This window comes from Thermococcus sp. M36, from assembly GCF_012027355.1.
Taxonomy (GTDB): Archaea; Methanobacteriota_B; Thermococci; order Thermococcales; family Thermococcaceae; genus Thermococcus.
This window is the reverse complement of record NZ_SNUH01000001.1, coordinates 277,187-328,843: the sequence shown is the minus strand read 5'-3', so window position 1 is coordinate 328,843 and position 51,657 is coordinate 277,187. Positions and strand designations below refer to the sequence as shown.

General features: G+C 55.1%; 68 protein-coding genes and 3 tRNA genes (2 of these 71 only partly in view). 26 read left to right on the top strand and 45 right to left on the bottom strand.

Annotated elements, in window-relative coordinates; all coding sequences use genetic code 11:
• The 7 genes from E3E36_RS01885 to E3E36_RS01855 form a co-directional block, all read right to left on the bottom strand.
• A protein-coding gene (locus E3E36_RS01885; RefSeq protein WP_167893723.1) for a transcription initiation factor IIB crosses the window boundary here: on the bottom strand, positions 1-468 show its 5' portion. 432 nt of this gene lie to the left of the window's left edge; only the first 468 of its 900 coding nucleotides appear in the window; the start codon lies at positions 466-468; its stop codon lies beyond the left edge, outside the window.
• 38 nt (positions 469-506) lie between these two features.
• Positions 507-785 carry a hypothetical protein gene (locus E3E36_RS01880; protein WP_167893722.1) on the bottom strand — a complete coding sequence of 93 codons (279 nt, stop codon included), beginning with the start codon at positions 783-785 and terminating at the stop codon, positions 507-509.
• Between the two features lie 17 nt (positions 786-802).
• Entirely contained in the window at positions 803-1,141 is a 339-nt protein-coding gene (locus tag E3E36_RS01875; RefSeq protein ID WP_167894699.1) for a DNA-binding protein, read from the bottom strand.
• 59 nt (positions 1,142-1,200) lie between these two features.
• Positions 1,201-1,596 carry a hypothetical protein gene (locus E3E36_RS01870; protein WP_167893721.1) on the bottom strand — a complete coding sequence of 132 codons (396 nt, stop codon included), beginning with the start codon at positions 1,594-1,596 and terminating at the stop codon, positions 1,201-1,203.
• On the bottom strand, positions 1,593-2,177 hold the full coding sequence (locus E3E36_RS01865) for a hypothetical protein (protein ID WP_167893720.1): 585 nt from the start codon (positions 2,175-2,177) through the stop codon (positions 1,593-1,595). The genes E3E36_RS01870 and E3E36_RS01865 overlap by 4 nt, the downstream gene beginning before the upstream one ends.
• Before the next feature lie 127 nt (positions 2,178-2,304).
• A complete protein-coding gene (locus tag E3E36_RS01860; protein ID WP_167893719.1) occupies positions 2,305-2,757 on the bottom strand; it encodes a 30S ribosomal protein S19e in 453 nt (150 codons plus the stop codon).
• A 3-nt stretch (positions 2,758-2,760) separates the two neighbouring features.
• Entirely contained in the window at positions 2,761-3,177 is a 417-nt protein-coding gene (locus E3E36_RS01855) for a YhbY family RNA-binding protein (protein ID WP_167893718.1), read from the bottom strand.
• 95 nt (positions 3,178-3,272) lie between these two features.
• Here E3E36_RS01855 and E3E36_RS01850 point away from each other — a divergent pair, with 95 nt between their 5' ends.
• Positions 3,273-3,875, top strand: coding sequence for an asparagine synthase-related protein (locus tag E3E36_RS01850; RefSeq protein ID WP_167893717.1), 603 nt, complete (start codon positions 3,273-3,275; stop codon positions 3,873-3,875).
• A gap of 38 nt (positions 3,876-3,913) precedes the next feature.
• On the opposite strand, the gene rpl18a is transcribed toward E3E36_RS01850, so the two are convergent.
• The 9 genes from rpl18a to E3E36_RS01805 form a co-directional block, all read right to left on the bottom strand.
• A complete protein-coding gene (gene rpl18a, locus E3E36_RS01845) occupies positions 3,914-4,144 on the bottom strand; it encodes a 50S ribosomal protein L18Ae (protein WP_167893716.1) in 231 nt (76 codons plus the stop codon).
• Between the two features lie 14 nt (positions 4,145-4,158).
• A complete protein-coding gene (locus E3E36_RS01840; protein ID WP_167893715.1) occupies positions 4,159-4,845 on the bottom strand; it encodes a translation initiation factor IF-6 in 687 nt (228 codons plus the stop codon).
• A 27-nt stretch (positions 4,846-4,872) separates the two neighbouring features.
• Positions 4,873-5,145 (bottom strand): 50S ribosomal protein L31e, encoded by a 273-nt coding sequence (locus tag E3E36_RS01835; RefSeq protein WP_167893714.1) that lies wholly within the window; start codon positions 5,143-5,145, stop codon positions 4,873-4,875.
• A 10-nt stretch (positions 5,146-5,155) separates the two neighbouring features.
• The gene (locus E3E36_RS01830; protein ID WP_012572069.1) at positions 5,156-5,311 is read right to left on the bottom strand and encodes a 50S ribosomal protein L39e; all 156 of its coding nucleotides are present in this window, start codon (positions 5,309-5,311) and stop codon (positions 5,156-5,158) included.
• 54 nt (positions 5,312-5,365) lie between these two features.
• Positions 5,366-7,213, bottom strand: coding sequence for a hypothetical protein (locus E3E36_RS01825; RefSeq protein WP_167893713.1), 1,848 nt, complete (start codon positions 7,211-7,213; stop codon positions 5,366-5,368).
• Positions 7,214-7,223: 10 nt separating this feature from the next.
• Entirely contained in the window at positions 7,224-8,303 is a 1,080-nt protein-coding gene (locus E3E36_RS01820) for a hypothetical protein (RefSeq protein ID WP_167893712.1), read from the bottom strand.
• A gap of 93 nt (positions 8,304-8,396) precedes the next feature.
• Complete coding sequence (locus E3E36_RS01815; protein WP_167894698.1) at positions 8,397-10,085, bottom strand: methylmalonyl-CoA mutase; 1,689 nt, start codon at positions 10,083-10,085, stop codon at positions 8,397-8,399.
• 90 nt (positions 10,086-10,175) lie between these two features.
• Positions 10,176-10,991 (bottom strand): ABC transporter permease, encoded by an 816-nt coding sequence (locus tag E3E36_RS01810; protein ID WP_167893711.1) that lies wholly within the window; start codon positions 10,989-10,991, stop codon positions 10,176-10,178.
• Positions 10,988-11,926, bottom strand: a complete 939-nt coding sequence (locus E3E36_RS01805; RefSeq protein WP_167893710.1) for an ABC transporter ATP-binding protein — start codon at positions 11,924-11,926, stop codon at positions 10,988-10,990. Before E3E36_RS01805 ends, E3E36_RS01810 begins: the two co-directional genes overlap by 4 nt.
• Positions 11,927-12,010: 84 nt before the next feature.
• On the opposite strand from E3E36_RS01805, the gene E3E36_RS01800 reads away from it, so the two are divergent.
• The 4 genes from E3E36_RS01800 (at position 12,011) to E3E36_RS01785 (ending at position 16,517) form a co-directional block, all read left to right on the top strand.
• Positions 12,011-12,868, top strand: a complete 858-nt coding sequence (locus E3E36_RS01800; protein WP_167893709.1) for an MBL fold metallo-hydrolase — start codon at positions 12,011-12,013, stop codon at positions 12,866-12,868.
• A 115-nt stretch (positions 12,869-12,983) separates the two neighbouring features.
• On the top strand, positions 12,984-13,469 hold the full coding sequence (locus tag E3E36_RS01795) for an Hsp20/alpha crystallin family protein (RefSeq protein WP_167893708.1): 486 nt from the start codon (positions 12,984-12,986) through the stop codon (positions 13,467-13,469).
• A gap of 107 nt (positions 13,470-13,576) precedes the next feature.
• Positions 13,577-15,964, top strand: coding sequence for a CDC48 family AAA ATPase (locus E3E36_RS01790; protein ID WP_167893707.1), 2,388 nt, complete (start codon positions 13,577-13,579; stop codon positions 15,962-15,964).
• Between the two features lie 55 nt (positions 15,965-16,019).
• Positions 16,020-16,517 (top strand): transposase, encoded by a 498-nt coding sequence (locus E3E36_RS01785; protein ID WP_167893706.1) that lies wholly within the window; start codon positions 16,020-16,022, stop codon positions 16,515-16,517.
• Positions 16,518-16,522: 5 nt separating this feature from the next.
• On the opposite strand, the gene E3E36_RS01780 is transcribed toward E3E36_RS01785, so the two are convergent.
• The gene (locus tag E3E36_RS01780) at positions 16,523-16,672 is read right to left on the bottom strand and encodes a hypothetical protein (protein ID WP_167893705.1); all 150 of its coding nucleotides are present in this window, start codon (positions 16,670-16,672) and stop codon (positions 16,523-16,525) included.
• A 192-nt stretch (positions 16,673-16,864) separates the two neighbouring features.
• Positions 16,865-17,014: a hypothetical protein gene (locus tag E3E36_RS01775; RefSeq protein WP_167893704.1), complete on the bottom strand. Its 150-nt coding sequence runs from the start codon at positions 17,012-17,014 to the stop codon at positions 16,865-16,867.
• A 64-nt stretch (positions 17,015-17,078) separates the two neighbouring features.
• Here E3E36_RS01775 and E3E36_RS01770 point away from each other — a divergent pair, with 64 nt between their 5' ends.
• Positions 17,079-17,531 (top strand): M67 family metallopeptidase, encoded by a 453-nt coding sequence (locus E3E36_RS01770; RefSeq protein WP_167893703.1) that lies wholly within the window; start codon positions 17,079-17,081, stop codon positions 17,529-17,531.
• Between the two features lie 42 nt (positions 17,532-17,573).
• Here the strand turns inward: E3E36_RS01770 and mobB are convergent, their stop codons facing one another.
• A complete protein-coding gene (gene mobB, locus E3E36_RS01765) occupies positions 17,574-18,308 on the bottom strand; it encodes a molybdopterin-guanine dinucleotide biosynthesis protein B (RefSeq protein WP_167893702.1) in 735 nt (244 codons plus the stop codon).
• Between the two features lie 9 nt (positions 18,309-18,317).
• Positions 18,318-18,533 carry an LSm family protein gene (locus E3E36_RS01760; protein WP_167893701.1) on the bottom strand — a complete coding sequence of 72 codons (216 nt, stop codon included), beginning with the start codon at positions 18,531-18,533 and terminating at the stop codon, positions 18,318-18,320.
• Positions 18,534-18,595: 62 nt separating this feature from the next.
• Here E3E36_RS01760 and E3E36_RS01755 point away from each other — a divergent pair, with 62 nt between their 5' ends.
• Positions 18,596-19,423 (top strand): hypothetical protein, encoded by an 828-nt coding sequence (locus tag E3E36_RS01755; RefSeq protein ID WP_167893700.1) that lies wholly within the window; start codon positions 18,596-18,598, stop codon positions 19,421-19,423.
• Between the two features lie 17 nt (positions 19,424-19,440).
• Here E3E36_RS01755 and E3E36_RS01750 read toward each other — a convergent pair whose 3' ends face one another.
• The 3 genes from E3E36_RS01750 to E3E36_RS01740 are packed head-to-tail and all read right to left on the bottom strand — an operon-like array spanning position 19,441 to position 20,985.
• Positions 19,441-19,776, bottom strand: coding sequence for a hypothetical protein (locus E3E36_RS01750; RefSeq protein WP_167893699.1), 336 nt, complete (start codon positions 19,774-19,776; stop codon positions 19,441-19,443).
• A 46-nt stretch (positions 19,777-19,822) separates the two neighbouring features.
• Positions 19,823-20,524, bottom strand: a complete 702-nt coding sequence (locus E3E36_RS01745; protein ID WP_167893698.1) for a 6-hydroxymethylpterin diphosphokinase MptE-like protein — start codon at positions 20,522-20,524, stop codon at positions 19,823-19,825.
• Entirely contained in the window at positions 20,521-20,985 is a 465-nt protein-coding gene (locus E3E36_RS01740; RefSeq protein ID WP_167894697.1) for a Mut7-C RNAse domain-containing protein, read from the bottom strand. The genes E3E36_RS01745 and E3E36_RS01740 overlap by 4 nt, the downstream gene beginning before the upstream one ends.
• A 112-nt stretch (positions 20,986-21,097) precedes the next feature.
• On the opposite strand from E3E36_RS01740, the gene E3E36_RS01735 reads away from it, so the two are divergent.
• A complete protein-coding gene (locus tag E3E36_RS01735) occupies positions 21,098-21,847 on the top strand; it encodes an MBL fold metallo-hydrolase (protein WP_167894696.1) in 750 nt (249 codons plus the stop codon).
• Between the two features lie 42 nt (positions 21,848-21,889).
• Positions 21,890-22,453, top strand: coding sequence for a nitroreductase family protein (locus E3E36_RS01730; protein WP_167893697.1), 564 nt, complete (start codon positions 21,890-21,892; stop codon positions 22,451-22,453).
• Here the strand turns inward: E3E36_RS01730 and E3E36_RS01725 are convergent.
• A complete protein-coding gene (locus E3E36_RS01725) occupies positions 22,440-22,892 on the bottom strand; it encodes a dual specificity protein phosphatase family protein (RefSeq protein WP_167893696.1) in 453 nt (150 codons plus the stop codon). The two genes, E3E36_RS01730 and E3E36_RS01725, sit on opposite strands and share 14 nt — an antisense overlap.
• A gap of 135 nt (positions 22,893-23,027) precedes the next feature.
• On the opposite strand from E3E36_RS01725, the gene E3E36_RS01720 reads away from it, so the two are divergent.
• Positions 23,028-23,771 (top strand): DUF2202 domain-containing protein, encoded by a 744-nt coding sequence (locus E3E36_RS01720; protein WP_394353036.1) that lies wholly within the window; start codon positions 23,028-23,030, stop codon positions 23,769-23,771.
• 3 nt (positions 23,772-23,774) lie between these two features.
• On the opposite strand, the gene E3E36_RS01715 is transcribed toward E3E36_RS01720, so the two are convergent.
• From E3E36_RS01715 to E3E36_RS01700, 4 genes are read right to left on the bottom strand one after another with little or no spacing between them, the layout of a single operon-like run.
• Positions 23,775-24,443 (bottom strand): carbon-nitrogen hydrolase family protein, encoded by a 669-nt coding sequence (locus E3E36_RS01715; protein ID WP_167893695.1) that lies wholly within the window; start codon positions 24,441-24,443, stop codon positions 23,775-23,777.
• Entirely contained in the window at positions 24,412-25,065 is a 654-nt protein-coding gene (locus E3E36_RS01710; protein WP_167893694.1) for a class I SAM-dependent methyltransferase, read from the bottom strand. Before E3E36_RS01710 ends, E3E36_RS01715 begins: the two co-directional genes overlap by 32 nt.
• A gap of 25 nt (positions 25,066-25,090) precedes the next feature.
• Entirely contained in the window at positions 25,091-26,320 is a 1,230-nt protein-coding gene (locus E3E36_RS01705) for a metallopeptidase TldD-related protein (RefSeq protein ID WP_167893693.1), read from the bottom strand.
• Positions 26,317-27,654 (bottom strand): TldD/PmbA family protein, encoded by a 1,338-nt coding sequence (locus E3E36_RS01700; protein ID WP_167893692.1) that lies wholly within the window; start codon positions 27,652-27,654, stop codon positions 26,317-26,319. The genes E3E36_RS01705 and E3E36_RS01700 overlap by 4 nt, the downstream gene beginning before the upstream one ends.
• A gap of 58 nt (positions 27,655-27,712) precedes the next feature.
• Here E3E36_RS01700 and E3E36_RS01695 point away from each other — a divergent pair, with 58 nt between their 5' ends.
• Both E3E36_RS01695 and E3E36_RS01690 read left to right on the top strand, forming a co-directional pair.
• On the top strand, positions 27,713-28,450 hold the full coding sequence (locus E3E36_RS01695) for a class I SAM-dependent methyltransferase (RefSeq protein ID WP_167893691.1): 738 nt from the start codon (positions 27,713-27,715) through the stop codon (positions 28,448-28,450).
• Between the two features lie 4 nt (positions 28,451-28,454).
• A complete protein-coding gene (locus E3E36_RS01690; protein ID WP_167893690.1) occupies positions 28,455-29,384 on the top strand; it encodes a hypothetical protein in 930 nt (309 codons plus the stop codon).
• A 169-nt stretch (positions 29,385-29,553) separates the two neighbouring features.
• Here the strand turns inward: E3E36_RS01690 and E3E36_RS01685 are convergent.
• Positions 29,554-29,641, bottom strand: a tRNA-Leu gene (locus E3E36_RS01685).
• A gap of 110 nt (positions 29,642-29,751) precedes the next feature.
• Between E3E36_RS01685 and E3E36_RS01680 the strand changes: the two genes are divergently transcribed.
• A tRNA-Lys gene (locus E3E36_RS01680) sits at positions 29,752-29,829 on the top strand.
• 72 nt (positions 29,830-29,901) lie between these two features.
• Complete coding sequence (locus E3E36_RS01675; protein ID WP_167893689.1) at positions 29,902-31,113, top strand: DEAD/DEAH box helicase; 1,212 nt, start codon at positions 29,902-29,904, stop codon at positions 31,111-31,113.
• On the opposite strand, the gene E3E36_RS01670 is transcribed toward E3E36_RS01675, so the two are convergent.
• The 5 genes from E3E36_RS01670 to E3E36_RS01650 all read right to left on the bottom strand — a co-directional run bounded on the left by E3E36_RS01670 (position 31,110) and on the right by E3E36_RS01650 (position 34,774).
• Entirely contained in the window at positions 31,110-32,333 is a 1,224-nt protein-coding gene (locus E3E36_RS01670; RefSeq protein WP_240911748.1) for a transglutaminase-like domain-containing protein, read from the bottom strand. The two genes, E3E36_RS01675 and E3E36_RS01670, sit on opposite strands and share 4 nt — an antisense overlap.
• Positions 32,334-32,418: 85 nt before the next feature.
• Positions 32,419-32,526: transfer RNA gene (locus tag E3E36_RS01665), tRNA-Met, on the bottom strand.
• Between the two features lie 59 nt (positions 32,527-32,585).
• Complete coding sequence (locus tag E3E36_RS01660; protein WP_167893688.1) at positions 32,586-33,200, bottom strand: rhomboid family intramembrane serine protease; 615 nt, start codon at positions 33,198-33,200, stop codon at positions 32,586-32,588.
• Entirely contained in the window at positions 33,190-33,960 is a 771-nt protein-coding gene (locus E3E36_RS01655) for a bifunctional fructose-bisphosphatase/inositol-phosphate phosphatase (protein WP_167893687.1), read from the bottom strand. The genes E3E36_RS01660 and E3E36_RS01655 overlap by 11 nt, the downstream gene beginning before the upstream one ends.
• Before the next feature lies 1 nt (position 33,961).
• Complete coding sequence (locus E3E36_RS01650; RefSeq protein WP_167893686.1) at positions 33,962-34,774, bottom strand: DUF63 family protein; 813 nt, start codon at positions 34,772-34,774, stop codon at positions 33,962-33,964.
• A 73-nt stretch (positions 34,775-34,847) separates the two neighbouring features.
• Here E3E36_RS01650 and E3E36_RS01645 point away from each other — a divergent pair, with 73 nt between their 5' ends.
• On the top strand, positions 34,848-35,888 hold the full coding sequence (locus tag E3E36_RS01645; RefSeq protein ID WP_167894693.1) for an NAD(P)-dependent glycerol-1-phosphate dehydrogenase: 1,041 nt from the start codon (positions 34,848-34,850) through the stop codon (positions 35,886-35,888).
• Positions 35,889-35,922: 34 nt separating this feature from the next.
• Positions 35,923-36,357 (top strand): UPF0179 family protein, encoded by a 435-nt coding sequence (locus E3E36_RS01640; protein WP_167893685.1) that lies wholly within the window; start codon positions 35,923-35,925, stop codon positions 36,355-36,357.
• On the opposite strand, the gene E3E36_RS01635 is transcribed toward E3E36_RS01640, so the two are convergent.
• Genes E3E36_RS01635 through E3E36_RS01625 form a run of 3 tightly spaced genes read right to left on the bottom strand, consistent with a single transcriptional unit; the run spans position 36,354 to position 38,819 of the window.
• Positions 36,354-37,358: a biotin-dependent carboxyltransferase family protein gene (locus E3E36_RS01635; RefSeq protein ID WP_167893684.1), complete on the bottom strand. Its 1,005-nt coding sequence runs from the start codon at positions 37,356-37,358 to the stop codon at positions 36,354-36,356. The two genes, E3E36_RS01640 and E3E36_RS01635, sit on opposite strands and share 4 nt — an antisense overlap.
• Complete coding sequence (gene pxpB / locus E3E36_RS01630; RefSeq protein WP_167894692.1) at positions 37,351-38,046, bottom strand: 5-oxoprolinase subunit PxpB; 696 nt, start codon at positions 38,044-38,046, stop codon at positions 37,351-37,353. Before pxpB ends, E3E36_RS01635 begins: the two co-directional genes overlap by 8 nt.
• A gap of 5 nt (positions 38,047-38,051) precedes the next feature.
• On the bottom strand, positions 38,052-38,819 hold the full coding sequence (locus tag E3E36_RS01625) for a LamB/YcsF family protein (protein ID WP_167894691.1): 768 nt from the start codon (positions 38,817-38,819) through the stop codon (positions 38,052-38,054).
• A gap of 59 nt (positions 38,820-38,878) precedes the next feature.
• On the opposite strand from E3E36_RS01625, the gene E3E36_RS01620 reads away from it, so the two are divergent.
• The gene (locus E3E36_RS01620; RefSeq protein WP_167893683.1) at positions 38,879-39,370 is read left to right on the top strand and encodes a type II toxin-antitoxin system VapC family toxin; all 492 of its coding nucleotides are present in this window, start codon (positions 38,879-38,881) and stop codon (positions 39,368-39,370) included.
• On the opposite strand, the gene E3E36_RS01615 is transcribed toward E3E36_RS01620, so the two are convergent.
• The 5 genes from E3E36_RS01615 to E3E36_RS01595 form a co-directional block, all read right to left on the bottom strand.
• A complete protein-coding gene (locus E3E36_RS01615) occupies positions 39,367-40,905 on the bottom strand; it encodes a protein cytosolic protein (RefSeq protein WP_167894690.1) in 1,539 nt (512 codons plus the stop codon). The two genes, E3E36_RS01620 and E3E36_RS01615, sit on opposite strands and share 4 nt — an antisense overlap.
• A gap of 239 nt (positions 40,906-41,144) precedes the next feature.
• On the bottom strand, positions 41,145-41,543 hold the full coding sequence (locus tag E3E36_RS01610) for a hypothetical protein (protein WP_167894689.1): 399 nt from the start codon (positions 41,541-41,543) through the stop codon (positions 41,145-41,147).
• Between the two features lie 5 nt (positions 41,544-41,548).
• Entirely contained in the window at positions 41,549-41,881 is a 333-nt protein-coding gene (locus tag E3E36_RS01605; RefSeq protein ID WP_167893682.1) for a hypothetical protein, read from the bottom strand.
• Positions 41,878-42,708 carry a DNA-3-methyladenine glycosylase gene (locus E3E36_RS01600; RefSeq protein ID WP_167893681.1) on the bottom strand — a complete coding sequence of 277 codons (831 nt, stop codon included), beginning with the start codon at positions 42,706-42,708 and terminating at the stop codon, positions 41,878-41,880. The genes E3E36_RS01605 and E3E36_RS01600 overlap by 4 nt, the downstream gene beginning before the upstream one ends.
• Complete coding sequence (locus E3E36_RS01595) at positions 42,690-42,989, bottom strand: hypothetical protein (RefSeq protein WP_167893680.1); 300 nt, start codon at positions 42,987-42,989, stop codon at positions 42,690-42,692. The genes E3E36_RS01600 and E3E36_RS01595 overlap by 19 nt, the downstream gene beginning before the upstream one ends.
• Positions 42,990-43,081: 92 nt before the next feature.
• Here E3E36_RS01595 and E3E36_RS01590 point away from each other — a divergent pair, with 92 nt between their 5' ends.
• The 6 genes from E3E36_RS01590 to E3E36_RS01565 all read left to right on the top strand — a co-directional run bounded on the left by E3E36_RS01590 (position 43,082) and on the right by E3E36_RS01565 (position 48,414).
• Positions 43,082-44,425, top strand: a complete 1,344-nt coding sequence (locus tag E3E36_RS01590; protein ID WP_167893679.1) for a nodulation protein NfeD — start codon at positions 43,082-43,084, stop codon at positions 44,423-44,425.
• 2 nt (positions 44,426-44,427) lie between these two features.
• Positions 44,428-45,267 (top strand): slipin family protein, encoded by an 840-nt coding sequence (locus E3E36_RS01585; RefSeq protein ID WP_167893678.1) that lies wholly within the window; start codon positions 44,428-44,430, stop codon positions 45,265-45,267.
• A gap of 143 nt (positions 45,268-45,410) precedes the next feature.
• The gene (gene minD, locus E3E36_RS01580) at positions 45,411-46,190 is read left to right on the top strand and encodes a cell division ATPase MinD (protein WP_167893677.1); all 780 of its coding nucleotides are present in this window, start codon (positions 45,411-45,413) and stop codon (positions 46,188-46,190) included.
• Positions 46,190-46,438 carry a hypothetical protein gene (locus tag E3E36_RS01575; protein ID WP_167893676.1) on the top strand — a complete coding sequence of 83 codons (249 nt, stop codon included), beginning with the start codon at positions 46,190-46,192 and terminating at the stop codon, positions 46,436-46,438. Before minD ends, E3E36_RS01575 begins: the two co-directional genes overlap by 1 nt.
• A 90-nt stretch (positions 46,439-46,528) precedes the next feature.
• Complete coding sequence (locus tag E3E36_RS01570) at positions 46,529-46,771, top strand: hypothetical protein (protein WP_167893675.1); 243 nt, start codon at positions 46,529-46,531, stop codon at positions 46,769-46,771.
• 131 nt (positions 46,772-46,902) lie between these two features.
• Positions 46,903-48,414 carry an AMP phosphorylase gene (locus tag E3E36_RS01565; RefSeq protein ID WP_167893674.1) on the top strand — a complete coding sequence of 504 codons (1,512 nt, stop codon included), beginning with the start codon at positions 46,903-46,905 and terminating at the stop codon, positions 48,412-48,414.
• Positions 48,415-48,419: 5 nt separating this feature from the next.
• On the opposite strand, the gene E3E36_RS01560 is transcribed toward E3E36_RS01565, so the two are convergent.
• Positions 48,420-48,812, bottom strand: coding sequence for a DUF2095 family protein (locus E3E36_RS01560; protein WP_167893673.1), 393 nt, complete (start codon positions 48,810-48,812; stop codon positions 48,420-48,422).
• 61 nt (positions 48,813-48,873) lie between these two features.
• Between E3E36_RS01560 and E3E36_RS01555 the strand changes: the two genes are divergently transcribed.
• Both E3E36_RS01555 and E3E36_RS01550 read left to right on the top strand, forming a co-directional pair.
• On the top strand, positions 48,874-49,317 hold the full coding sequence (locus E3E36_RS01555; protein ID WP_167893672.1) for a DUF123 domain-containing protein: 444 nt from the start codon (positions 48,874-48,876) through the stop codon (positions 49,315-49,317).
• Positions 49,314-50,075, top strand: coding sequence for a geranylgeranylglyceryl/heptaprenylglyceryl phosphate synthase (locus E3E36_RS01550; RefSeq protein WP_167893671.1), 762 nt, complete (start codon positions 49,314-49,316; stop codon positions 50,073-50,075). The genes E3E36_RS01555 and E3E36_RS01550 overlap by 4 nt, the downstream gene beginning before the upstream one ends.
• On the opposite strand, the gene E3E36_RS01545 is transcribed toward E3E36_RS01550, so the two are convergent.
• The gene (locus tag E3E36_RS01545) at positions 50,072-50,311 is read right to left on the bottom strand and encodes a hypothetical protein (RefSeq protein ID WP_167894688.1); all 240 of its coding nucleotides are present in this window, start codon (positions 50,309-50,311) and stop codon (positions 50,072-50,074) included. The two genes, E3E36_RS01550 and E3E36_RS01545, sit on opposite strands and share 4 nt — an antisense overlap.
• A 150-nt stretch (positions 50,312-50,461) precedes the next feature.
• Here E3E36_RS01545 and E3E36_RS01540 point away from each other — a divergent pair, with 150 nt between their 5' ends.
• Entirely contained in the window at positions 50,462-51,304 is an 843-nt protein-coding gene (locus tag E3E36_RS01540; protein WP_167894687.1) for a M55 family metallopeptidase, read from the top strand.
• A 116-nt stretch (positions 51,305-51,420) separates the two neighbouring features.
• Here E3E36_RS01540 and asnS read toward each other — a convergent pair whose 3' ends face one another.
• Positions 51,421-51,657 carry the 3' portion of an asparagine--tRNA ligase gene (asnS, locus tag E3E36_RS01535; RefSeq protein WP_167893670.1) on the bottom strand. It continues 1,059 nt past the right edge of the window, so the window shows 237 of its 1,296 coding nt (coding positions 1,060-1,296); its start codon lies off the right edge, out of view; its stop codon occupies positions 51,421-51,423.

Sequence of the window (51,657 nt, the reverse complement as noted above, 5' to 3'; positions counted from 1 at the left end):
TGCTATGACGCTCTCTATGGAGCGCCCCCTTATGAGGCCCTTCCTGACAGCCTCACGGTAGAGACGAGCGGCCTCCTCCTCGACGTGCCTCGGGAGCTTGAGCTGTGAGGCTATTCTATCCAGCTCGCTCAAAGCGAAGGCAAGGTTACGCTCGGCCGCATCGCTTACCCTCAAGCGGGACTGCCACTTTCTAAGTCTGTACATCTTCTCGCGCATAAGTCCGGAGAGGTTCCTGTCTATGCCGATGTCGGTCGAAAGACCCTTGTCGTGCAGAAGAATGCTCTCCGGGGCACCAACGCGCGCCCTCTTCTCCCTCTGGCTCGCATCGAATGCCCTCCATTCGGGCCCCATATCGATGACGTTCTCTTCAATGACATAACCGCAAACCTTACAGACGACCTCTCCCCGACCCGGGTCGTATATAAACTCCGTTGAACCACACACCGGGCAGACCCTACGCTTGCTCACTCCAACACCCCCAACCGGCCGGCTATTTTATAAAGCCCTTATAAACCTTCGCCTTTTTTCACCACATAACGGAGTAGCCAGGCAAGATCCTCGCGCTTGAACGTTATCCTCTCCAGAACCCGGACGTCCCAGTCTTCCTCAACTATGTTGGCGTAAATCCAGAGGAACACGGGGTCGTCCTCAGTACCGACGTGGAGGTTTTTGTAAAGGACATCAACCGTCCCGTCCCTGTTTTTCTTAACCGAAACGGCCTTCCAGGTTTCGAGACTGACCTCTCCCTTCTCGTCCAGTATTTTGACTATCTCTCTGGCATCCATGAAGGCACCTTCCGGGATCACCACTTAATCCTGAAGTCTCTCCTCGTTCTCTCGTCTATCTGCGCCAGGATCCTCTTCAGCTTGGCATCATCTATTTGTTCGCGTATCTGACCGGCCTGGTAGAGCTGGACGAGGACGAGCTGAACCTGTCTCGCGAGCTCTGGCTTAACGAGCTTGACCCTTCCGAGCCTCTCCCTGGCCTCCGGCGTGAGGATTCTTCTCATTATCGCATCGAGCTGGGCCTCAAGCTCCATCTCCTGCCTCATGGCCTCTTCCTGGGCCTTCTGCTGTTCAAGGTACCTCCTCTGGAGCTCCATGAGTTTGCGCTTCCTGATCTCCTCAATGTCCTCGGCCATGGCCCTCACCTCCGGGTTAAGATTGGGGAGGGGGTTAAAAGGCTTTGCGTTCCCCCGCTTCACCTTTTCCCCACGGCCCAGATGAGAATTCCCGCCCCGAGGATTGCCACGGTGAGCCACACCACCTTTGTGAAATTTCTGGAGGGTTCAGAGCTGTCGGAACATTGAGGATGACTGAAACTGACCCACCCGGGCCAAGAAGCTGACGGCCTCGTATAAGCGGGTTCTATGAAGGTATACACCGTGAGACTTTCGCCGCGATAGAAGAGCAATGGAACTTCGGAGGGGTTCTCAATCGGGGTCAAGCTGTTGTCTAAGTGATGACCGGGAACGTAGTAGATGAGCACTCCACCGGCGACCGGAACCGCCGCGAGATGCTCGATGCCCTGCCCAGGGTAATATTTCTCCAGCTCCGCGAGGGGTATCTCGTACCGTTCCCCGTCCCCCTCTATCACGAGGCTTTGGCCGGAAGTGCTAACGTCGAACGTGGGCGGGACGTAGGAAACGTGCTCCCCGGAAGGTTCATTTGCTCTAAAGAAAGAGTCTTCGGTAACGCGGTAAATCTCAAACGTCCCGTTGCGGTGGGCGATGTAAACGTCGGGGGGCTAAGTCTCACGCTTCCGGAACCCTGCCGGAGCTCACCCAGTGTTCGGACGCACCTTTCTTCAGGCATGAACCAGAACACGTGGGTGCCGTTGAAGACGAGCCAGGCGTTGGCGGGCAGGTCGGAGAAACCCGAAGGTACGAAGGCAACGGGCATATCTTCAGCGTATCCCGATCTTCCAACGTAGCTCAGGGAAGTGCCGTTGAAGTGGTAGATGTCAATCCACGCGGAGACCGGTGCGGGAGAACAGCACGGCTCGGTTCCGGGACACTGGCACTGATAGTCATAGAGCCACCAAGTGACCAGCAGGAAAGCGTCCTCACCGTTGGAGATGGCCGTTACAGAACCCGGACGGAACTCCCTCGCACTCACGTATGGAAGGGTGAGCAGGTACAGCACGGCAAAGACCGCGAGGGTTTTTCTCAGCGGCATATCCTCACCACAGGGTAGCGTTCGGAGTATCAACGTGATCCATAGAAAACTCCGGGGTGACCATCAAAAACATTTCCCTGACATAGAAAGCTGACAGAAGGGACAGAGGTTTGAAAAAAGGCCGAGCTCAGTACTTCTTGAGCTCGGGGATCTGCTCCTCAAGCTCCTTCTTGAGCTCGGTGGCTATCTTGTCGAGGAAGCTCTGGCCCTGCGGGGTGACGACCCTTCCCTCGCCCGGAACCTTCTGGACGAAGCCAGCAGCCTCAAGCTGCTGGAGGGCCTTCCTTATGATGCTCCCGCCGGCCTTGTAGAAGTGCTCCGGGGCGTGGCCGCGGTTCTTCCTGCCGCCGTACCAGGTCCTGAGCCTCTCAATGCCGACCGGCCCGTCTACGTAGACCTTCCTGAAGATGCTGGCAACCCTGTAGTACCACCAGTCCTCCTGCTCAGGAAGGCGCTCCTTGTGCCTGCCGGTCTTGACGAACGGGGCCCACTCGGGCGGCTTTATGGCCTCCATCTCCTTGAGCTTCTGGGCAACCCTCTCAACGAGCAAATCACCGGGAACGTCGTAAACAGTCGCCATCTTTCAATCCCTCCCCTTCTTGAATTTCCTCCTGAATTGAGCGATATCGAGCTTGACTTTCTTAACGGGCTTCTCCTCCCGCTTTTCCTTCGAAAGCTCCTTTCTCTGGAGCTTCCTTAAATACTTTTCCCAACCTTCCCTCGGTTTGAACAATATAAACCTTTTGCCGCGAACTTCTATGAGCTCGCTGTCGGTGAGCTCGGCCACCTTCTCGGCCAGCTCCTTCCTGTCGAGGCCGGTTGAGATGAGCGCACCTTTTCTGATCTCCACTTTAAGGATACCGTCCTTCTCAAGCTGGGTGTTGATTTCCTCGATCACACCCTCATCAAGTCCCCTCTTCCCTATCCAGGCTCGCGGGGGGATGTCGTAGTATCTCGCCCTTATGGCCCTTCTCACCTTTCCGGATAAGCGTTTCTCCATGACTCTCACCCCTAAGCTTCTCGCGGGGGAGCACCTTATAAAGGTTGGCCTTTTAAAGGTGCCGGGTGCTGGAAGTGAAACCGGAGGGTGAAACCATGATCGTCCATCACCTCTACTCTGGAGGCAAGGACTCAAGCTTGGCCGCTTGGATTTTAACCCGGCTCGGCTACGAGGTCAGGCTCGTAACGGTCAGCTTTGGCACTCTCGACAACTGGCGATTCGCGAAGGAGGCCGCCGAACGGCTCGGCTTCGAGCACCAGGTTCTCTACCTGCCGCGCGAGGTTCTGGAGAGGGCCGCGGAGATGGCAGTAAGCGACGGCCACCCAAACAACGCGATACAGTTCATCCATGAGCAGGCTTTAGAGGCGCTGGCATCGCTTCCGGAGGTTGAGAGGGTCAGCGACGGAACGAGAAGAGATGACAGAGTCCCGCTCCTAGACCTGCCGAAGGCCCGCTCGCTGGAGGACCGCTTTAACGTCGCCTACATAAGGCCCCTCCTGGGTTTGGGGTATAAAACTATCCGCGAGCTGACGGAGAGGCTTTTCATCGTTGAAATCCGCGAGAGCGAGGAGCTTGAGAAAGCCGACTACGAGGTCGAACTCAGGCACCTGCTCAGGGAGAGGGGCATCGACCCGCTCACGATATTCCCGAAGAGCCACCAGCAGTCGAGGGTGATAGGGTGGAAGGAAGGGCCGTAGAAGAACTCTGTGGGGCTGGTGGAGAAGAGGAAAGGGAATCAGAGGCCGCTGAGCTTCCTGACGATCGGGTTCTCGGCCTCTTCGGGCTTTATTTCCTCGATGCTCTCTATTTCGATCTTGCTCCTGGGAACGCGGTGCTTGCTGCCTATCTCAGAGTAAACGAGCTCAACGACGTGCTCCTCCTTGAGCGCCCTGTACTCCTTGGTGAAGGGCTGCTTCTTTCCGAGCCTCTCGAACACGCCCTTAACGCGGAAGACCTTAACCTCCATTCCTCACACCTCCCTCAGTCAAGGAATCCCAAAGCCTCCTCAATCTTCACGATCTCGGGTCCAGTGGTGAGGTGTCCAACAACGACACCGTAAGAGTTCGCCAGCATGCATGAGCCCACAAACGGAACGCCCATGTTGGCGGTTCCGACGTAAATATCGACCTTGAAGAGGTCGCGGAGCCACTCAAGCTCCTCGTCGGTAGCCTCGGGGTGGACTAAACCGCCCCTGTTGGTGACCACCCCAACGCTTCCAACGGCGTGGTAGTCCCCTATCATCCCCCTCTCGACCTCGATGCCGAGTATGTCCTCAAGCTTCTTGGCCTCCTCGCGGGTGAACTTGGCGCTTATCAGGGCCGCTTTGTCGTTGGCGAGGATGAGGTTGCCGAAAGCCGTGAGGGTACTCTGGAACGGGACGACCTCGAGATCAATCCCCTGCTCCCTGAGCTGGCTGTTTATCCGCTCCAGCTCGGCGTCCCAGACGTACCAAGGGACTACGATGGCGTTGGAGTTGCCGGCGGAGAAAATACCGACTATCCTGGACTTCATTATGCTCGTCTCGACGAGCGGAACCTTGAGGACTTCCCTGAGGACCTCAAGCTTCTTCTCACCGAGGCCCTCCCTGATAAGGACTACCCTATCCGTTGCGGTGCCGTAAACGCCCAGATACGGAGAGTTCTCAAAATCGAGCCTTTCTATGTGCATCTCGTCACCTCGCTAAATTAAAAGGGATCAGGCGAGGGAGACCTTGGCAATTCTCTTGCCTTCGCTCTCCTCGACGATGACCTTAACGCGGAGCTTGCTGGGCGGCTTCTCGGTGCCGCGCTCCCATATCTTCTCGTTGACGTCGGTGCCGATGATGACCTCGTCGGCCTTGGCATGCCTAGCTATCCACTCGCGGACGAACTTGGCGGCCCTCGGGGCCCTCTTCCAGCGCGGAACGCGCTTCTTTATCTTCTTTATGGGGACGACGAATATGACCTCTTCACCCGGCTTGATCGGCATCTAAATCACCTCACTCCTTAAGCTTGGTCCTTCTCCACATTCTCCTCTTGGGGTGGGTCATGACCTTCCTGTTGGTCTTGACGATGACCCAGACCGGAACGCGCCTGTTCTGCTTCGCGGCCTTGGCAAGTCTGAGCTTCTTCGCAAGCGGCTTGTTTCTCGCCATAACTACACCTCCCGGGATTATCATGATGCCTGTTGATGCTTTGGCTATCCTTTTTTAAGCTTTTTTGTGGGGTCTAAGTGCTTCTCGAATCAGCTCGTCAACTCCGTCTTTTCCACATACGTATCCCAGCTTTCTCATTCTAGAGTAGCCAATAACCGTATCTTTGCCCCTGTAAAATACAACGTCCGCATTAAAAGGATACTTTTTGAAGCCATGGAGGCCGTCTTCGGATATTTCGCCCCTGAAAACGATGCATTTGCCGTCTTTGCACTCAAGAACCTTAACGTCTTCCGGCCAAAGAATGTTGAGCCTCAATGCGTAATCCAGCACTTCCTCCTGGAGTTCAAGAGTGGGAAGATTGCCTTTCGACCTGTTATGGTCGAGTATCATCATCAGAGCCTTCGTGAGGGCCCATAGTGAAGAGTCATTATGCTCGTAGTCTCCCCCCAGGTTAATGTATGGGTTGGCATACAGGAACTCCGGAATTCTGCGATTCCACATCATGAACTCGGCTATTCTCGTCAGCCGGATTATCCTGTTAGTGATAACCCGATAGTCTTCGTACCACCTTATATCGTTGCCCCACTTGAGGTTCACACGTTTGAGCTTTCCAAGCCAGGTATCCTCGCTGAGCTTCGTCTTAAACAGGTTGTTTTCTCTTGCAAATTCGTAGGCCTGGAGGAAAATTTCGTAGGCTTCCTTCACAAGTTTGAACCGACGAAGGGCAAAGTTGTAAACCACGGCCTCACTCAGGTTCCACATGATGTTCTGGATAGAGCCTATTGGATCTTCAGCTTTTCCACTCTTCACTAACTCCCATTCTTTTTTCGCCTCCTCATGAAACTTCCTACCCTTTTCGTCGAATTCTTTCAGTGTTTTCTGGTATTCTTCCCAATAGTTTCTTTCCTTTGGCTTGGGGAAACTCTCTAAGGTCTTCATGAGCTCCTCCGGGACTTCAAAGTTGTGGGATTCAAGGTAGTCCTTGATGCGGAGAAGAGCCTTCCTCCTGAGCGGAGATCTCTCTCTAGAAAGAATGGAAAGAGCTCGGGACAAAGTGTCCTTTGGAATCGGCATGGACTTCTCCATGAACGACCAGAGTTCGTGGAGTACCTCAGCCGTCTGAAGAGGATGATAAACGTCTGAATCTCTTGTCAGGCTTAGAGAACGCTCCCTGCTCAGTTTTTTGAGCTTTTCAAGGAATTCCCACGTTTCCCTTATGCCTTTCTCTTCTCCTGTTGCGAAGAATAGTTCAAAGGCACGAGAAAAGTTTCTTGTTAAGAGAAGGATGTAATAACCCACACTTGCTTCATCTATTCCTCCAGAAAAGAGGGTTTTTGCCCATATTCTTGCCGTTGTAAACTCAGCGTTGATGGTCGCAATCTGTTCGTCAAGGGTCACGCTATGGACTACGCTGGGCTTAGAAACGGAAGGGATATTTAGTTCTTTCAAAGCATCCTCTGGCACTCTGCCCTTTAGGTGTTTTCGGAGGGTTGTGAATGCCTCCCTTACAATGTCCAAAGCAACAAGATAATTACCCTTAGATAGCGCTCCTAACCTCTCTAAATCCTTCTCAGAGATTTTTTCGTCCCCTCTGATTCCCTGAAGTATCTTGCACAGGAGTTTCGCAAGTTCCAGATAGGGCTCTAAATGTGGCTCTATGTAGTCCCGGAGGTTTTTCCCATTCTTTATTAAATGCTCTTCAAGGAGTCTGAGGTAGGAGCATGCCTCTGAACACAGTTCCCACTCTTCAGAACCAAAGAATCCTATGACAGCGTAGAGGATGTCCTGGATGATGCCCGGCAAGGGGTGTTCACCCTCATCTTTGAGGAACTTTTCAATATAGGGCTTTGATGATATGTAATTAGCTAACACTGCCTGCATGCGTAGAGTGTCCATGTGCATTTTTATCCCCCTATGCGTGTATGAACGCCACGTAAAGGTTTGACTTATACATCCTGTAAACGGAAACTATACCCGGCTGGCCTTCCAGATTGCGATAGTACCCGTCCCTTATCAATGAGGTAACTCTGAAAACTGTGGTTCCCTTTGCCTCCCATTTCGTCAAATCTGAAGGGATTTTTGTGCTTTTTACATAAACAAAGTCAGGCCCCTTTGCGTTTGACCTTGGTGTTATGTCAATGGTAGAAGGGCCATATGCTTCGGGTTTTATTATTGCAAGATATGCTACTGCCTCACCTGTTGCTCCAATAATGAACCTAATCCCTTTTAAAGCCGCCAGCTCCCAGTTGCCTTCCTTTAAATTCTTTACAGTAGCGTTAAGAGCAAGTTTGCCTGAAGGAACCTCAACAATAACACCAACCAGTTCCCCAACGGTAACTCTAAAATCTTTTTTATGAACAAATTCCTTTACGTAGATTCTTTTAGGAAGACCACCATAAAAGTCCTTTTCGTATATGTGAATTGTCTTTTCATCTTTCTTTCTCTCTTCTATGTAGTTGTAGAAGTACTGGTAAGCGCTATCGAGCTTTTCACGAATTTCATCACTGTATTCGTAAATGGCCTCGGCAACTTCGATGGAAAACATTACTACCGCCATTGCAAGGAGTGCATAAAGTGCGGTTAAAACCCATTCACCTACTACAAAAACTGGAATGAACATGACAGCCATAGCCGATGGGACGAACACACTAGTACCCGTGGACATCGCGGTTCCCATTGATTTCATCGAAAGCAGTAATGGATGTTCGTTTGACCAACCCTGCGTGGATGTGGCAGATTTAACGTTAATGGCAGAACCGTCCACGAACTCTTCAGGAGAAATATGACTCTCAATAAATGCCTTAACTTCCTCCGGTGTGTTCAAACTGGAGTTATCGGCTATAACGAGCTTCACTGGGACCCCATAAATCTCGATTTCATACACCCTTATTCCCGCGGTTGTCTGCTGAATCGCATCCTTGGTGGCGAGTGCGGGCTGTAGAACTAACCCGAATACTAAGATTGAAATAATCAGTCCAACAACTCTTCTCACTCACATCACCGAGAAAAATCTAACGACAAATTTATAAATTTTACTCGGTAGAAATGAAAATCTAACCAGACACTTGAAAGAAAGATAGAAAGCTCAGAATATCAGCGGCGCTCTGTACTCGCCCCAGACCTCGCGGAGGACGTCTGTAACCTCACCGAGGGTCGCGAGGTGCCTGTGGGCCTCGATGATGTAGGGCATGAGGTTAACGTCGTCCTTCTCGGCGGCGTTCCTGAGCTTGTCCAAAGCTTCCTCGACCTTCTTGCCGTCCCTCTCGGAGCGGAGCTTCTTGAGCCTCTCGATCTGCTTCTCCCTGATGCTCGGGTCGACCTTGAGTATCTCGACGTCGAGCGGTTCATCAACTATGAACTCATTCACGCCGACGATGATGCGCTTCTTCTCCTCAACTTCCTTCTGGAACTTGTAAGCGGACTCAGCTATCTCCTTCTGGATGTAGCCCCTCTCAATGGCCCTCATCATGCCGCCCATCTTCTGAATCTTCTCGATGTACTTGAGGGCCTCCTCGTAGATGTGGTCCGTGAGCCACTCGATGTAGTAGCTGCCTCCGAGCGGGTCTATCGTGTCAACGACGCCGCTCTCGTAGGCGATTATCTGCTGGGTTCTAAGAGCGATCCTGACGCTCTTCTCTGTCGGAAGGCTCAGAGCCTCGTCGTAGGAGTTGGTGTGCAGGGACTGAGTTCCTCCGAGAACCGCTGCCAGGGCCTGAATCGCGACCCTGACTATGTTGTTCTCCGGCTGCTGGGCGGTGAGCGTTGAACCGGCCGTCTGGGTGTGGAAGCGCAGGAGCATTGAGCGCGGGTTCTTGGCGTTGAACCACTCCTTCATTATGTAGGCCCAGAGCCTTCTGGCGGCCCTGAACTTGGCTATCTCTTCCAAGAAGTTGTTGTGGGCGTTGAAGAAGAAGCTCAGCCTTCCGGCGAACTTGTCCACGTCCATGCCCCTGTCTATGACAGCCTTGACGTACTCGATACCGTCGGCGAGGGTGAACGCGACCTCCTGGACGGCGTTGGCTCCGGCCTCGCGGATGTGATAGCCGCTTATCGAGATCGGGTTCCACTTGGGGACGTTCTCGGCGCAGTACATGATGATGTCGGTAGTGAGCCTCATGCTCGGCTGCGGCGGGAAGATGTAGGTTCCTCTAGCTATGTACTCCTTCAGAATGTCGTTCTGAACGGTTCCCCTGAGCTGGTTTGGCTGGACTCCCTGCTCCTCGGCGACGAGGATGTACATGGCGAGGAGGTTTGCCGCCGTAGAGTTTATCGTCATGCTCGTTGAAACCTTGTCGAGAGGGATTCCGTCGAAGAGGACGCGCATGTCCCAGAGGGAGTCAATGGCGACACCGACCTTTCCAACTTCACCCTCGCTCATCGGGTGGTCGGAGTCGTAGCCTATCTGGGTCGGCAGGTCAAAGGCAACGCTGAGACCGGTCTGTCCCTGCTCGAGGAGGTACTTGTAGCGCTTGTTGCTCTCCTCGGCGGTTCCGAAACCAGCGTACTGCCTCATCGTCCAGAACCTTCCGCGGTACATGGTCGCGTAAACACCACGGGTGAAGGGATACTCGCCAGGGAAGCCGAGCTTTTCCAGATAGTCCCAGTCTTCCCCAAGGTCCGCGGGGGTGTAAACGCGCTTTATCTCAAAACCATCATCGGTCATGAACTTCTCCTTTCTTTCGGGCCTCCTCTCGATGAACTTTTTGACGGTCGTCTCCTCCCAGCGCTTCTCCTCCTCCCTAATCTTCGCGAGCTTCCCCTTATCAAAGGTCATGCCTACCACCTGCCCCTATTTGGGCGCCGGCCTATAAAAAGCTTTTACATAGCGAAAGGCCAGGCTTGATGTTGGATAAATTGTCCACCGTCACGGAAAGTCCCTGGAGGTGAGGATTTTCCACGTGACGAGGAGGAGGATGACGGTTAAAGCCACAAAGACCAGAACTGTGTGGGTGGGGTTGCCCGTAAAAGAGGTCAGGTCAACCTTCTCGAAGCCCGACTTAAGGAGAACCACCGCCTGATAGCCCAGGGTGTAGTGCTCGGGGTTTTTGATGTACGGTATCTGAGGTATGAGGAACTGGGTGAGGAAGATAATCCCAAAGGTCGCAAGCGAGGCGTAGAGGGGCCTGGTTATCACGACGGAGACCAGCATAGCGAGCGCCCCTAGGAAGGCAAGTACCAGTAGGGTCGCACCAAAAGCTAGTGCAAAGTCCGGAAATCCTTGGGAAAGGCCCTTAACCCCGGTGTCATACACTAAAGGAGTGTAGAGCCAGATGACCGCGTAGGGGATGCCGAAGAGCAGCGCGAGAGCGGAAAGCCCTGCCAGGAACTTACCCCCAACGAGCTCACTGAGCCTCACCGGCCTGGCAAGGAGGAGCCTTATAGTCCCCCTGTCGATTTCGCTCGCAAGGAGGTCGCTCATCAGGATTATCGCGATGAGCTGGCCTATGATGCCGAGCCAGTAGTTGGGTATGAGGTCGAGCATCAACGATTGGAATGCTTTGAGCATGACGTCGACACCACTGCCTGTAGCGTTCGGACTGAGGAGGTATATGAAGGCCGGAAAGAAGGTTATCAGGAAGAGAACCTTCAGCTTCCGCGAGCGGATTAACCTCTTGAACTCGCCCTCAAAGATGACCTGGAAAGGGCCTCCGGAAATATTGGGCTTTCTGGCTTCGCTCATTCCTCCCACCTCACGTTGAAGCGCTTCATGAGGATCCGTTCCAGTGGACTCGTGTGGGGCTTGAAGAGCTTTAACGCGAGCTTCTGTTCAGCAACGAAAGCGGGCAGCTCAAGGAAGAAGTCGTTGATGAATCTCTCATCGAGCTTCACCCTTACCACCCCCTCTTCCTCCCAGACCTCGCGCACATAGAGCCTGTCCTTCAGGAACTCCAGCAGTTTGGTGTTGTCCGAGACGACCACGTCGTAGTCGGTCCCCTCCACCCTTACGAGATCCCTCACACGCCCCTGCTCTATGAGCTGCCCATCCTTTATCAGGCCAACGTAGTTGCACATTCTTTCAATCTCGCTCACTATGTGGGAGCTGACGAATATTGTCTTTCCAGCTTTTGCAAGCTCCAGAACCTTCCCCGTGAACTCCATCCTTCCAAGGGGGTCGAGGTTGCTCGTCGGCTCGTCGAGGATTAGAAGATCGGGATTTCCCATCAGGGCCATGGCGAACGTGACGCGCTGCCTCTGACCGCTGGAGAGCTCCTTTATTTTATTGAAGGCGAGCTTTCCGACGTTGGTATAGGCCATGAGCTCACGGGCCTGGCTGACTGCATCTTCCCTCGAAAGACCCTTCAGGCGACCCATGTAAACCAGAAACTCAAAGATGGTCATGTCCTCGTATGCCAACGGCACCTCGGGCATGTAACCGACCTTCTGCATTATTTCAACCCTCTCGCGCGGCATCTCCATGCCAAAGATCTTTATCTCGCCGTAGGTCGGCTTCAGAGCCCCGGTCAGCATCTTTATGGTGGTGGTCTTCCCGGCGCCGTTGGGGCCAAGGAAGCCGTAAACGACCCCCTTGGGAACCTTAAGGTCGAGGTGATAGACGACGTTCCTCCTGCCGAAGAACTTCGTGAGCTGGAAGGTCTCTATGACGTAAGCGCCCATCTCAACACCCAGAGGTACATCGAAACGGAACTAATTAAGGGTTTCGGGGGAAGGTTATTATTGGAGGGGACGTATTTCATGTCAATGATAATACGAGGAATCGGCCTCGACAGCTCGGCGCGCCTGACCTTCCAGAGCCACGCCCATACAGACCACTTTGTTAGCGGGGAGGTTATCTTCGCCACCAGGGCGACCAAATTCCTGAGCCATCTCCGGAAGGGCGGCTTTTACAAGGAGGTCAAGTTCGGAAAGAGCTTTTACATTGGGGATTTTAAGGCGAAGCTCTATCCAGCGGGCCACATGCTGGGCTCTGCCGGAATAAAGCTCTGGCTCGAAACCGGAACGCTCTTCTACACGGGCGACACCAAGTGGTTCAAGATGAGGACTGCGGAAAAAAGCCGCTTTCCGAGGGCAGACTTTCTGATCATCGAGGCAACCTTCGGTGTTCCGGGCTTTACATTCCCCTCCCCAAGGGAGGCGGAGAAGAAGCTGGTAGCCTTCGTTGATGAAGCCCTAGACAGGGGAAAGAGGCCCGTCCTGTACGTCAACCAAATGGGGAAGGCGCAGGAGGTCATGAAGATACTCGATCTGCACGGCTACACGGTGAAGCCCTCGCGGGAGATGCTCAAGGTGGCGAGGGTTTACTCGAAGTTTGGGGTCCGGTTTGGGAACATCGAAAGGAATGGCGACGTTGTCCTGCGCTCCCACCACTCGCCAAGGGTTGAGAACTCGCTCTCGCCGTGGGAGCTGACGGTTTCCGGCTTCGGGCGGCTCAAGCTGAGCAATCACGCCGACTTCTGGGAGCTGGTGAGGATAGTGGAGAGGGTAAAACCGGAGAGGGTCTTCACAGTCTATGGGTTCGCCGAAGAGTTCGCAAGGATACTCAGAGGACTCGGCTACGATGCCAAGGCGGCCGGGCCCAACATGGTTCTGGAGCCATAGGAGGCAAGCAGGTGTTCTGGATTTTAGTCACCAATGCACATTAAAAGACACAAAACTTTTTAAACCCTTTTCTTTTAGTTACTACTGGTAACCAAAAGGGTCGGGGGGTGGGAGTATGGTCTGGAGGAGGGATCGCTACTGGGATCCCTTCGACCTGATGAGGGAGATTCAGGAGGAGATCGACGCCATCTTCAGGGACATCATGCGCGGACCGAGGCTCTGGAGCACCAGGGAACCCGAGCGCTACGAGTTCGTCAGCGAGACCTGGCGCGAGCCCTTCGTGGACATCTTCGACAGGGGAGATAAATTCGTCATAACGGTTGAACTGCCAGGAGTGCGCAAGGAGGACATCAAGCTCCGCGTTACAGAGGATACGGTCTACCTCGAAGCCCAGGTGAGGCGCGAGAAGGAGCTTGAAACCGAGGGGGCCATAAGGATCGAGCGCTACTACAGCGGTTACAGAAGGATCATCAGACTGCCAGAGGAGGTCATTCCAGAGAAGACCAAGGCACGCTACAACAACGGCGTCCTTGAGATAGAGATACCCAAGAAGAAACCGAGCAAGGGCGAGGGTGAGGGCTTCGAAGTGAAGATTGAGTGACCCTTTCGTTGTTTCCCATCTTGACTTTGCACCCTACAACCACGGGATAAAATCAAAGTCTCGAATCTCACGATCACCGGTCATGAGAAGTATGGAGGTGGTGAAAAATGGCCGAAAAGAGGGAGGTCAAGCTCAAGGTTGCCTCTGCCTATCAGCGTGACGTTGGCAGGGGGATAGTTAGAATAGACCGCAAAGCCATGCGCGAGATCGGTGTCCAGAGCGGTGACATCATAGAGATAATCGGAACCAAAAACACCGCGGCTGTAGTCTGGCCGGCTTATCCAGAGGACGAGGGACTCGGCATCATCAGGATGGACGGCACCATCAGGAAGAACGCCGGCGTCGGCCTTGGCGACGAGGTTACGGTGAGGAAGGCCGACGTTAAGGAAGCGAAGAAGGTCATCGTCGCGCCGACCGAGCCGATACGCTTCGGCCACGACTTCGTTGAGTGGTTCCACAGCAGGCTCGTCGGAAGGCCGGTCGTCAGGGGCGACTACATCAAGGTCGGCATCCTCGGCCAGGAGCTGACCTTCGTCGTCACCGCGACGACTCCCGCCGGCATAGTCCAGATAACCGAGTTCACCGAGTTCCAGGTCAGTGAAAAGCCCGTTAAGGAGGTCAGCAAGACGGCAGCACTCGGCGTCACCTACGAGGACATAGGTGGCCTCAAGGACGTTATCCAGAAGGTCAGGGAGATGATAGAGCTCCCGCTCAAGCACCCGGAGATATTCGAGAAGCTCGGAATTGAGCCGCCGAAGGGTGTGCTCCTCTACGGCCCGCCGGGAACGGGTAAAACACTCCTCGCCAAGGCAGTAGCGAACGAGGCAAACGCCCACTTCATAGCGATAAACGGCCCGGAGATAATGAGCAAGTACTACGGCGAGAGCGAGGAGAGGCTCAGAGAGGTCTTCAAGGAAGCTGAAGAGAACGCCCCGGCGATAATCTTCATAGACGAGATTGACGCCATCGCGCCAAAGAGGGAGGAGACCCACGGCGAGGTCGAGAAGAGAGTCGTCAGCCAGCTGCTCACGCTGATGGACGGTCTGAAGAGCAGGGGCAAGGTCATCGTCATCGGTGCAACCAACAGGCCAGACGCGATAGACCCGGCCCTGAGGAGGCCCGGAAGGTTCGACCGCGAGCTTGAGGTCGGCGTTCCCGACAAGGCCGGCAGGAAGGAGATACTCCAGATACACACGAGGGGAATGCCCATCGAGCCCGAGTTCAGAAAGGGGAGGGTCATCGAGATACTTGAGGAGCTTGAGAGGAGCGACGCCTACCGCGAGAGCGCCGAGAGGGCGCTGATGAAGATCAAGAACGCGAGGGATGAGGAGATTCCGGAGATACTCAAGGGCGTAGACGAGAAGCTCTACGACGAGGTCAAGGCCAGGCTCATCGATGGACTCCTCGAAGAGCTGGCCGAAGTGACCCACGGCTTCGTCGGTGCCGACCTGGCGGCACTGGCGAGGGAGGCAGCGATGGCCGCCCTGAGGAGGCTCATCAAGGAGGGCAAGATAGACTTCGAGGCCGAGCACATACCCAAGGAGGTCCTTGAGGAGCTCAGGGTCACCAGGAAGGACTTCTACGAGGCCCTCAAGATGGTTGAGCCTTCCGCTCTGAGGGAGGTGCTCCTTGAGGTTCCGAACGTCCGCTGGGACGACATAGGTGGCCTTGAGGACGTGAAGGAGGAGCTCCGCGAGGCCGTCGAGTGGCCGCTCAAGTACCCGGAGGCCTTCATGGGACTCGGAATCACCCCACCGAAGGGAATCCTGCTCTACGGCCCGCCGGGAACGGGTAAGACCCTCCTGGCCAAGGCAGTTGCCAACGAGAGTGAGGCCAACTTCATAGCCATCAAGGGCCCAGAGGTGCTCAGCAAGTGGGTCGGTGAAAGCGAGAAGAACATCCGCGAGATATTCAGGAAGGCAAGGCAGGCGGCTCCAACGGTGATATTCATCGACGAGATAGACGCCATCGCCCCGCGCAGGGGAACCGACGTGAACCGCGTCACAGACAGGCTCATCAACCAGCTCCTAACGGAAATGGACGGAATCCAGGAGAACAGTGGCGTGGTCGTCATAGCTGCAACCAACAGGCCGGACATCATAGACCCGGCTCTGCTCAGGCCCGGCAGGTTCGACAGGCTCATACTCGTCCCAGCGCCAGACGAGAAGGCCAGACTGGAGATATTCAAGGTGCACACCAGGAACGTGCCTCTCGCCGAGGACGTTAAGCTGGAGGAGCTGGCGAAGAAGACCGAGGGCTACACGGGAGCGGACATAGAGGCGGTGGTCAGAGAGGCCGCTATGCTCGCCATGCGCAGGGGCCTGCAGGAGGGCATAATAAGGCCGGGAATGAAGGCCGACGAGATAAGGGGAAAGGTCAAGGTGAGGATGAAGGACTTCGAGGAGGCCATGAAGAAGATCGGTCCGAGCGTGAGCGAAGAAACTATGGAGTACTACAGGAAGATCCAGGAGCAGTTCAAGCAGGCGAGGGGCTGAATGAGCCCGCCCTCAACCTTTTAACTTTTGACGCTGACTTTTCTACGGTAGTTCCATGAACGTTAGAAGGCTTGAGCTTCTTTTCGCACTAATGCTGATTCTGATGATGTATCTCTACCCGCTGACCCTTATAGGCCTCTGGCTTCTCATGAGGGAGCTCGCGGAGTACAGAGGACCCCTCAAAAGATCGCTCATTGCACTCGTCGTTTCACTTCCCTTCTACGGGGAGAAGATAGTCCTCGGAATCTCCGGATGGAGCAAAACCCTTGGAATAACCCCCATGGAGACAAGCCCCGCCGTGGTGAACATCGTCCACGTGGTATTCCTGGTTCTGCAGTTCCTGAGCCTCTACTTCCTCTATAAGGCACTCTCGCTGATGTCCGACGATACCGGGGCAGAGATGCTGAAGACCGGCGGGCTTATGCTCCTCGTCGCGATACCCCTCCACTTCGCCACGATAACAATGTATTTCGTGGCGACATGGATAGGTCTTGTCCCGATAATCTACGGGCTTGAGCAGACAATCGGTCCGCCCAACATCGGACGTGGATAAAGTCTTCAGGCCACCCACTCAACCTCGTACTCTCTAGCACCGAGCCTTTTCATCTCTTCCCTGGCTATCTCCTCGGCCCTTCTCACGTCGTTGGTCACCACGATGCGCTCCTCAGGAAGAGTGTGGTCGAAATAGTATACTATCCTCACGAGCATTTCCACACCCCCAAATATATCACTGCGAGTGATTCATATGGCTCGCGGTTTAAAAACATTGGTGGCCTTAAAAGTACGTCAATAACCACAAATAAGCGCACAAAAAAGTTCGTTAATGGACACAAAAATGCGGGGAGACATAGATGGCCATCCGCAGTGCTGGCAGGGGAAGGAAGAAAGGGAAGCGGAGAATCACTCAAGCTTCTCAAGTTCGAAGACCCTCGCATCCTTCCGCCTGAGCTCCTGGAGCGCGAGCCTCCTTGCCTCGTCGGCCGTTTCGGCCTCAAAGACTATCGTTTTGCCGTGGTATTCCCCTCCATGCAGCGTGAGGGCCCATTTCATAATATCACCGACAGCACTTTGTCAATCATTCAAAACTTATAAGCTTAACGCCGCAGTTGAGAACATGAGACTGGTTATCCCCAGGGACTACCTCGAAAAAATTGTCAAAACGGCAAAAAACTCCGCGGCGGAAGTCTGCGGCTTCCTTTTCGGTGGGACGGACGGGGGCAGTCTAACTGTCAAAGAAATCCGATTCGTGACCAACAGGCTAAACTCCCCCACAGCTTTTGAGATGGAGCCCCTTGAAATGGTCGAGGCGATAGACGGGGCTGAGGAGGGGGGTCTCGAGGTCATTGGGATTTTCCACTCCCACCTCAACTGTCCACCGAGGCCGAGCGGGAAGGATTTGAGGGGGATGAATCTTTGGCCGGTCGTCTGGCTCATCGTAACTCCAGAGGGAGAAGCGAGGGCGTGGGTTTTGAAGGATGAGGGAATAGAAGAAGTTGAAATTGTACACCCAGAAGTAGCGCGTGGCATGTTTGGAGAAATGGAACAGCAGAGGAATTCGAAAGACTAAGGGTGGAAACACACGAGCAGAGAAAATTCGACGGCCAATCCGTCACTCTTCCCTTATCACAATCTCAATCTTCTGCCCATCTCTATAGCCCTTCATCGCCGAGAGCATGCCCTTTATCGTCTTTTCGACCAGCTCCTGCACCCAGTCCTTCATTGGGAGAACCTGGCCGTCTATCTTGACGGTTACCTTCGGTTTCTGGCTGAGGACGACGCAGTCCTTCAGGGTTTTCTCGCCAGTGACTATCATCCTCGCCATCTCGGCGCACTTAAAGCCGCACATACCGCAGTCTATGTTGGGCAACATGAAGGCACGCTTCTCCACGATGTCGGCGAGCTTTTCTGCCTCAGTGAGGGCGTTTATCGCGGGGAGGCCGTTTACCTCATCGATCCCACTCTCGGTTATAACGCCGCTCACAGCTATGGCAAGGCCATCGTTCAGCTCCCTCACGTCGTTCTCATCCCTGGCGCATATTACCCTTGGAACGTGATGGATTGATTTAAACCCCTCAAGCAGGAGGAAGTCAGCGTTGACCATGGAGAAGAGGGCGTTAATGTCCCGGGCCTTGAAGAGGAACGCATCGGTATCGTTCGCCCTGACCAAGACTGCATCGGCTACCTTGGAGAATCGCCATGTGTCGCTCCCTTCTCGGTCAAAATCGGCGTGCATGCTCTTCGCTATGGCCACGCGGTAGCCGCGCTCCTTCAGAATCCTCGCAACGGCTTCAACGGCCGTCGTCTTTCCGCTCTTTTTATAGCCAACGAAGGCCACCGCCCTCATGGTTCCACCTCACAGGAGCATTATCCAGTTGAGATCCTCTATCTTGACCATCAGAGCCTTGGCCCGGTTTCCCGCTATGTCAGAGACATCCTTCAGGACTATGACCTCCTCGTCGAAGTCCTCCAGTGTCCCTGTGAATGAGTGCTCACTGCTCACAGCGAGTGCCACTTTCTTTCCCCTCCACGCCTCAAGGGTTCTGTCCAGCAGGTACTGCTTTTCGCCCATCCCCTCACCCCCAGAGACCAAAAACCTATAAGGCTTTTAACCGTTTCCGGTTCGGTGGTAGAATGAGGCTGGTTACAAGGAACGAGGTCACGAAAAAGGCACTCATTGATGACCTGAAGAGGGAAGGGATAAGGTTCGAGCTGCACGAGAGGCTCGGCTATGAAAGCTTCATAGGATATTCTCTGGAGGGCACCCTTGAAGAAATACGCGCCCAGATAGATGTTATCGAGGGGGCCGACAGAGAGGCCCTCAAGGAAGGCTTTGTGTCGTTCAGGGAGAGCCTCAACCACATCCTTGAGCACCTGAAGGTCGGGGAGAAAGTCGAAAACCTCATCCGGGAGGGCCCCTGGGTTGCAGAGATACTCGACCAGCTGGCAAGGAACGGGGCCATTGAAGTCTCCGAAGGAACCGCCAGGCTGAAGGGCGAGGTGGATGTCTCAGAGCTGCGCTTCCAGTTCAAATTCCCATTCAACCTCGTCCACAGCCCGGAGAGTGCCGAGAGAATAGCCAGGCAGTACGTCCTCACCGACCTGGTGGTTGAGTATGAAATAGAGATACTGGAACTCGACATGGCGAAGATAAACGCGGTGGGAAGGGTCGCGGCAAAATATTTCCCGGAGGACTACCTCCTCAGGGCATACTTCGGCCTTGTGGGGCGGAGCATACTGGCGGCGGAGATACTCAAAGCCATCGGGGACGAGAAGGTTCCGGAGGTGGAGGTAATAGGGGCGTTCACCAGGGCGGCGCCGATAGAGATCCCCACGGAAAAGGGCACCCTCGTAGTGAACTACGGCAGGGGAACCGTTGAGGAGGTTCTGCGCCTTCTCAAAAAGCTCGGCTATGTGGAGATAAAAGGGGGAAAGGTTCGGAAGATCAAGGATCTGGTCTGATCGTCCTCCTTTTTGGATTAGTAAACCCCTACCCCTCCTGCACTCTCTTTTTCGGAGGGCAGGAGAACCGCTCCAATGAGCATGAGGATTCCCCCCACGCGGCTCGTCAGAATCAGGGCAACAACGGCAGGGACTATCACTTTGTCCCTGGCCTCCCGGTATCTGCCCATTTCCGCCAGATCCACCGCTTCGCTCGACCTCTTATAAATCCACCACGCCAGTATCAACAGCGGCACCGCGATCACAATGCCTATTATGGTTATCAGGAGCAGAAGGCCAATGACCAGCGGCTCTATAATGCCCACTATTCCTCCTATCCTTATCAGCAGCCTTGCGGTCTCAACGTCGTCCATGGTACCACCTAAATTATTACTACATCAACAAAAATAAACTTTTCCTTCATTGGTGTAACCACATCAGCTCGGCCCGGCCGTTCTTTTCCAGCCACTCTAGCAGCTCCTTCGCAAACTCAAACTTCTTCCTCTTGCTCTCCCAGACCGGCGAGTGCGCCCGAAGGCCCGGCTTGCTCCATTTGCCCACGACATCCCCAAAGTCAAAGCCAACCAGAACGATCTCCCTCGCACCGAGCTCTTCCGCCAGAAAGGCCGCCCTGTCGCCGTCCGTGAAGCCGCCGAAGTTGTAAACGATGTCGAGAGGTTCGGTCTGGCACGTCCCGAGGATGCGGGAGAGCACCGGTACGTACACGGTGAGCTTATCGACGTTGTCCCCATGGGCGTGGATCACTAGGAAAGAGCCGCGGTCATTTGCCAGCTTTATGTCGGAAATCCTGCCGTCGAGGTCGGTGACGATTATGTCGGGAAGCAAGCCCGCATCGAGGAGCGCGGAGGTCGCTCCATCTGCCGCTATCAGCGTCCCGTCCGAGAAGTCGAACTCCCTCAGTGCGTCCCCAAGGCTCGGGCCGCAGCCGAAAACGTAGGCCTTCCTGCCGACGACCACCTCAAGCTCCTCCCTCAGCAGGTAGTCGTCCCCCTCCAGGAGGAGCGCCCTCAAAATTTCCGCGGCCTTCCTGTCCTCCTCAATAGAGTACCCCATCTCCCGGACTATGCGGAAGTAGAAGGGCTCCCACTGTCTCCAGTTCATTCTCCTCCCCTCAGCTTCCGGTCAATTTTAACCATCTCCCTCCACTGTCTGCCCGGCCAGTATATCTGACCGCAGTCTGTGCAGACGTAAAACTCGCCGTAGCGTTCGTAAACGCTCGGAGGAACCTTTCCTTTAACCTCTTCTTTTGAGGCATGTCTTATTAGCCCGTTGCACTTAGGACAGCGTGCGTTTGCCGGGAACAGCTCCTTGAATTCGACGCCGAAGTGTCTGAGTTCCTCAACCTGTTCCTCGAACGAGTTCGACTCCAGCAGAACAACTCCAATGCCGAGCCTTCTGGCCCTCTCGGCGAGGGTGGCGTCCCTTGTAAGGATTACCCTGCCCTCTGCTCCCGCCATCCTAAGTATCTCATCGTCGTCCTCCACCCCGTAGAGGGTGTCGTATCCGTACAGCCGGAGCCATCTTGCCAAACGGCCCAGCATCATGTCCGCTATGAACTCCATCCCCATCAAAGGAGTGTTGATTCGTGGGCGTTAAAGCGTTTCCCTTTCCAATCCACATTCAGCAAGGCTTATAAGTCCTGAAATATTTCACATCCATAAAACGGTGGTGGCCATGCTCGTCTACTTCATTGGCACCGGCGGTAGCGAGGGCATTCCAGCGCACCTCTGCACGTGCAGGACATGCAGCGAGGCGAGGAACTTCGGCTTCGCCCAGAGGAAGCCCTCAACCCTCGCGGTAATCACCGAGAACAGAAAAGCCGTTCTCTTTGACGTGGGGACCGATATCAGGGACAGCCTCAGCGTTCCCCTGGAGGCGATCTTCCTGACCCACTGGCACCACGACCACATATACGGTCTCTATAAGCTCCGCTGGATGGCAATGGAGACCCCTCTCTACGTCCCAGAAGGGCACGCAGATGCCCTCATCCTGAAAGAGCCAAAGAACCTGAGGCCGAGGGTAATAAGGCAGGGGGAGACCGTGGAGATAGACGCCCTTAAGATAACCGCAATAAAGCTCAACCATCAGGTCGAGACCCTTGGATACCTCATCGAGGAGGATGGAAAAAGCGTTGCTCTGCTCTACGACACGAAGGGCCTTCCTGAGGAGACACAGAAGTTTCTGGAGAAGAAAGCCCCGCTCAGGCTGGCGATAGTCGATGCGACCTACCCGCCCGGCACGGACGACCCCTATCACAACAACGTTGATGAAGCTGCTGAGATAGGCCTTTCCCTCGCGGAGAGAACCGTTTTAAGCCATATATCCCACAAGAACCTCCCCTTCCTCGAGCTGACGGAGTACGTGAGGAAGAGGTGGAGGAACAAAGTCCTCGTCGCCTACGACGGGATGGTGTTCTACGTCTAAACGTTTTTATCTCTCGTCCACCAAAATTATGCTGGTGGTGACATGCGCGTTCTCGAGCTGGCAAAGAGGAGGAAGACCGTCAGACAGTTTCTCCCGGATAAGCCTCCAAAGGAAGACATCCTGAAGGCGATAAAAGCAGCTAAGGAAGCTCCCTCCGGGATGAACGCTCAGCCCTGGAAGTTCCTCGTTGTGGACGACGAGTGGATGAAGGGTAAAATACGGGAGCTCTGCGAGGCCGAAGAAGAGAAGTTCTACTCCAGAACGAAGGGTGACCTGATGGCCTGGCTGAACGCGAAGGGGTTCAAGCCGGAGAAGCCCTTCCTGAGCGAGGCCCCTTACCTAATCCTTGTCTTCGGACACACCAGAGCCCCCTACTGGCTCCAGTCAACGTGGATAGCCGTCGGCTACCTGTTACTGGCACTTGAAGAGCTCGGCCTCGGAACGGTGACCTACACGCCACCGAACCCTAAGCCAATCGAAGAGCTCCTGAAGGCCCCTCCGGAATACAAGCTCCAGACAATACTTCCAGTCGGCTATCCAGCCGACCCAAAGCCCAAATACGAGAGAAAGAAGCTGGAGGACGTTGTGTCCTTCAACGGCTTCTGAGGAGTCTCTCCAACTCTTTTAGAACCTCTATCTGCTCGTAGGTCTCTACTGCACCTGGCCTCACAGAGCGGATCCTTCTCAGGGCCTCGCGCAGGGGGAGGCCCTTCGAGTACATGAGCCACGCGGTTGCCACAGTTCCACTCCTTCCCAGGCCGCCGAGGCAGTGGATTAGAACCTTCTTTCCCTCCCCGACTCTCGCCTCTATCCAGCGAAGGATTTCAAGGAGCTGTTCAACACTTGGAGCCGTGAAGTCCTCTATCGGGCTGTGGAGAACTTCCACGCCCCTCTTTCTCCACTCTTCGAGTGGATAGGGGGGCTCGTACTCTTCAACCAGAACTACTATCGCGTCGAAGGTCTCCGAAACTGCGTCCAGTTCGCTCTTCGTAGGCATCCGCGAGAAAGCAACGTTATCGTCGACGAATTTGGCCGAGCGCCACATGCTACCACCTCTGGGCATTCCGGAACCATTTAAATAAACCTTTTGACGAAGCACCCATTTCAAATGGCCGAATGAACCAAAAGGTATTTATGAACTTCAGGTAAGATTATCAGATGGACACCAAACACCGGAGGGATGGACATGAGGGGGCTTTACGCCCTCTTCGTGGCGGTTATCCTCGTCTTGGGGGTTATGGCCTCGGGCTGCATTGGGGCGGAGGAGACTTCAACAACCTCCACGGAAAGCCCAGTATCAGCGAACACCGTTCCGCTTGTGGCCGATTCCAACGGCGACCTGAACACCAACGACCTGCAGTCCTACGTGGATTCCCTGCCGGCCGAGCCCCTGACCGATGTTGAAAAAGAGGGACTCCTGTTCATGGTCGAGGAGGAGAAGCTGGCCCACGACGTTTACACCAAGCTGTACGAGAAGTGGGGGCTCCAGATATTCAGCAACATAGCCAGAAGCGAGACCACCCATGTTGAGTCCGTCAGACTGCTCCTGAGGAAGTACAACCTTACGGATCCAACTGAGAACGCAGGTATAGGTGAGTTCCAGAACAAGGAGCTCCAGGCACTCTACGACCAGCTCATAGAGATGGGTATGAAGAGTGAGATCGATGCCTTGAAGGTGGGGGCAATCATCGAGGAGACTGACATAAGGGACCTGCAGGGGTGGCTGGCCCAGACCAACAAGATAGACATCATAACCGTCTATGAGAACCTTATGATGGGTTCGAGGAACCACCTGAGGGCCTTCGTGGGTCAGCTTGAAAACAGAGGGGTTACCTACGAGCCGCAGATACTCCCCAAAGATGAGTACGAGCTGATAATCAACAGCCCGATGGAGACCGGTGGTGGAATGGGCGGTAAGCCCTGAGCCCTATTTTTCTTCCCATATCAGCAGTTCGTCCCCAGATGTTTCCGCCAGCAGGTTCCCGTCCCCATCGAAGACCCAAGCACCGCCAGGTGGGTGGCTGTTGACTATGAATGTCCTAACACCGAGGAGTTCAGCCCGCTCAGACATTGCCTTTACATCCTCCTCGTTCGGCTCGCCGTAGTCCGGTGAGTACTCCATCGGCACGAAGATGAAGTCCGGTTTCTTTCTCCGAACCCACTTCGCTATCCTCTTGTTGTAGAGGTCGCCGCAGATAATTATCGCCACCTTTCCGAATTCGGTTTTAACCGTTCTGACGGTGTTTCCGGTGCAGAACTTCATCGGCTCCTGGAACTTGCGGTGCTTGAGTAGAACTTCGCCGTTCCGGCCGATTAGCAGAGCCGAGTTGTAGACACAGTTTTTGTAGGGTTCCAAAAGGCCGAAGACGATGTAAACCTCATGCTCCCTTGCGAGTTCACTCATCCGTTCGACTATCTCACCGTAAAGCTCCGCCCCGCTGAAGTCCCATTCGGCAAAGCCGGTCAGACAGTACTCTGGGAAGACGAGGAAGTCTGGGTCGTGCTTTGATGCCTCGTTAAACCGCCGCTGGAACTCCTTCCAGTTTGCTTCGAAGTTCCCAACCTCAACCCGCATCGGGATTAGCACGACCCTCACTTTCATCCCTCCGGAGAACCATCAGGAAGGCTCCGCTGAGTTTCCCATGGCTCATAGCCCTCCCCAGGCTGATGTCATCGAACAGTTCGAGCCCCTTGGCTCTCCCGATGTCCTTCACCCTCTCCCTGAGCCCGTTGAGGTCAAAGTCGGCCACCACAACCCGTCCACCGGACCTTAAGACTTCAAGGGTCTGCCTCAAGAATCCCTCCGGCTCGAAATCGTGGAGAACGTACATGAAGACGACCGTGTCGAACTTTCCGAGCTTGACATTCCTATCAAGGAAGTCGCCCTCAACGAAGCGCAGATTGGGGGCGTGTTTTTCCAGTCTCTTCGAGAACTCCACCATGTAGGGATCCTTCTCGAGGCCGACTATCTCCTCGGCGTTTCCGGAAAGGGCCATCACGAGCGCGGGGAATCCCGTCCCCGAGCCCACGTCGAGAACCCGCCCCCGAATCCGTCTGGATACCTCCTCAATCATCCTGAGCCTCAGCCTAATCTCATCTCTGTAGAGCCGGAACCACGCGAGCCTCGACCCGACGAGCCACATAAAGTCCTCCTCGCTCCCCCCGGCTTCCTCGAAGTGTTTCAGCGCCTCGGAGTAGAAAACCCTGAGCGGCTCCATTTTTCTCCCTCCAGCGGCGGGAGTCTCACGGCACCACCTTCACCTTAGTGAGCACGTGGGGGAAGGCCATAGAGACCGGCTCGAACCATATCCCCCTGCGCTCCATTCCCACCAGCTCTATCCCCTCCAGTAGCCTTTTGATGTTCCCTGTGATCGTGAAGCTCGTCAAAGCCGCTATCTCCCTGTTCCGGACTACAAAGGCGGGATTGGCCAAAACCGAGAAGTTTCCGGTCTTCGAGTCCACCCCGCCGAGCCCCATAAGGCCGGCAATGAGGTAGCCATCCTCCAGCTCGGCGAGCATCTCGTCGAGGGAAGCGTCTCCGCTCAGGGTGAGGTGGTGAGGGGCTGGAAAAACGTTCGCCTCGACTCTTACAGCGTTTCCGGTGCTCTTTCTTCCAACCTTGTAAGCCCAGTAGCTATCCCAGAGGTGGCCTGTGAAGGTGCCCTCACTGATGAGTGCCCGCCGTTTTGTGGAAACACCCTCGTCGTCCGCTTTGGCCGGCTTGAGGCTCGTTTCATCCAGGGGATCGTCGTAGAGGGTGAAGTTTTCGCCCGCAACCCTCTGGCCTTCCCTCAGCACCGAGGCGCCCCTGACTAGGAGCGAACCCGACGCTTCCCTGACGAGGCCGAGGTAGAGCAGCTCCGCAAAGGAGAGTGGCGAGAGGATCACGCGCGTCTCCCCGGGAGAAGCTTTCTCCATCCGTTCTGCTTTTTTAATTGCCCCAGTTCCTTCCGAGATGAGCCGCCGTATCCCGGGGATTTCAGGGAAAGCCACCTGTTCCCTGAAAAAGGCATCTCCCCTGACGAGGGAGAACGAAACGTCCACGATGGAGTACTCCCCCCGAACTTCGGCCCCGCGGGAGTTCCAGACATCAACCTGCCTCTTAAGGAGGCCAACTTCAAGCTCGGGGACTCCTATCCCTTCGTTCTCGGCCAGAGCTATTGTTTCCTTGATTTCGTCGGTGTGTTCAAAGAGTGAGCCCTTGAAAGCCCTCCCCCACCGCGCTTTCTCTCCTTCAGGCAGGCGGTAGTCCTCCTTGGGGGAGAGCTTTGAGAGTTTTGTGGCCAACTCCCTCGCCCTCTCCTCTGCCTTCTCGTCAATTCCTTCCACGAGGGCCTGGCCTATTCTTCCGTCCTTCACTACCCTGACGACCGTGAAAGCCCTCTCTCCCGACTCGGGCCTGAGCGTTCCGGAGGAGTAGGATAGTTTCTCCCTGACTTCCCTCATCCGGTAAACCTCCACCTCCATCCTCATCCCACCCTTATGCCTCTCTCAAAGAGCATGTGCGGTCCTCCGAGGCTCACAAAGGCGATCTGCCCCTTCCCACAGTAGGAGTTCTCAAAGGCGAGTTCCCTTCCGAGCATTGTGACTCCTTTAAGGGCGTCTATCGCAACACCGCTGGCGGAGATGCCCGCCACGGGCTTCGTCACCTCGCCGTTCTCTATGAGGTAGGCCTCAGAAACAGAGACCGTGAAGGCGGAGTTGAACTCCGTCTGCCCTCCGGAGGAGCGGACGAGGTAGTAGCCAAACTTTATCTCCCCAATCATCTCCTCAAGGGAAGCGTCGCCCGGCTCGAAGTAGGTGTTCCTCATCCTGATAAGCGGCGGATAGCGGTAGTTTTCGGCCCTCGCATGTCCGTTGGGCTCCATGCCCCACTTGGTCGCGTGCTCTCTGTCGAGGAGAAGCTCGTTAAGAACGCCGTTCTTCAGTATCTCAACCTTCCTCACGGGAGTCCCTTCGTCGTCGTAGCGGTCGTTCCCGAAGCCGTCCTTGACCGGCCCATCGCTGAGGCCGAGGAACTCGGGGGCAACCCGTTGGTTCAAGAAGTCTTTGAAAGGAGTTCCCGGAGTTAAGTCCGCCTCGGCGAGGTGACCCAAGGCCTCGTGTGCTATAAGACCCGCGAAAAGGGGGGACAGCAGGACTGGAACATCGCCGGTCTTTGGCGGTCTGACCCCTTCGAGGCCGCTCCGCAGTTGCCCCTCAATTCCAAGTTTGAGGCGCTCTTTTATTTCATCGAAGGCTTCAACGCCCCTCTCCACGCTCCCGTAGTGGTTGTAAACTTGGACGCTCCTTCCATTGTTCCTTGCTACTACCGAGGCATAGAACTCCACCGATGAGATTTCCCACTCTATCTCCGTCTCTTCGCTGGTTATGAGCCTCTTAACGCCCGCTCTCCCAGTGTAGGCGGCGTTTACAACCCGGTTATCCCCCGCTATCTCGGAGTAGAGCTCCCTCACAAGTTTTGCGGCTTCCTCCGGCGATATGTCAGAAGGCTTAACCTTCATAGGGCTCCTGACGTAATCTCTGATGGGCTTGACTTCCGCGGGCTTAATGTTTGAGGGCGTTAGTTTTGCTGCCCTCATCGCCATCTCCAGTGCCATCTCAAGCCCATCCTGTGAAGTCGTGAAGGAGAATCCCCACGAGCCGTTGAAGAGCACCCTGACCCCGTAGCCGCTGATTATCTTCGATGAGGCGCTGAGCTCTCCCGACCTCACGGAAAGCTCCGTTGAGAGGACTTCCTCGAAGCGAACCTCGGCGTAATCAGCCCCGAGCTGGAGGGCCCTTCCGATGACGCCGTACTCGTCCATAGACTCACCTGAATTCTACACCATCAAAAATCTTTAAAAACTATTCGGCGTTGTAATTATGGCAAACGCGTTTAGGGGGCTTGTGGCGATGTTCAAAAACCTCGGCTACACTGACGCACCCCTCTATGAGAAGACCAAAGACGAATATGATATAGAAAGTGAGAGCGGTCGAGAGAGGTTTGAAGAACTGAAGGGGCTCCTCTCCATACACCTCCCAATTAAGGGGGGCAGAGCCCTAGATATCGGCTGCAACGCAGGACTTAGCAGTTTTGTTTTAGAAGAGCTTGGTTTTAAAGTTGTGGGGATAGACATTCAAGAAAAAGCCGTTGAACGAGCCAAAGAATTGGCGAAAAAACGGGGCTCAAAGGCAGAATTTTATGTTATGGACGCCAGAAATCTAGAATTCAAAGAAAACACCTTTGATCTCGTCGCGTTACTCGGCTATCCACTGGCCCATTTCAGCATCTGGGATTTTGATAGGATTCTGCAGGAAATTAAACGAGTCCTAAAACCTCAAGGTTATATTGTGATTCAAGAAAGCGACTTCCTCTGGACGCTCATCCGGGGCTTTAACCAGCCGGGGCTTGAGGCCGAGGGGCTAGTCAGAATAAACTTAGACGTGAACGTGTACGAGGGTTACCTTGACAGGTTGCTGATAGATTTTGAGAGGGGAGTCTTTTCGAGGGATAAATTCTACATATGGTCTCCATGGATCCTGAGGTATGTCCTGGAGAAGAATGGATTCCAAGTTGAGTTTAAGGGGCGGGATTTGATAATAAGCCATCCAGAGAGGTGAGCCCATGAGGATTTACTCCTTCGGCCCTGAGACCGTTCCAGTTGCTATAGCTAAAGACCTCATCGTTGGAAGCGTCCACGACGGGAGGAACTACAAAATAATGTTGGCGAGGGTTGACGGCGAGGAAATGGTCGAAATCCGCTTTTTGGCCGGTAAAAACGACTGGGAGGGGCACAGTGCGGCCAAGCTTGCGGACGGCTACTTAATAGGAGGTGCCGTCGAAGGGAGGGCTACCCCTGACGGAGGGAATGGCTGGAAGGCCTACGTGGCTCGGCTCGACGAAAGCCTGAACGTTCTCTGGGAGCGGAAGATTGAAATACGGAACAACGGGGCTGTTTACTCCATCGTACCCAGCGGCGACACCGTTTTCATCGCCGGTGACACCGGGAGTCCCGGAAACAGAGGCTTCTTTCTCGGGACACTCTCGCTCGATGGCGAGCTCCTATGGCTGAGGGACTTTGGGAGCTGGGAAGATGCAATGTTAACAACGCTCCTTCCACCCGAAGACGGCCTCAGGCTAATCGGAAGCGTGAAAACCAGACGCTGGGAGGTAAGGGCCTTTGAATTTGACTCCAGCGGGGAGCTTCTCGGAGAGGAAGCCCTCGCGGAAGGAATAGCACTGACCGCCAGTGTATGGAGGGGAAAGCTTGTCCTTGCAGGCTACAGAGGCGAGGGCTTCTGGGTCCGCATCGGCAAGGAGAATTTCAAGCTCAGGGAAGGAGCGGCCACCTCAGTGCTGGCCCTGGAGAACCGCCTCCTTATCGGCGGTGAAATTGAGGGAAACGCCGTTCTGCTGGGGCCCAATTTTAACGGGAAACTGCTGGAAAAGAGGCTCCTGTGGGAGAACGGCTCGGTTGAGGCTTTGGGGGAAAACCTTGCGCTGGGAGTGAAGGAGGAAGGGAAGAAGATGGTCATCCACTCCTTGCCCCTCTGATCTTGGCTCCAGTGTAAACAACCGCGAGCATTGTAAAGCCGATTGCCGGTCCCCAGAGAAGTCCTCACCCGAGGAGACATCGCGCAGGTAATCAATGATTCCAACTGTGTGGTCCCTTAGAAAAGCACGCCATTTTTCCGCCAACGCTTTGCGAAGCAAAGGGCTGTAATGGTGCGGGGGCGGGGATTTGAACCCCGGAACCCCTACGGGACGGGACCCTCAATCCCGCGCCTTTGACCAGGCTCGGCAACCCCCGCGTTGCCAAAGTATAACGCTCGGAGAGGCTTTATAAATTTTTCCCTGCATTGGCCGTTCCCTGCGACCAAAAAATTTATAAAGCCACCTCCCGTCTATGGTTTCGGGTTGAGGGCCGGTAGCTCAGCATGGTTAGAGCGCGGGACTCTTAATCCCGTGGTCGGGGGTTCGAATCCCCCCCGGCCCGCCAAATCGCGTTTCTTCTCGACGCGTTCTGTTTGAGAAGGGATGCGTTTGAGCAGTTGAAAAGGAGTTAAGAAAAATGAGTTTTGAAAGCTTAGGCTTATCTGAGGCGACGTTAGTTGCCGTTAGGAGGAAGGGCTTCTCACAGCCCACCGACATCCAGAGGGAGGTCATTCCGCGCCTTTTGTCTGGCGATGCAGATATAATCGGGCAGTCCCAGACCGGAACCGGAAAGACGGCCGCTTTTGCCTTGCCCATAATCGAGGCGATTGATGAGAAGGAAAAGAGTGTCCAGGCGATTATCCTGACGCCCACGAGGGAGCTCGCCCTTCAGGTGGCGGACGAGATAAAGAGCCTCCGAGGGAGGAAGAGAGTTTACGTTTACGCAGTCTACGGCGGCCAGCCGATTGGCCCGCAGATAAGGGCCCTTGAGAGAGGTACTCACGTCGTCGTTGGAACCCCCGGAAGGGTTCTCGACCACATAAGGCGCGGAACCCTTGATCTGAGCGGGGTGAAGTTCTTCATCCTCGACGAGGCCGACAGGATGCTTGACATGGGCTTCATAGACGACATAGAGGCAATCTTCAGGGAAACACCGAGGAAGAAGCGCGTGCTGATGTTCTCGGCAACGATGCCACGCGAGATTTTAAGGCTGGCGAGGCGCTATATGAACGATTATGAGGTAATCAAAGTCAGCAGCGACGAGCTCGTTCCGGAGATGGTGGAGCAGGAGTACATTGAAGTCGTTCCTGCCAGAAAGTTCTCGACTCTCAAGAAAATCCTTAGCGACGACTTCTACGGGATAGTCTTCTGCGCAACGAAGAGGGAAACGCGGGAGCTGAGCGAGAAGCTCAGGAGGCAGGGCTACAGCGCCGAAGCTCTCAACGGAGACATGAGTCAGGCGGCCAGAGAAAGGACATTCTGGCGCTTCAAGACCAAGAGGACAAGGATTCTCGTAGCGACTGACGTTGCCGCGAGGGGCCTCGACGTCCAGGACATAAGCCACATAGTGAACTACTCCCTGCCCATGACGGCCGAAGACTACGTCCACAGGATAGGCAGAACCGGCAGGATGGGCAAGAAGGGCAAGGCGGTCACCTTCATCATGCCCGGTGAGTTCAAGAGGCTCCGCTACATAGCAAGCGTCGCGGGTGTTGATATCCAGAAGTCTGAGCTCAGCGAGGAGATACCTAGGGAGTACCGCGAGAGGTACGAGCGCGAGGAGAGACCACGGGGATACAGGAAAAACGGAAGAAGAAACTACTCCCGCGGCTATTCGAGGCGCTATTAGTGTTCTCCGAGGTAGAGGGTTACGGCTAGGTCGTTCCCCTCGACTTTCACCTCGACCCATACTGCGTCGCTCTTCTCAATATCGCCGAGGAGTTCCTCGTCGGAAGTTATCCGCCCAACAAGCCATTCTGCATACTGTTCGTGGAATATTGGATGGTAGTAATCCGCAAGATTCTGGTAGGTTACCAACCAGGCTTTGCCCGATTTGTAGCCCTCGGGAAGCTTTCCGTCGGAGAGCAGCGAGAGGGAATTGTCAACCGCCAGGTTAAACTCCTCGGAGAGCAGCCCAACCATTCTGTAGGCGAGCGCTGTTGCGTCGTTCTCAGTCATACTGTAGTCCTGCTTGAGGAAGTCCTCCCCCCTTAAAATACCGAGGGTCTTCACGGAGGCTAAATCGTTGCCCGGCCGAATCTCGTAGAGAGTCGCGTTGATGACCCTACTTCCCTGCCTCTCCCAGTAGCGGTAGTAGGAGCCGAGATCCATCGGAGGCAGGCGCTGGTCGAGGACGAAGAACCAGCCGTCTATCCTTACAAGTGCCGCCGCATGGCCGAGGTCGGTGAGGTTTATCCCCATCGCGTAAACGGGCGAGTAGTTCATGGCCAAGAGCAGGGCGTCGGTGAGAACCGTGTAGTCAGTGCATATGCCCTTTCCTCGCATAATCGTCTCGTAGGGAGTCTGTATCGTGTTGTTCTGCCCCTCAACAACTTCCTGTCTTCCGTCGGGGTAAATGATAATCTTGGCAAAAGGCTCTTTCGCCTTCTCCCGGTCGTATGTTACCCACTGCCCTTCCCAGTCAAGGACGTTCCAGGCGCTCTCTTCGAGAGTCGCGCCCTTCAGCTCAGCGGCGAGGGGTGAGATGACCTCAAGCTCCGGCCCGCTCAGCATACAAGGAAGGGCGTCCTTGAGTATGTAGCGCCATAGAACGCCGCTGCAGTTCAACTGGGCGTCCTGGCTGGGCAGGAAAACCGTCAAGTTGTTCCACTGAACCTCCGGGTTTGTCCAAGTTGCGGGCGGGGTTGTGGTTGTTGTGGTAGTTGTAGTCTGTGGTGTTGGGGACGTTGAAGGGTACGTTGAGTGGGAAGTAGTGGATGAAGTTTCAGTTTGCTGAACTACAGTGATACATCCTGAGACGAACACCATGAGCGCGATTACCAGCGCGAAGACTGCCCTTCTCATCATGACATTAAAATCGTCAGTGGGAGTTATAAAGGGAACCTCCATGGAGCAACCTTTGCGCCAGTAAATTTTGCAGGGCAAAGTTTGACCAAAGCTTTCTAACTGCAAGAAGGCAAAGTTTGTTAGAATGTGGTGCCGGGGCGGGGCTTTGAACCCCGGACCTCTCGGTTTCTCAGGCTCCCCCGAAGGGGAGCAGCCCTATGAGCCGAGCGCTCTGACCAGGCTAAGCTACCCCGGCACAACCCGAGCGCTCGACCTATACCTCCAGGAGGGCATTTTTAAATCTTTCGGCCGCGCTCAGTAGTAGCCATAGCCATACGCAAGGGCGAGGCGCCTCCTGATCCGTTTCCCGTAGTAGTAGCCGATTGCCATTCCGGTCACGAGGCCTCCAAGGTGGGCGTAGGCGTTGACACCCGGCAGGATGCTGTTTATCAGGAACAACGCGAATGCGTTTATCAGTGCCCTCTGCATGTTGCCGCCTACCACTCCCATCATGACTATCAGCGTTCCGACGATTCCGAAGAGCGCCCCGCTCGCGCCGGCGCTGACCGAGTTCGGCGGCAGCAGGAGGAGCGTCAACAGGTTCCCGACGAGGCCGGAGACGATGTAAACGACCACAGTTCTTTTTGGGCCCAGCACGTGCTCCAGCTGGCTTCCCATCATCAGGAGGAAGTACATGTTGAAGACTATGTGGAGTATGCCCACGTGCACGAACATCGCCGTGAAGAGCTGCCACCACCAGCCGTAGTTGGTGACGGCGTAGTTCCACTGGCCGAGCCTCGCGAGCACTTCTATGCTTATGTTCACTGGGTTGCCGCTCAGGATCGACTCAGTCACGTAGACGGCCACGTTTACCAGGAAAAGGCTGAAGGTCGCCTTTCCGTAGCGGTAAAAATAGCGCTCAAGGCCCATTTTTCAGCTCCTCCAGGATTAGCTTTAGGAGGTACATATCGTTGACCGCGATTATGTTTGTCTGCTCCGTGGCGCTCAGACTGAGCTCCAGCTCTTTTCCATTCTCGTCAGTAACCATGGCCCCCGCTTCTCTCGCTATGAGAACCCCCGCCGCTATGTCCGTTGGCCTCACGTAGTTCCTTATGTCCAGAACTCCATCCAGGGCCCCTTTGGCGAGGTATACCAGCTCGACAGCTATGGCCCCGAGAACCCTGACTCGCTTGACCTTTTTAATCAGGCCCACACACCTTCCACGCGTGTAGAAGCTGAGCGCCTCCTTCCCGCGCTCCGGCTTCCTCACGTGAATTTTCTTTCCGTTCATGAACGCCCCTTCACCGGGAATTGCCTCGTAGAAGTTTTTTGGCATGAACTCGTAGATGGCCCCGTACACGGGTTCTTTGCCCTTAAACACGGCGAAGCTGAAGGCGAATATGGGTATTCCGGCGGCAAAGTTATAGGAGCCGTCTATCGGATCAACGATGACCGTGTAGTCACTCCCGTTGTCTATGAACCCCACCTCCTCGCTGACGATGTTGACCCCGAGGGGCCTGAGCCTCTCTAGGACAATATCTTCGGCGACTTTGTCAACGTACTTTGTTACATCGCCGCTGACGTTTTTGCCGAGGGACTCCCCGGCTTTGGGCGTCCCGAACATGGGCGTTATCTTCCTCTCAACTTCCTTCGCCATTTCGAGCGCAACCTCTTTCCACACTACATCCATCTCAACCACCCATGAGCATTATAAGCAGGTTCCTCGTGCCCGGCCCGAAGCCGAGGATGAACATCGTGAGCTTCACGAAGTTTATCAGGTCGGGATCTTCGTCCTTCATCCACCTGTCCAGTATGAACACCACCGGAAAGAGTATGAGGAACTTTTCTGGATACATGACCGCAGCGGTTCCGAAGGTGTTTATCAGCCACCTCGCCAGAACGTGCTGTTCCCAGAATCCTAGGAACTGGATTCCGACGAAGGTCGTGGTGGCGTCGTAGAAGTGGGTGTAGAAGAGGAGCGAGTTGTCCCTCACGAGTGCAACCTTTCTGGAGACCATCCAGATGAAAACCTCGGCCACCGCTAGAGCCGGGAGGAAGTACTTCAAAACCTCCCAGTTGAAGCTCACCTTGTTGAGGTTTATAACCAGCACGAAGAGCAGCCCTCCGACCAGGACCCAGCCGAAGTCGCGGTAGAGAGGGTAAAACCTCTCTTCCGGCCCGACGTGCCTCCACACGACGTAGAGCGACGCTATTGCAAAGGCCGCTATGACGAAGTAGCCGCCGGGGCTGACCGTCAGATAAGTCCTCGGGAGGATTCCAACGTCGGTCATGCTCCGCATCAGCGGGCCGAGGATTATGTACGGCATGAGCGCCCTGAAGAACCTGTCGTCAACCCGTATCCCCATGCGCTTGAGCATGCGGTAGAGCACTAGGACGGCTATTCCCAGGATCACCGCGTAGACGACCGTATTCACCGGGTTGTATCCCTTGTTTTCTTCTATGGGCCTGATGAAGTACTCGTAAAAAAACCCGTAGAGCCCCATTTGACCACCATAGACGGTTGTTCCGATAGCCTTAAAGCTTTTCCCAATGATATTCTTCAGGATGGTGGTCGAGATGCACCTGATGCAGCTTCCCAGAGAGGTGCTTTTGGGCGAGGATCTCAGGGGTGAGGTTGTCCACGTCGCCAGGAGGCTGAGCCTGGGCGAAAGGGCGCTTATACTTTATGGCCCGAGGACGAGAGAAATAGCCGGAAAGGAAGTCGAGCGGAACATGAAGGAAGCCTTTGACGTGAGCTCCCTCGTCGTAAGGGAAGCGAGTGTGGAGGAAGTTGGGAGAACCCTCTCTAAAATAAGGGATCTGGGAATAGACTGGGTCATTGCCGTCGGCGGCGGGAGCATAATAGACGTTGCAAAACTCGCCTCCTTCAAAGCGGGTGTTCCTTTCATAAGCTTCCCCACCACAGCATCCCATGACGGTATCGCAAGCGCCAACGCTTCGATAAGGGATCTAGACGCAAAAACCTCCGTCAAGGCCGTCCCGCCGGTGGCGGTCATAGCGGACGTTAAGATCATAAAGACGGCCCCATACCGCTACCTCGCAGCGGGAGTTGGCGACATGATAAGCAACCTAACCGCGGTTAAAGACTGGCAGCTGGCTCATCGGATCAAGGGCGAGTACTACAGCGAGTACGCGGCCTCGTTATCCCTCATGAGCGCCAAGATGGTGATAAAGAACGCCGACATAATAAGGCTCGGCAACGAGGAGTCGGTGAGAAAGGTCGTCAAGGGACTCATATCCAGCGGGGTCGCCATGAGCATAGCGGGCTCATCAAGGCCGGCAAGTGGTGCCGAGCATCTCTTCAGCCATGCACTGGACATGATAGCGCCGAAGCCGGCCCTGCACGGTGAACAGACCGGCGTCGGGACGATAATAATGGCCTACCTCCACGGGCTCAGGTGGGAAAGAGTTAGGGAAACCTTAAAGAAGGTGGGGGCGCCAACTAACGCATACGAGCTGGGGATCGAGCCAGACCTCATCATTGAGGCCCTCACAATCGCCCATACGATAAGGCCCGAGAGGTATACAATCCTAGGAAGGGACGGTTTAACGAGGGAAGCGGCAGAGAAGGCCGCTGAAATCACTGGGGTCATCTGAGGCATCACTGTCATAATTCACGGAGGTGTTTGGAATGGCAATAATCACGTTAGTTGGAGAAAAGCTGGCAAGACCTGGGGTTGAGTTCATCTACTACGGTCCGGCAGAGCCCTGCAAAACGTGCAAGCTCGCTGGAGTCTGCGTCGGAAACCTTGAACCCGGAAGGAGGTACAAGATACTCCGCGTAAGGAGCATGCCCTCGCACTCCTGCCCCCTCCATGAGGGCAAGGTGAGGGTGGTCGAGGTCGTTGAGCCGAGCGTGGAGGTCGCGATAGAGCCAAGGCTCGCCATAGCGGGTTCAGTGATAAAGCTCCACTTCGTGGACTGCCCGGACAGAGAAAAGGCCGATCTTTTCAGGCCAGAGGGTCTCTTTGAGGGCGACAGCGTAAAAATAATCGAAGTCCTCAACGATGTCGAGTGCAATGGGAAGACCTACAAGGTCGTTAAGGTCATGCGCAAGAAGGACTAGCCCCCCTTTTCCACTTTTGTGAATGCTATCATTTCTTCTCCGAGTGCTTTAATCCTGTAGGCCCTCAGTTTTCCATCGAGGAGCCCCTTTATTGCTCCCAAGGTTTTTTCGCGCTTTCTCAGAGCCTCCTGCGCCTCTCCGGCACCAACTGCTCTGAACATGACCTTAGTTCCTGGCCTGCTCTGAGCCAGGATATGAAGGTCGGCGCTTATTACTGTGGCGATCTTGGCGTAGCCGCCGGTCGTCTGGGCGTCGCGCATCATGACGATTGGCTTTCCGCTGGCCGGCACCTGAACCGTTCCAGGCAGTAGGGGCTCCGTAACGATGTCCGCGCCCTTCCCGGAGTGTTCTATCACCGGCCCGTCTAGCCGGTAACCCATCCTGTCGCTCTCAGCCGTTACAGTGTATTCCGAGCTTAGAAAGGTCTCGATACCCCCTTCCGTGAAGTGGTCGAGGTTCGGGCCGAGGACGATGCGGATTTCCTTCTTACTCGCCGAGTGGTCCGGCCTCAGTTCTCTCGGAAGGTAGCGTCCCTCCCTGCCGGTTAAAACCGCATAGCCAAGGCTTAGCCTATCGCCGGCCTTCAGAGGGTTCCCGAGGCTCGCCTTCGGATAGGTGGAGCAGCTGCCGAGGAGCCTCTCGCACTTTATCCCTCCGGCGAAGGCAATGTACCCGTAGAGGCCGCTCTTAAGCGTGCCGACCTCAAGGACGTCTCCCCTCTTCGCCCAGTGGCTCGTCCACGGCTCAACCGGCACGCCGTTCAGCCTCACCTCGACGTCCCCTGCAACTGCAAAGACAGTCGAGGCGTTGAACCTGAGCATTGGGCCGGCCAGAAGAAACTCAAGGAGCGGAGCGTTCCCGGGGTTTCCAGCAAGATAGTTTGCCAAACGGGCGCTCACGTCGTCCATGAAGCCGGAAATGGGGACGCCGAGCTTTCTGTAGTTGGGCCTCCCGGAGTCCTGAACGGTCAGGAGCGAGGGCACTTTTAGGAGCTCAATCATTCTTTTCACCCCATTCACGCTCGTAGAGCTCCCTGAATTCCTCTTCGTCTATTGGGACGAACCTCACCCTGTCCCCCGGCTGGAGAAGGGTTGGCGGCTCTTTCGATGGATCGAAGAGCCTCAGTGGGGTTCTCCCAATGAGCCTCCAGCCGCCGGGACTTTCCAAGGGATAGATGCCGGTCTGCTTTCCCGCTATCCCGACTGAGCCGGCAGGAACCTTTAGCCTGGGCCTCTCAAGGCGTGGCGTCGCTATGCGCTCGTCCATGCCGCCGAGGTAGGGGAAGCCGGGAAGGAAACCGAGGAAGTGGACACGGTAGACCGGCCTGCTGTGGATTTCGATGATGTCATCAACCGTGAGGCCGTTGTGCTCTGCCACGAACTCGATATCGGGGCCGTACTCGCCACCATAAACGACGGGAACCTCGACGAGTCTGCCCTCAAAGCTCTTAATCCCCGCGTCCAGGAAACTTTTCACTGCATCTTCGACCTGGGTGTAACTGGTTTTAATGGGGTCGTAGACCACCAAGAGGGAGGAGTAGGCTGGCACCACCTCCACGAGCCACCCTGGTGAGGCTTTTTCTATGGCCCTCGCTATCGCGTGAACGCGGTCGTTTATCCCCTCGTCGATAACCTCTCCGAAGGAGAGCAGCAGGGCAGAGTCGCCGGCGGGCCTCAGTTCGGGCTGCATGGGATTCACCGCACCACCTCCTTCATCGGGGCCACCTTTACGCCCTCTTCCTCAAGGACTTTCCTTATGTGAGCCGCAATTTCGACCGCTTTAGGATTGTCGCCGTGAACGCAGATAGTATCAACCTTGAGCTCGACCCACTCCCCGTTTATCGCTCTGACCCCACCGTCCTTGACCATCGAGATAACGCGCTCGGCTATCTCCTCTTTGTCGTGGATTACCGCTCCGGGTTTCGAGCGCGGGACGAGTGTTCCGTCCGGGTTGTAGGCTCTATCCGCGAATACCTCGTGGGCAATCTTAACGCCCATCTCCTCCGCTATTTCAGCCGGCTTTGAGCCGGAGAGGGCAACAAAAATTAGGTTTTTATCAAAGTCAGCTGTTCCCTCTATCACGGCTCTCGCGAGCTCTTCTTCCTTCACAAGCGCGTTGTAGAGTGCCCCGTGCGGCTTGACGTGCTGGAGTTCGAGGCCCTCTGCCCTTGTAAAAGCATAGAGCGCACCTATCTGGTAGAGGATGTAATTGCGAGCCTCCTCCGGGGTGAGTCTCATGTACCTCCTGCCAAAGCCGAGCAGGTCCGGGTAACCCGGGTGGGCGCCAACCGCGACGCCGTTTTCCTTTGCTAACCTTACCGTTCTTCTCATGACGAGCGGGTCGCCGGCGTGCCAGCCGGTAGCTACGTTGGCGCTCGTGATGTAGTTCATGACCTCCTCGTCGAGGCCGAGCTTGTAACGGCCGAAGCTCTCGCCGAGGTCCGAGTTCAGGTCAACCTTCATCCGCACCACCGACTTCATTTCGACGGAAATCTAAAAAAGGGTTTCTCCGAGTTTAGGCCATGAAGGTTCAGGTTATCGATGCGGCAGTTTTTATTCAGGGGTTCGATGTCGAGGGTGTTACAACGCCGAAGGTCGTTGATGAGGTGAAAGACCCGGAGTCGAGGCTTTTTCTGGAGGGATTGATAAGCGCGGGAAAGGTTAGGGTTCTCGTCCCCTCAAAGGAGAGCCTTGAGGCGGTGAGGAAGGCCGCCAAAAAGACGGGAGAGCTTGGGGAGCTGAGCGAGACCGACGTTGAGGTTCTTGCCCTGGCCTACGAGCTCGAAGGGGTTCTCTTCACCGACGACTACAACCTGCAGAACATAGCGAAGACCTTAGGAATCGAGTTCAAAACCCTTAAGAGGGGAATTAAGCGGGTAATCCACTGGAACTACGTCTGCATCGGCTGCGGGAAACGTTTCTCAGAGATGCCACAGGAGGGTGTCTGCCCGGACTGCGGAAGCCCTGTGAGGCTGATTCCGAGGAGAAAGCAAAAAAAGAGGAAGAGGGGTTAGCCTTTCGGGGTTTCTCCATCTTCGGGGCAAACGCCTGTACGCGGATTGCATCTTGGATTGAATGAAGGGAATACTGTAACGTCTGCATACATTGAGCTGAGCCAGTATTCCTCCCCATCGTACTCAAAGCGAACCGGGCTTTTGTAGAACGTACCAGAGACTTCTCTGTATCTATGTTCGAGCCCCACTGTAATCCCCACGAGAGCATACTCCGAGCGGTATTTGGTCACCCCCACGCCTGTCGACAGCAGTACAGGATAGACATCGGTTCCCAGAGGGCCGTTGAGCTTTGGAAGCACCGGCGCGGCAACGCTGAAGAGCGGTAGGGTGGAGACGCTCTGCGAAACGTCAAAGTTGTTAACCTCAATGAAGTCCTTTGACTTGACCGTAAAGCCCGGCTTCCAGTAGCGTTCAATATAATACATTGCTTTTCTGAAAGTTCCACCGTAACGGGAGGGTGCTCCATCCTCCTTGCCCCACACCGAAATCAGCCTCCCGTTCCGGATTTCGGGCTGGGCCATCACAACGTACATCGTGACATCCAATGGGCCATAGGGCCCATACAAGCGATACTTGGCGAGGGCGATGTCACCCTTTATCCCGATTCCGACTACAGTCGGCCTTCTTATGTCCTCCCCCCTAAATCTGACGCTTTTTTTAAGCCACAGATGGTCTCCTTTCAGCGTGTAGACCATTCCAACTATCTCCGCCTCGTAACTTGCCCCCGTACCACTCCTGTCGACCGCAGCTACCGCCGAGAAACCTATCTCCACGCCTAGAACCCTGGACGACTGGAACCGCTCCCTCAGGTACACATCGTCAATTTCTCCCACGTCTCCGTTTAAGAAGGCGGCAGCTAGAGGTATCACTGTGTTGTCCTCTGTGTCGTAGACCTCTTCGAGCACCCAGTCAAAGCAGACTGAAGTACCGTAAGGGCCGGGATAGCACTCCTCCGGGAAAAAGCCCGGTGGAAAAGAATCGGCCCCGATGGTCTTCCCGGTAGCTGTGTTCCCCTCACGGGACTTCAGCCGCTCAATCTCTTTAGACGAGAGCAGGGTCCGGAAGCCGTTGAGAACTGAAACCCTGAAGCTTCTCCGCTTTAAAACCTCCCCGAGGTTCAGGGGCACACCTCTAACAAAGTAGCCGAGCCCGTCTTTCCTGTGAGCTGTGCCGAGGAGAACTATCCCGGGGTTAACAAAGGAAGGATCAGTTCTGGCTTTTTTGAGGTGTTCCTCCCAGATCCGGAGGTATCTTTCAATCCGCCTGTAATCCATCTTGATGGACTCCCCACCGGCGTAGGTGCCGAGGTCAACCGGTGTGCCGTTGGGGAGCATCCCGAGGACGGTGACGGTGTTTACGCCCCTGCTCGGAAGGATGATCTTGGCTTCCGGTTCCTTGAACGGGAGGGTTCGGTAGTAAGCGACCTTTACCTCCGTGTAGTCGCTCGCCTCAACCGGCGTGCTGAACACTGTCCAGAAAAGAGGCAACATTACCAACAGACCAAGACTCAATGCGACAATTTTCCTGCGTCTCATAGACACCACCAATATACGTAAACAACTTTGGGTATAAAAACTTTCGATTTGGTGACAGTATAAAGAAAGCCACAAAAATGCCCGCGTATTCACGCCCCGGACGGGCTCGGCGCTCATAGGGTACGTCATCGCCGGGAAACCGGCTAAGCCCGTCTTGGAGTCGTCACGGCCCGCCCGGGACGGCGTCAGATAGCGTTGCTCTTCACCGATCCGCGCAATTCGCTGTCATCATCCGCGGTTCAACCTTGGAGGTAGTAGGATATAAGCTTTCTCAGCTCGATGTTGCGCTCGGGCTTCATTCTCAGAAACCTCTTAAGCTGGCTGTTCTCGGCTATTAGGCCCGAGAGCTCGATGGCGAGTATCTTGTTGTCCTCGCTCAGGCCATAAGCCTTGAAGCGGAGCGGAGCGTATTCTTTCTCAAGCTCCCATGTTTTTTCCTCAAGCTCCCCAGCTTTCCTCTCAAGCTCCTCAAGGTTTCCCTTCGGCTCACGGAACTCGCCGGTCAGGGCTATCTCAATAACCCGCTCAACGGGAACTCCATACCTCTCACTGAGGCGCTTGAGTTCTCCCCATAGTTCTTCGCCCAGCTCAACTTCAATCTTTCCGAAGCCCTTTTCGGGCTTAATGATGAGCCTCATCTCGTTCACGATCCGTGAACTTTCTCAAGCTCTCTCCTTTTCTCCTCGACCTTCTCCCTCAGTTCAGCGTTTTCCACCCTGAGCCTGTCGCGCTCGGCCATCATGAACTCCTTGTCCCTCAAAGCCTTCTCGTAGAACTCCTTAAGCTCTTCAATCTCCCTCTCCATCTCGCGGAGCTTCTCCTCAAGCTTGGAGACCTTCTCCCTCAGGAGATCCTCACGCTCCGCCTTCAGCGTTTCCTCGATCTTCGGAAGGCTCTCGTGGAGGATGGAGGCAATATCTTTGCCCCGGAGGGCTTTGAACCTTTCCTTGGGCAGGATAATCATGATTTCGCTCATTTCTTCTTCCTCTCCATCTCGGTCTTCCTGTCGTAGCAGAGGATGTAAAATGCCAGAAGTCCCTTCCACTTTCCGTAGGGATCTATTAGCTCCCTGACATCCCTTTCCCTTACTTCCTTTACATTCTTCCCAAAAATCTTTGCTATCCCGCGCCTCAGCCCGAGGTCTCCAGCCGGATAAACGTTCTTCCTCAAACCGTAGGCTAGGAAGAGCTCCGCCGTCCACCTTCCTATTCCCCTGAACTTTGTCAGATATTTTATCGCATCATCTACGTTCCACTCCCAGAGCTCGAGGTTGAGCTCTCCTTTGAGGTACAGCTCTGTGAGGCTCTTTATGTAGCCAGCGCGGTAGCCGAGCTTCGCTTTTTTGAGCTCCTCATCACTCAATGTGGCTATTCTCTCAGGACGGGGAAAGGCGTAGATGTCTCCCAAGGGTTCTCCCGCCAGCCTCACGAGGTTCTCTATGGTCCTCTGGGCGAAATCGAAGCTGACCTGCTGCTGGGCTATCACCTCAACCAGAGCCTGGTACGGGCTCGGCGCGGCAGGGACGGTTAGGCCGTAGAACTCGTCTATGAGGAAGGCAAAGCGGGAATCTCCTATCTCGGAGTAGAAGGAGTCGAGGTCTGTGTCGAGGCCCAGGATGAAGGAGAGCTTTTCTCTGACCTCTTTGCGCTCCGTTCTTGACCAGGAATCCGGAAAGAGGAAGTTCCTTCCGTCGTAGCCGGCTATGCCGTCCCGGAACGCCTGGTAGAAGATGCCGTTCTCGAACTTCCACGTGCCGTTGCGAACCATCTCATGGGTTGTCTTTTTCAGGTCAATCCCAGCCATCGGTCAAGCCTGACGGGATTCTCCCTTATATCCTTTAGGGTTGAGACGTAGAGCCTCTTACCGTCAATGGAGCGTTTGATTTGAACTTCTCCGTTTTCTTCCAGGAAGCGGAGGGCGTCCTTTATATCCTCGGCTCGGACGTCAAAGTTCTTTTTGAGGAACTCCCAGTAGGGCTCATGGTGGGAATACCTAGCGGCCTCTCTCACGAGCTTCCATGCCCTCTCGACCTTATCCCTGCCTTTCGCCACGCGGTAGAGCTTTACCAGGGTCCTCAGACTCATGTTAAAAAATTGGCCCCAAATGTATAAATCACTTTTGGAAAACAGGCAAAAGATTTAAACCCATTGGTGGTATTTAGTATTAGGCGGTAGTCATGAAGTCCGGGGTTGCGCTGGTTGCAGTTGTTCTGCTCCTTGTCCTGTTTTTCCAGCCGGTAGTTCACGGCCAGGAAAGGGTGGTCTATGTCGCGAAGGTAGACGGCATGATAACCGGCTACACGGTTGACCAGTTCGACAGGTACATCAGTGAGGCCGAGAGGAACGGTGCCGAAGCAATCATAATCGAACTGAACACGCCAGGGGGTAGGGCAGATGCGATGCAGGAGATAGTGACAAGAATCCAGAGCTCCAGTGTCCCCGTGATAATTTATGTCTACCCCTCCGGCGGGATGGCTGCATCTGCCGGTACTTACATTGCCCTGGGCTCCCACCTGATAGCGATGTCCCCGGGAACGGTGATAGGCGCCTGCAGGCCGATACTCGGCTACGGCCAGAACGGGAGCATAGTTGAGGCCCCCCCAAAGATAACCAACTTCTACATAGCGTACCTGCGCGAGCTGGCCAGGATGAGCGGCAGGAACGAGACCCTAGCCGAGGAGTTTATAACCGAAGACAGGAGCGTGACCCCGGACGAGGCGCTCAGGTATGGGGTTATAGAGGTCATCGCGACCGATGTTAATGACCTCCTCCAAAAGGCCGACGGGAAGGAGACAAAAATTCCCGTGGACGGGAAGGGGAGGGTTGTCCTTCACCTCAAAGATGCGAGGATTGTCAGCATCGAGTCCTCCTTCCGGGACACGGTCGTCAAGTACATAACCGATCCCACCATCGCGTATCTCCTGCTGAACCTGGGCTTTATAGGGCTTATATTCGGCTTTCTGACTCCTGGCTGGCATGTACCGGAAACCATAGGCGCCATAATGCTCGTCCTCGGCCTCATCGGGCTGGGGTACTTTGGATACAAGAGTGCAGGACTTGTTCTTATAGTCCTTGCGATGATATTCTTCATAGCTGAGGCCCTAACGCCGACCTTTGGCCTGTTCACCGTGGCGGGGGTGGTGACCTTCATCATCGGAGGCATCATGCTCTTCAGCGGAACCGGGGGTGAATACTTGGTGGCAGGAGAGACCTACGCCCTTCTGAGGATTGCAATAATCGCTATGGCGGTTCTCCTTGGTCTGTTCTTCCTGTTCGGAATGGCCGCTGTGGTCAGGGCCCAGAAGAAAAAGCCTGAGTCCGGGAGGGAAGAGCTCGTCGGCACGGTAGGGAAGGTCGTTGAGGAGCTTAACCCCGAGGGCGTTATAAAGGTGCACGGGGAGCTGTGGAAGGCCGTGAGCAGGAACGGGACCCACGTGGCCGTCGGGGAGGAGGTCAGGGTTGTTGAAGTTAGGGGGCTTACCCTTATAGTCGAACCCGCCGGAAAAAGGAAGGAGGTATGAAAATGGTTGTGACGACAGGCACCGTGGTTTTGGGAATTGTTTTGCTGTTTGTTTTGATACTGCTTGCAAGCGCCATAAAGATAGTCAAGGAGTACGAGAGGGCAGTTATCTTCCGCCTGGGGAGGATCGTCGGTGCAAGGGGGCCGGGACTGTTCTTCATCATCCCGATATTCGAAAAGGCGGTGATAGTGGATCTTCGTACCAGGGTTCTCGACGTCCCGGTTCAGGAGACCATCACCAGGGACAACGTCCCGGTCAGGGTCAACGCCGTTGTCTATTTCAGGGTGATAGACCCGATAAAGGCAGTAACCCAGGTAGCCAACTACATCATGGCCACAAGCCAGATAGCGCAGACAACTCTCAGGAGCGTTATCGGCCAGGCACACCTTGATGAGCTGCTCAGCGAGCGTGAAAAGCTCAACCTCCAGCTCCAGAAGATCATAGATGAGGCAACCGACCCGTGGGGGATAAAGGTCAGCACAGTTGAGATCAAGGACGTTGAGCTCCCGAGCGGCATGCAGAGGGCCATGGCCAGGCAGGCAGAGGCCGAGCGTGAGAGGAGGGCCAGGATAACCCTGGCTGAAGCCGAGAGGCAGGCCGCTGAGAAGCTCCGCGAGGCGGCGGAGATAATAAGCGAGCATCCGATGGCCCTCCAGCTCAGGACGCTTCAGACCATAAGCGATGTCGCCGGCGACAAGAGCAACGTTATAATCCTCCCGTTGCCGATGGAGATGCTCAAGCTCTTCCGGAGCCTTGCCGGCACTGCAGAAGTTGCCAAGCTAAAACTGGAAAAAGAGGTCGCAGAGAAGCTTGAGCGTGAAGCGCGGGAGAGGATGGAGTAGCGGCGCTCTGACATCTCTCTTTTTCTCTGTTTCCGCTGACTTACAAGAGTAAAAGTTTTATACCTCTACACCTCAACTGCAAAAGAGTATACCGTGCCCTAAAATCGGACATGGGAGTACTGCTTATTCCGGGGGTGTTAACTTTGGAGGGTCGTTCGATTGTTTTTGCATCCGGAAAAGGTGGAACTGGTAAAACAACAACGGTTGCCAATCTGGGTGTTGCCCTGGCTCAGTTCGGAAAGGAGGTCATTCTCCTGGATGCCGACATAACAATGGCAAACCTCAGCCTGGTTCTTGGTATGGAGGACATCCCAATAACCCTCCACGACGTCCTGGCCGGTGAGGCAGACCTCAAGGACGCCATTTACGAAGGCCCCGCCGGGGTCAAGGTGATCCCCGGTGGATTGAGCCTTGAGAAGATCAAGAAGGCCAAGCCCGAGAGGCTCAGGCAGCTGATCAGGGAGATCGGCCAGATGGCCGACTTCGTCCTCATCGATGCTCCAGCTGGTCTTGAAATGACGTCCGTTACGGCGCTCCTCATAGGTAAGGAGCTTATAATCGTCACAAACCCTGAAATCTCGGCCATTACGGACTCACTGAAGACCAAGCTCATAGCCGAGAAGCTGGGAACTCTCCCGCTCGGTGCTATCCTCAACAGGGTCACCAACGAGAAGACCGAGCTCACGCAGGAAGAGATTGAGGCCATCCTTGAGGTTCCGGTTCTCGCAATGATACCTGAAGATCCCGAGGTCAAGCGCGCAAGTGCCTACGGTGTACCGCTCGTCATCAAAAACCCCACCAGTCCAGCGGCAATAGCCATCAAACAGCTCGCGGCCAAGCTCGCTGGCATTAAGTGGCAGGCGCCGGAGCCCGAAAGCCCGATAAAGAGGGTCTTCAGAGCACTGTTCGGAGGGAAGAGGTAATGGCCAAGGTTCTCCTGTACGGGGCTATTGTGATACTGGTGGTTCTCAACATAGTCCTCATGATGCTCTATTACTCCGCCAAGAGCAACCCTTACTACGTTGTCTATGACGAGGAGACCAAAAATGCCCTGAAGAGGCGCGTTGCAAGCCTTAAGGAGGATCTTGAAAGCGAACTGGTTGACTTTGACGTTGAGGAGTGGGAAAAGACCCTGGAGGAGTCCATAGAGGAGGAGGTCATGAACCTCTGAAGTTTTCCGGCCCTTTTGTTATTAAACATTCGTGGGGCGTTAAATTTTAAAACTTCTCTTCTATTAACTCCAAAGTGGGGGTGGGGCGCTATGAGGGTTAAGTTGGGCTATCCAGACAGGATAGTGGAGATAGATGGAGACACTGTCAGGGTCTTTAAGGGACGGCTCGTAAGCGCCCCACTGAGCGAGGTCGTGAGCTACTACCTGAAGGGAGAGGGCCTCCTGTCTCCCCTGATAAAGGACGTTGCAGGGGACGTGGTCAGGGTTCTTCTCAGCGGTTCCGGGCTCAGTACAGGGACGCATGCGCCTGTCAGGTACGGTCTAACGGCGTGATTTTCAAATTTTACATTTCTCTGCCAAGTCCCGCCGTGCTTGGAGCTCCTTTTGACGGCATTCCAGTTGAAAACATTTAAGTATTCTTCTGTTCAATACTGGAAACTTGTGGGTGAAAAGGAGGGATAGCCATGAAGGCAAAGGTTAGGATACTCGACATGTACAGCGGCAGGTATTCAGTGTTTATAAACGAAAAGGAGGCCCGGAGGGCCAAGCTCCATCCCGACGACCTGGTGAAGATAGAGGCCGGAAAGAAGACCGTTTACGGCAGCGTTGTTGTGAGCAGCCTCGTGGGCGAGGGTGAAATCGGTGTCAGCAGGGACATACTCCAGCTCCACAACTTCTCCGAGGGCGAGGTGGTAACGGTAGTTCCCACTGGAACTCCAGAGAGCGTCCGCTACATAAAGAAGAAGATGCGCGGTGAGAAGCTCAGGAAGGTCGAGATCGAGGCCATAGTCAAGGACATAGTTGACAGGAAGCTCCGGGACATAGAGATAAGTTCCTTCGTAACGTCACTGGAGATCAACGGCCTAGACATGGACGAGATAGCGGCCCTGACGATAGCCATGGCCGAAACGGGCGACATGCTCGACATTGACAGGAAGCCCATCATGGACGTCCACAGCATCGGGGGCGTACCGGGCAACAAGACCAACATACTCGTCGTCCCGATAGTCGCCGCCGCGGGGCTGACGATACCCAAGACGAGCTCCAGGGCAATAACAAGCGCCGCGGGGACTGCTGATGTAGTCGAGGTCTTCGCCGACGTCAGCTTCTCTCTGGACGAGATAAAGCGCATAGTCGAAAAGATCGGTGCGTGCATGGTCTGGGGAGGGGCCCTCAACCTTGCCCCCGCCGACGACATAACGATCAAGGCTGAGCGTGCACTGAGCATAGACCCTACTGGATTGATGCTCGCGAGCATAATGTCCAAGAAGTACGCCATGGGCAGCCAGTACGTGCTTATTGACATACCCACAGGTAAAGGTGTCAAGGTCGAGACGGTTGATGAGGCGAGGACACTTGCAAGGGACTTCATTGAGCTCGGCAAGAGGCTGGGTCAGTACGTCGAGGTTGCCATAACCTACGGCGGCCAGCCGATAGGCCACACAGTCGGCCCGGCGCTTGAGGCGAGGGAGGCTCTGTCGGCCCTTATGACAGGGAAAGGCCCGGGGAGCCTTATAGAGAAGGCCACGGGGCTTGCAGGGATCCTGCTTGAAATGGGAGGCGTTGCTCCTGCTGGAATGGGTAAGAAGATGGCCAGGGAGATACTTGAAAGCGGAAAGGCCTACCAGAAGATGCGCGAGATTATCGAGGAGCAGGGCGGAAACCCGGACATCAAGCCGGAGGAAATACCCGTCGGCGACAAGACGTACACGTTCACAGCACCTACGAGCGGTTACATAACCGGCATTGACAACAAGGCCATAACGGGTATAGCCAGAGCCGCTGGGGCGCCGGAGGACAAGGGCGCCGGGCTGGAGCTCTACGTCAAGGTCGGCGAGAAGATCAAGGAGGGCGACCCGCTCTTCACGATACACGCCGAGAGCGAAGCAAGGCTCGAGCAGGCGATAGTCTTCGCCCGCAGAACCGACCCGATAAAAATTGAGGGTATGGTGCTCCAGCGAATAGGGAACATCTGACCGGTTTATTCCCTTTTTCTGTGCCTCTCATACCATCCCCACTCTTTCTTTGGGCCGAAGGCCCTCACACCCTTTTTGACGAGGGTTATGCGGAGCTCTTTGGCCATCTCGTGGGTTATCTCACCGTGCTCCTCCAGCCAGTTGATTATCTCAAGGGCCTCATCATCTGTCTCACACCTTCTGAGGAAGTCTATGACTGTGGGGTTGTAACCCGAGAAGTCCCTCACCTCGTCCTCTTCCACGAGTGCTCTACCTTCATCCGTCCTGTAAGCATCTATTGGGATTCCCTCCCCATCAAGCTCCCTCGCTAGGGCCGGGAACATCTCCTCAAACTCCTCCCGGTCGTACTCCTGCCAGGCAAACTCGTCTATGGGGCGCTTCTTTTTCTTCTCCTCCATCAAACACACCCAAGTGGCGCTACGGTCTAAGGTTTATAAACCCTGGGTGGAATCCAGGCCCATGAAGGGCTCGTACCTCCTCGTGATACTGCTCCGCGATGACAGGGAGGTGAAGACGCGGGGGCGTAAGTTCAGGCTCAAAAGGGGCTACTACGTTTACGTTGGCTCCGCAATGAACTCCCTTGAAAAGCGGGTCGCCCGGCACTTCTCGCGGAAAAAGAAGCTCCACTGGCACATAGACTTCCTCCTCAGCGAGGCAGAGCTCTTAAGAGCATACCTGATCCCAAGCGACGAGAGGCTGGAGGAGATGCTTTCCATGGAAGTGGCAAAGCTCGGCCAGCCAGTTGTGGGCTTTGGGGCGGGGGACGTCAGAGTTGAGACCAACCTCTACCGGTTCAGCGGTGAGCCCGATGAGCTGTTGATCGGGTTGCTTAAGGGGCTCGGGCTGCAATGGAAAAGGGTTAAAAGCCGGGAGGAAGTTATAAAGTTCGGTGGAAGAAAATGAAGCTGGAGCTGGGAAAAGTGGAGTCGTACATCCATAAGAAGCTTGAGAAGGAGAAGCTCCACTTCGTCCTCCTTGATCCCGATGACACTGACCCCAGGACCGCCGGAAGGATAGCTGAGATGAGCGAAAAGGTAGGTGTTGACGCAATAATGGTCGGCGGTTCGACCGGTGCGGAGGGGGAGGTTCTGGATGGTGTTGTGAGGGCGATAAAGGAGTCATCTGGCCTTCCAGTCATACTGTTTCCGGGTTCCCACGGGGGGATAAGCAAGTACGCAGATGCCATATTCTTCATGAGCCTGCTGAACTCAACCAACCCGTTCTTCATAACGGGCGCCCAGGCCCTGGGGGCTTTTCAGGTCAAGCGTTACGGGATAGAACCCATACCTATGGCGTACCTCATAATCGAGCCGGGCGAGACCGTCGGCTGGGTCGGGGATGCCAAGCCCATACCCCGGCACAAGCCGAAGATCGCAGCTGCCTACGCCCTGGCCGGCCAGTACCTCGGAATGCGCCTCGTCTACCTGGAGGCTGGAAGCGGGGCCCCCCAGCCGGTTCCGCGGGAGATGATTGCCCTCGTGAAACACGTCATAGACGTCCCCCTGATCGTGGGAGGGGGCATAAGAACCGCGGGACAGGCAAGGGCGGCAGCGGAGGCCGGGGCAGACATAATCGTCACGGGCACCGCGGTGGAAAAGGCAGGTTCGCTCGAAAAAGCCAGGGAAAAACTGGAGGAACTGAACGGAGGGATAAAGGGTTAAGCCTCCGAAATGACTTTGAAGGTTACCCTGCCGTTTTTGATTACTCTTTTCAGGTCTGAGATGAATTTTCTGACGTCGTCCACGGCCAGAACCAGCTTGAGCTCGCTCACCCCGTAGACCGTCGGGGGAAAGAGATGGGCCTTCCTAACCCTTCCCCTGACTTTCTCATAGAGGCGGCCCAGAACCTTCCCTCTACCATCATAGGGCAATTTAATGTCCACTTCGACGATTTGCATACCAGTCACCGTTTTATCCTATGAAAGAAGCTGTATATAACCTTTTTCATAAGCGAGAATTATCGCCCGGATGGGGAGATATTCCCCGCAGTTATGGGGCTTCCACAAGACTTTTCTTTTACCGCTTCGATTCCTGTCTTGGTGATGCCGATGCGTGCCTTCATATCCCTTGACCTTGAAGGTCTGCCGTACATAGTCAGCCGGGAGCACCTCTTTGTCAAAGGGGCCCTTTATGGCGAGGCGAGAAAGATTGCCACGGAAGTTGTAAAGACCGCTGCAGAGGCCCTGCACGAAAAGGGGTTTGACGAGGTAATCGTGGCGGATAGCCACGGGCCGATGGTGAACATCCTGCCGGAGGCGATGCCCGAATACGTTGAGCTTGTAAGGGGGTTCCCGAGGCCGACGAGCATGGTGGCCTTTGCCAGGGGGAGCGACGCGGCACTCTTCCTCGGCTACCACGCCAAAGCTGGAACGAATAGAGCGACCTTCGACCATACGTACAGCGGAGCGAGCATAGACAGGCTTGAGATAAACGGGGTCGAAGTAAGCGAGTTTCTGCTCAACGCATATTTGCTTGGGAGCTGGGGTATACCCGTAATCCTCGTAGGGGGAGACAGGAGGCTTATAGAGACAGACGTTAGAGAATTTACCCCCTGGGCCGTTGGGGTGCCCTTCAAGGAGTCACCGTCGCGCTACGCCGCCAAAAGCCCGGCGATGACAAAGATAAAATCCATGATCAGGGAGGGAGTCAGCAGGGCCGTTGGGAGGCTGGAGGGTGGGGAAGCAAGGCCGTTGACTGCTGAGGAGCCCGTCCGTGTAAAGGTGCGCTTTCTGAGGAGTGACATGGCCGATGCAGCCGAGCTCCTGCCGTTCATAAATCGCATAGATGGAAAGACCGTTGAGTTTGAGGCGAAAACTGTAGAAGAGGCATACCGGGTGTTCGAACTGCTGACCCTTGCGGCGGCTGGTGTCAGCGCAGTAGTGACGAGGTAAAGCTTAAGTTTTGTGGTGGGGAGATAAGAACGCCCCCGGGAAACCGCGGGGGATGAGCGCTTCGGCGAGCGATGATTCCCCTTCGCTCCCCGGGGGCACAGCCCAAAATGGACGGGTCAGGGATACAGCCTGCTCGGTGTCCTCGGGAAGAGCGTGGCCCAGCGGACGTGGTCGAGTTTGAGAACCCAGGCGACGAGCCTCTCAAGGCCGAGGCCGAAGCCGCTGTGCGGAACTGAACCGTACTTCCTGAGGTCTAGGTACCACTCGTAGTCCTCCGGCTTCATGCCCTCGTCCAGAATCCTCTGCACGAGCTTGCTGTAGTCATCTTCACGCTGGGAGCCGCCGATTATCTC

Bases quoted from the DNA above. Each gene is read 5' to 3' on its own strand.
- E3E36_RS01880 (WP_167893722.1), bottom strand. From the start codon at position 785: ATGGATGCCAGAGAGATAGTCAAAATACTGGACGAGAAGGGAGAGGTC.
- E3E36_RS01875 (WP_167894699.1), bottom strand. From the start codon at position 1,141: ATGGCCGAGGACATTGAGGAGATCAGGAAGCGCAAACTCATGGAGCTC.
- E3E36_RS01865 (WP_167893720.1), bottom strand. From the start codon at position 2,177: ATGCCGCTGAGAAAAACCCTCGCGGTCTTTGCCGTGCTGTACCTGCTC.
- E3E36_RS01860 (WP_167893719.1), bottom strand. From the start codon at position 2,757: ATGGCGACTGTTTACGACGTTCCCGGTGATTTGCTCGTTGAGAGGGTT.
- E3E36_RS01855 (WP_167893718.1), bottom strand. From the start codon at position 3,177: ATGGAGAAACGCTTATCCGGAAAGGTGAGAAGGGCCATAAGGGCGAGA.
- E3E36_RS01850 (WP_167893717.1), top strand. From the start codon at position 3,273: ATGATCGTCCATCACCTCTACTCTGGAGGCAAGGACTCAAGCTTGGCC.
- rpl18a (WP_167893716.1), bottom strand. From the start codon at position 4,144: ATGGAGGTTAAGGTCTTCCGCGTTAAGGGCGTGTTCGAGAGGCTCGGA.
- E3E36_RS01840 (WP_167893715.1), bottom strand. From the start codon at position 4,845: ATGCACATAGAAAGGCTCGATTTTGAGAACTCTCCGTATCTGGGCGTT.
- E3E36_RS01835 (WP_167893714.1), bottom strand. From the start codon at position 5,145: ATGCCGATCAAGCCGGGTGAAGAGGTCATATTCGTCGTCCCCATAAAG.
- E3E36_RS01830 (WP_012572069.1), bottom strand. From the start codon at position 5,311: ATGGCGAGAAACAAGCCGCTTGCGAAGAAGCTCAGACTTGCCAAGGCC.
- E3E36_RS01825 (WP_167893713.1), bottom strand. From the start codon at position 7,213: ATGCACATGGACACTCTACGCATGCAGGCAGTGTTAGCTAATTACATA.
- E3E36_RS01815 (WP_167894698.1), bottom strand. From the start codon at position 10,085: ATGACCTTTGATAAGGGGAAGCTCGCGAAGATTAGGGAGGAGGAGAAG.
- E3E36_RS01810 (WP_167893711.1), bottom strand. From the start codon at position 10,991: ATGAGCGAAGCCAGAAAGCCCAATATTTCCGGAGGCCCTTTCCAGGTC.
- E3E36_RS01805 (WP_167893710.1), bottom strand. From the start codon at position 11,926: ATGGGCGCTTACGTCATAGAGACCTTCCAGCTCACGAAGTTCTTCGGC.
- E3E36_RS01800 (WP_167893709.1), top strand. From the start codon at position 12,011: ATGATAATACGAGGAATCGGCCTCGACAGCTCGGCGCGCCTGACCTTC.
- E3E36_RS01795 (WP_167893708.1), top strand. From the start codon at position 12,984: ATGGTCTGGAGGAGGGATCGCTACTGGGATCCCTTCGACCTGATGAGG.
- E3E36_RS01790 (WP_167893707.1), top strand. From the start codon at position 13,577: ATGGCCGAAAAGAGGGAGGTCAAGCTCAAGGTTGCCTCTGCCTATCAG.
- E3E36_RS01785 (WP_167893706.1), top strand. From the start codon at position 16,020: ATGAACGTTAGAAGGCTTGAGCTTCTTTTCGCACTAATGCTGATTCTG.
- E3E36_RS01780 (WP_167893705.1), bottom strand. From the start codon at position 16,672: ATGCTCGTGAGGATAGTATACTATTTCGACCACACTCTTCCTGAGGAG.
- E3E36_RS01775 (WP_167893704.1), bottom strand. From the start codon at position 17,014: ATGAAATGGGCCCTCACGCTGCATGGAGGGGAATACCACGGCAAAACG.
- E3E36_RS01770 (WP_167893703.1), top strand. From the start codon at position 17,079: ATGAGACTGGTTATCCCCAGGGACTACCTCGAAAAAATTGTCAAAACG.
- mobB (WP_167893702.1), bottom strand. From the start codon at position 18,308: ATGAGGGCGGTGGCCTTCGTTGGCTATAAAAAGAGCGGAAAGACGACG.
- E3E36_RS01760 (WP_167893701.1), bottom strand. From the start codon at position 18,533: ATGGGCGAAAAGCAGTACCTGCTGGACAGAACCCTTGAGGCGTGGAGG.
- E3E36_RS01755 (WP_167893700.1), top strand. From the start codon at position 18,596: ATGAGGCTGGTTACAAGGAACGAGGTCACGAAAAAGGCACTCATTGAT.
- E3E36_RS01750 (WP_167893699.1), bottom strand. From the start codon at position 19,776: ATGGACGACGTTGAGACCGCAAGGCTGCTGATAAGGATAGGAGGAATA.
- E3E36_RS01745 (WP_167893698.1), bottom strand. From the start codon at position 20,524: ATGAACTGGAGACAGTGGGAGCCCTTCTACTTCCGCATAGTCCGGGAG.
- E3E36_RS01740 (WP_167894697.1), bottom strand. From the start codon at position 20,985: ATGGAGTTCATAGCGGACATGATGCTGGGCCGTTTGGCAAGATGGCTC.
- E3E36_RS01735 (WP_167894696.1), top strand. From the start codon at position 21,098: ATGCTCGTCTACTTCATTGGCACCGGCGGTAGCGAGGGCATTCCAGCG.
- E3E36_RS01730 (WP_167893697.1), top strand. From the start codon at position 21,890: ATGCGCGTTCTCGAGCTGGCAAAGAGGAGGAAGACCGTCAGACAGTTT.
- E3E36_RS01725 (WP_167893696.1), bottom strand. From the start codon at position 22,892: ATGTGGCGCTCGGCCAAATTCGTCGACGATAACGTTGCTTTCTCGCGG.
- E3E36_RS01720 (WP_394353036.1), top strand. From the start codon at position 23,028: ATGGACATGAGGGGGCTTTACGCCCTCTTCGTGGCGGTTATCCTCGTC.
- E3E36_RS01710 (WP_167893694.1), bottom strand. From the start codon at position 25,065: ATGGAGCCGCTCAGGGTTTTCTACTCCGAGGCGCTGAAACACTTCGAG.
- E3E36_RS01705 (WP_167893693.1), bottom strand. From the start codon at position 26,320: ATGAGGATGGAGGTGGAGGTTTACCGGATGAGGGAAGTCAGGGAGAAA.
- E3E36_RS01700 (WP_167893692.1), bottom strand. From the start codon at position 27,654: ATGGACGAGTACGGCGTCATCGGAAGGGCCCTCCAGCTCGGGGCTGAT.
- E3E36_RS01695 (WP_167893691.1), top strand. From the start codon at position 27,713: ATGGCAAACGCGTTTAGGGGGCTTGTGGCGATGTTCAAAAACCTCGGC.
- E3E36_RS01690 (WP_167893690.1), top strand. From the start codon at position 28,455: ATGAGGATTTACTCCTTCGGCCCTGAGACCGTTCCAGTTGCTATAGCT.
- E3E36_RS01675 (WP_167893689.1), top strand. From the start codon at position 29,902: ATGAGTTTTGAAAGCTTAGGCTTATCTGAGGCGACGTTAGTTGCCGTT.
- E3E36_RS01670 (WP_240911748.1), bottom strand. From the start codon at position 32,333: ATGGAGGTTCCCTTTATAACTCCCACTGACGATTTTAATGTCATGATG.
- E3E36_RS01660 (WP_167893688.1), bottom strand. From the start codon at position 33,200: ATGGGCCTTGAGCGCTATTTTTACCGCTACGGAAAGGCGACCTTCAGC.
- E3E36_RS01655 (WP_167893687.1), bottom strand. From the start codon at position 33,960: ATGGATGTAGTGTGGAAAGAGGTTGCGCTCGAAATGGCGAAGGAAGTT.
- E3E36_RS01650 (WP_167893686.1), bottom strand. From the start codon at position 34,774: ATGGGGCTCTACGGGTTTTTTTACGAGTACTTCATCAGGCCCATAGAA.
- E3E36_RS01645 (WP_167894693.1), top strand. From the start codon at position 34,848: ATGCACCTGATGCAGCTTCCCAGAGAGGTGCTTTTGGGCGAGGATCTC.
- E3E36_RS01640 (WP_167893685.1), top strand. From the start codon at position 35,923: ATGGCAATAATCACGTTAGTTGGAGAAAAGCTGGCAAGACCTGGGGTT.
- E3E36_RS01635 (WP_167893684.1), bottom strand. From the start codon at position 37,358: ATGATTGAGCTCCTAAAAGTGCCCTCGCTCCTGACCGTTCAGGACTCC.
- pxpB (WP_167894692.1), bottom strand. From the start codon at position 38,046: ATGCAGCCCGAACTGAGGCCCGCCGGCGACTCTGCCCTGCTGCTCTCC.
- E3E36_RS01625 (WP_167894691.1), bottom strand. From the start codon at position 38,819: ATGAAGGTTGACCTGAACTCGGACCTCGGCGAGAGCTTCGGCCGTTAC.
- E3E36_RS01620 (WP_167893683.1), top strand. From the start codon at position 38,879: ATGAAGGTTCAGGTTATCGATGCGGCAGTTTTTATTCAGGGGTTCGAT.
- E3E36_RS01615 (WP_167894690.1), bottom strand. From the start codon at position 40,905: ATGAGACGCAGGAAAATTGTCGCATTGAGTCTTGGTCTGTTGGTAATG.
- E3E36_RS01610 (WP_167894689.1), bottom strand. From the start codon at position 41,543: ATGAGGCTCATCATTAAGCCCGAAAAGGGCTTCGGAAAGATTGAAGTT.
- E3E36_RS01605 (WP_167893682.1), bottom strand. From the start codon at position 41,881: ATGAGCGAAATCATGATTATCCTGCCCAAGGAAAGGTTCAAAGCCCTC.
- E3E36_RS01600 (WP_167893681.1), bottom strand. From the start codon at position 42,708: ATGGCTGGGATTGACCTGAAAAAGACAACCCATGAGATGGTTCGCAAC.
- E3E36_RS01595 (WP_167893680.1), bottom strand. From the start codon at position 42,989: ATGAGTCTGAGGACCCTGGTAAAGCTCTACCGCGTGGCGAAAGGCAGG.
- E3E36_RS01590 (WP_167893679.1), top strand. From the start codon at position 43,082: ATGAAGTCCGGGGTTGCGCTGGTTGCAGTTGTTCTGCTCCTTGTCCTG.
- E3E36_RS01585 (WP_167893678.1), top strand. From the start codon at position 44,428: ATGGTTGTGACGACAGGCACCGTGGTTTTGGGAATTGTTTTGCTGTTT.
- E3E36_RS01575 (WP_167893676.1), top strand. From the start codon at position 46,190: ATGGCCAAGGTTCTCCTGTACGGGGCTATTGTGATACTGGTGGTTCTC.
- E3E36_RS01570 (WP_167893675.1), top strand. From the start codon at position 46,529: ATGAGGGTTAAGTTGGGCTATCCAGACAGGATAGTGGAGATAGATGGA.
- E3E36_RS01565 (WP_167893674.1), top strand. From the start codon at position 46,903: ATGAAGGCAAAGGTTAGGATACTCGACATGTACAGCGGCAGGTATTCA.
- E3E36_RS01560 (WP_167893673.1), bottom strand. From the start codon at position 48,812: ATGGAGGAGAAGAAAAAGAAGCGCCCCATAGACGAGTTTGCCTGGCAG.
- E3E36_RS01555 (WP_167893672.1), top strand. From the start codon at position 48,874: ATGAAGGGCTCGTACCTCCTCGTGATACTGCTCCGCGATGACAGGGAG.
- E3E36_RS01550 (WP_167893671.1), top strand. From the start codon at position 49,314: ATGAAGCTGGAGCTGGGAAAAGTGGAGTCGTACATCCATAAGAAGCTT.
- E3E36_RS01545 (WP_167894688.1), bottom strand. From the start codon at position 50,311: ATGCAAATCGTCGAAGTGGACATTAAATTGCCCTATGATGGTAGAGGG.
- E3E36_RS01540 (WP_167894687.1), top strand. From the start codon at position 50,462: ATGCGTGCCTTCATATCCCTTGACCTTGAAGGTCTGCCGTACATAGTC.